40 protein-coding genes, 1 rRNA gene, 2 pseudogenes and 1 riboswitch are annotated in these 42,934 nt (G+C 68.9%); of the genes and pseudogenes, 17 read left to right on the plus strand and 26 right to left on the minus strand.

The genetic code is table 11. The annotated features are described in order from the left end of the window. A pseudogene (locus AB0N66_RS40130) lies at window positions 1-1,271 on the plus strand (NF041680 family putative transposase); the annotation flags it as partial. Between the two features lie 8 nt (window positions 1,272-1,279). Here AB0N66_RS40130 and AB0N66_RS40135 read toward each other — a convergent pair. Beyond that, window positions 1,280-1,933: a response regulator transcription factor gene (locus AB0N66_RS40135; RefSeq protein WP_365445119.1), complete on the minus strand. Its 654-nt coding sequence runs from the start codon at window positions 1,931-1,933 to the stop codon at window positions 1,280-1,282. Further along, a complete protein-coding gene (locus AB0N66_RS40140; protein ID WP_365445122.1) occupies window positions 1,930-2,901 on the minus strand; it encodes a HAMP domain-containing sensor histidine kinase in 972 nt (323 codons plus the stop codon). The genes AB0N66_RS40135 and AB0N66_RS40140 overlap by 4 nt, the downstream gene beginning before the upstream one ends. A gap of 276 nt (window positions 2,902-3,177) precedes the next feature. Here AB0N66_RS40140 and AB0N66_RS40145 point away from each other — a divergent pair, with 276 nt between their 5' ends. Next, window positions 3,178-3,648: a TrkA C-terminal domain-containing protein gene (locus AB0N66_RS40145; RefSeq protein ID WP_365445125.1), complete on the plus strand. Its 471-nt coding sequence runs from the start codon at window positions 3,178-3,180 to the stop codon at window positions 3,646-3,648. Window positions 3,649-3,653: 5 nt separating this feature from the next. Beyond that, window positions 3,654-4,904 carry a cation:proton antiporter gene (locus AB0N66_RS40150; protein ID WP_365445128.1) on the plus strand — a complete coding sequence of 417 codons (1,251 nt, stop codon included), beginning with the start codon at window positions 3,654-3,656 and terminating at the stop codon, window positions 4,902-4,904. A 27-nt stretch (window positions 4,905-4,931) separates the two neighbouring features. Here the strand turns inward: AB0N66_RS40150 and AB0N66_RS40155 are convergent, their stop codons facing one another. Then, window positions 4,932-5,837 carry an AraC family transcriptional regulator gene (locus AB0N66_RS40155; RefSeq protein ID WP_365445131.1) on the minus strand — a complete coding sequence of 302 codons (906 nt, stop codon included), beginning with the start codon at window positions 5,835-5,837 and terminating at the stop codon, window positions 4,932-4,934. A 164-nt stretch (window positions 5,838-6,001) separates the two neighbouring features. Between AB0N66_RS40155 and AB0N66_RS40160 the strand changes: the two genes are divergently transcribed. After that, a complete protein-coding gene (locus AB0N66_RS40160; RefSeq protein ID WP_365445134.1) occupies window positions 6,002-6,760 on the plus strand; it encodes an SDR family oxidoreductase in 759 nt (252 codons plus the stop codon). A 114-nt stretch (window positions 6,761-6,874) separates the two neighbouring features. Then, window positions 6,875-7,300, plus strand: a complete 426-nt coding sequence (locus tag AB0N66_RS40165; protein WP_365445137.1) for a Rieske (2Fe-2S) protein — start codon at window positions 6,875-6,877, stop codon at window positions 7,298-7,300. A gap of 53 nt (window positions 7,301-7,353) precedes the next feature. On the opposite strand, the gene AB0N66_RS40170 is transcribed toward AB0N66_RS40165, so the two are convergent. Next, complete coding sequence (locus AB0N66_RS40170; protein WP_365445140.1) at window positions 7,354-8,004, minus strand: cysteine hydrolase; 651 nt, start codon at window positions 8,002-8,004, stop codon at window positions 7,354-7,356. Window positions 8,005-8,216: 212 nt separating this feature from the next. Here AB0N66_RS40170 and AB0N66_RS40175 point away from each other — a divergent pair, with 212 nt between their 5' ends. After that, complete coding sequence (locus tag AB0N66_RS40175) at window positions 8,217-8,684, plus strand: pyridoxamine 5'-phosphate oxidase family protein (RefSeq protein ID WP_365445143.1); 468 nt, start codon at window positions 8,217-8,219, stop codon at window positions 8,682-8,684. A 27-nt stretch (window positions 8,685-8,711) separates the two neighbouring features. Here AB0N66_RS40175 and AB0N66_RS40180 read toward each other — a convergent pair whose 3' ends face one another. Continuing rightward, window positions 8,712-9,614 carry a LysR family transcriptional regulator gene (locus AB0N66_RS40180; protein WP_365445146.1) on the minus strand — a complete coding sequence of 301 codons (903 nt, stop codon included), beginning with the start codon at window positions 9,612-9,614 and terminating at the stop codon, window positions 8,712-8,714. Window positions 9,615-9,779: 165 nt separating this feature from the next. On the opposite strand from AB0N66_RS40180, the pseudogene AB0N66_RS40185 reads away from it, so the two are divergent. Next, a pseudogene (locus tag AB0N66_RS40185) lies at window positions 9,780-9,918 on the plus strand (EamA/RhaT family transporter); the annotation flags it as partial. A gap of 86 nt (window positions 9,919-10,004) precedes the next feature. On the opposite strand, the gene AB0N66_RS40190 reads toward AB0N66_RS40185, so the two are convergent. Further along, on the minus strand, window positions 10,005-11,336 hold the full coding sequence (locus AB0N66_RS40190; protein WP_365445149.1) for an aminotransferase class I/II-fold pyridoxal phosphate-dependent enzyme: 1,332 nt from the start codon (window positions 11,334-11,336) through the stop codon (window positions 10,005-10,007). Between the two features lie 35 nt (window positions 11,337-11,371). Between AB0N66_RS40190 and AB0N66_RS40195 the strand changes: the two genes are divergently transcribed. After that, window positions 11,372-12,061 (plus strand): pyridoxamine 5'-phosphate oxidase family protein, encoded by a 690-nt coding sequence (locus AB0N66_RS40195; RefSeq protein WP_365445152.1) that lies wholly within the window; start codon window positions 11,372-11,374, stop codon window positions 12,059-12,061. Window positions 12,062-12,143: 82 nt separating this feature from the next. Here AB0N66_RS40195 and AB0N66_RS40200 read toward each other — a convergent pair whose 3' ends face one another. The 3 genes from AB0N66_RS40200 to AB0N66_RS40210 form a co-directional block, all read right to left on the minus strand. After that, window positions 12,144-13,115 (minus strand): EamA family transporter, encoded by a 972-nt coding sequence (locus tag AB0N66_RS40200; protein ID WP_365445155.1) that lies wholly within the window; start codon window positions 13,113-13,115, stop codon window positions 12,144-12,146. A 231-nt stretch (window positions 13,116-13,346) separates the two neighbouring features. Beyond that, window positions 13,347-14,402 carry an EamA family transporter gene (locus AB0N66_RS40205; protein WP_365445158.1) on the minus strand — a complete coding sequence of 352 codons (1,056 nt, stop codon included), beginning with the start codon at window positions 14,400-14,402 and terminating at the stop codon, window positions 13,347-13,349. Between the two features lie 91 nt (window positions 14,403-14,493). Beyond that, window positions 14,494-15,042 (minus strand): Clp protease N-terminal domain-containing protein, encoded by a 549-nt coding sequence (locus AB0N66_RS40210; RefSeq protein ID WP_365445161.1) that lies wholly within the window; start codon window positions 15,040-15,042, stop codon window positions 14,494-14,496. Between the two features lie 219 nt (window positions 15,043-15,261). Here AB0N66_RS40210 and AB0N66_RS40215 point away from each other — a divergent pair, with 219 nt between their 5' ends. Continuing rightward, window positions 15,262-15,429, plus strand: coding sequence for a hypothetical protein (locus AB0N66_RS40215; RefSeq protein WP_365445164.1), 168 nt, complete (start codon window positions 15,262-15,264; stop codon window positions 15,427-15,429). A 148-nt stretch (window positions 15,430-15,577) separates the two neighbouring features. Further along, window positions 15,578-16,006, plus strand: coding sequence for an SRPBCC family protein (locus AB0N66_RS40220; protein WP_365445166.1), 429 nt, complete (start codon window positions 15,578-15,580; stop codon window positions 16,004-16,006). A 99-nt stretch (window positions 16,007-16,105) separates the two neighbouring features. Here AB0N66_RS40220 and AB0N66_RS40225 read toward each other — a convergent pair whose 3' ends face one another. Further along, on the minus strand, window positions 16,106-16,750 hold the full coding sequence (locus AB0N66_RS40225) for a PadR family transcriptional regulator (RefSeq protein WP_266468033.1): 645 nt from the start codon (window positions 16,748-16,750) through the stop codon (window positions 16,106-16,108). A gap of 685 nt (window positions 16,751-17,435) precedes the next feature. Here AB0N66_RS40225 and AB0N66_RS40230 point away from each other — a divergent pair. After that, window positions 17,436-18,518, plus strand: a complete 1,083-nt coding sequence (locus AB0N66_RS40230; protein WP_365445169.1) for a ScyD/ScyE family protein — start codon at window positions 17,436-17,438, stop codon at window positions 18,516-18,518. Window positions 18,519-18,785: 267 nt separating this feature from the next. Beyond that, window positions 18,786-19,166, plus strand: coding sequence for a VOC family protein (locus AB0N66_RS40235; RefSeq protein ID WP_365445172.1), 381 nt, complete (start codon window positions 18,786-18,788; stop codon window positions 19,164-19,166). 186 nt (window positions 19,167-19,352) lie between these two features. On the opposite strand, the gene AB0N66_RS40240 is transcribed toward AB0N66_RS40235, so the two are convergent. Further along, window positions 19,353-20,531 (minus strand): serine hydrolase domain-containing protein, encoded by a 1,179-nt coding sequence (locus AB0N66_RS40240; protein ID WP_365445175.1) that lies wholly within the window; start codon window positions 20,529-20,531, stop codon window positions 19,353-19,355. A 176-nt stretch (window positions 20,532-20,707) separates the two neighbouring features. Further along, window positions 20,708-21,226 carry a hypothetical protein gene (locus AB0N66_RS40245; protein ID WP_365445178.1) on the minus strand — a complete coding sequence of 173 codons (519 nt, stop codon included), beginning with the start codon at window positions 21,224-21,226 and terminating at the stop codon, window positions 20,708-20,710. A gap of 334 nt (window positions 21,227-21,560) precedes the next feature. On the opposite strand from AB0N66_RS40245, the gene AB0N66_RS40250 reads away from it, so the two are divergent. Beyond that, a complete protein-coding gene (locus AB0N66_RS40250; RefSeq protein ID WP_365445181.1) occupies window positions 21,561-22,418 on the plus strand; it encodes a PhzF family phenazine biosynthesis protein in 858 nt (285 codons plus the stop codon). A 112-nt stretch (window positions 22,419-22,530) separates the two neighbouring features. Here the strand turns inward: AB0N66_RS40250 and AB0N66_RS40255 are convergent, their stop codons facing one another. Then, window positions 22,531-23,331: a type II CAAX endopeptidase family protein gene (locus AB0N66_RS40255; protein ID WP_365445187.1), complete on the minus strand. Its 801-nt coding sequence runs from the start codon at window positions 23,329-23,331 to the stop codon at window positions 22,531-22,533. Window positions 23,332-23,516: 185 nt separating this feature from the next. Here AB0N66_RS40255 and AB0N66_RS40260 point away from each other — a divergent pair, with 185 nt between their 5' ends. Further along, window positions 23,517-25,280 carry a substrate-binding and VWA domain-containing protein gene (locus tag AB0N66_RS40260; RefSeq protein WP_365445190.1) on the plus strand — a complete coding sequence of 588 codons (1,764 nt, stop codon included), beginning with the start codon at window positions 23,517-23,519 and terminating at the stop codon, window positions 25,278-25,280. Between the two features lie 111 nt (window positions 25,281-25,391). Here AB0N66_RS40260 and AB0N66_RS40265 read toward each other — a convergent pair whose 3' ends face one another. After that, window positions 25,392-26,891, minus strand: a complete 1,500-nt coding sequence (locus tag AB0N66_RS40265) for a glutamate-cysteine ligase family protein (RefSeq protein WP_365445193.1) — start codon at window positions 26,889-26,891, stop codon at window positions 25,392-25,394. Between the two features lie 544 nt (window positions 26,892-27,435). On the opposite strand from AB0N66_RS40265, the gene AB0N66_RS40270 reads away from it, so the two are divergent. Continuing rightward, window positions 27,436-28,020 carry a hypothetical protein gene (locus AB0N66_RS40270; protein ID WP_365445196.1) on the plus strand — a complete coding sequence of 195 codons (585 nt, stop codon included), beginning with the start codon at window positions 27,436-27,438 and terminating at the stop codon, window positions 28,018-28,020. A 355-nt stretch (window positions 28,021-28,375) separates the two neighbouring features. Beyond that, window positions 28,376-28,582, plus strand: coding sequence for a DUF5999 family protein (locus tag AB0N66_RS40275; RefSeq protein ID WP_365445199.1), 207 nt, complete (start codon window positions 28,376-28,378; stop codon window positions 28,580-28,582). A 211-nt stretch (window positions 28,583-28,793) separates the two neighbouring features. Here the strand turns inward: AB0N66_RS40275 and gcvP are convergent, their stop codons facing one another. After that, complete coding sequence (gene gcvP, locus AB0N66_RS40280) at window positions 28,794-31,679, minus strand: aminomethyl-transferring glycine dehydrogenase (RefSeq protein ID WP_365445202.1); 2,886 nt, start codon at window positions 31,677-31,679, stop codon at window positions 28,794-28,796. A 182-nt stretch (window positions 31,680-31,861) separates the two neighbouring features. Then, window positions 31,862-31,957: riboswitch (glycine riboswitch) on the minus strand. Between the two features lie 115 nt (window positions 31,958-32,072). Between gcvP and AB0N66_RS40285 the strand changes: the two genes are divergently transcribed. After that, window positions 32,073-32,444 (plus strand): PRC-barrel domain-containing protein, encoded by a 372-nt coding sequence (locus AB0N66_RS40285; protein WP_365445205.1) that lies wholly within the window; start codon window positions 32,073-32,075, stop codon window positions 32,442-32,444. 137 nt (window positions 32,445-32,581) lie between these two features. On the opposite strand, the gene AB0N66_RS40290 is transcribed toward AB0N66_RS40285, so the two are convergent. From AB0N66_RS40290 to rrf, 11 genes are all read right to left on the minus strand, one after another. Continuing rightward, window positions 32,582-33,952 carry a DNA polymerase IV gene (locus tag AB0N66_RS40290; RefSeq protein WP_365445208.1) on the minus strand — a complete coding sequence of 457 codons (1,371 nt, stop codon included), beginning with the start codon at window positions 33,950-33,952 and terminating at the stop codon, window positions 32,582-32,584. Window positions 33,953-34,030: 78 nt separating this feature from the next. Next, window positions 34,031-34,666, minus strand: coding sequence for a MerR family transcriptional regulator (locus tag AB0N66_RS40295; protein ID WP_365445211.1), 636 nt, complete (start codon window positions 34,664-34,666; stop codon window positions 34,031-34,033). A gap of 218 nt (window positions 34,667-34,884) precedes the next feature. After that, complete coding sequence (locus AB0N66_RS40300; protein ID WP_006123076.1) at window positions 34,885-35,358, minus strand: bifunctional nuclease family protein; 474 nt, start codon at window positions 35,356-35,358, stop codon at window positions 34,885-34,887. An 85-nt stretch (window positions 35,359-35,443) separates the two neighbouring features. After that, complete coding sequence (locus tag AB0N66_RS40305; protein WP_365445214.1) at window positions 35,444-36,187, minus strand: MerR family transcriptional regulator; 744 nt, start codon at window positions 36,185-36,187, stop codon at window positions 35,444-35,446. Window positions 36,188-36,229: 42 nt separating this feature from the next. Continuing rightward, entirely contained in the window at window positions 36,230-37,207 is a 978-nt protein-coding gene (locus tag AB0N66_RS40310; RefSeq protein ID WP_365445217.1) for an FHA domain-containing protein, read from the minus strand. A gap of 61 nt (window positions 37,208-37,268) precedes the next feature. After that, window positions 37,269-38,132 (minus strand): DUF881 domain-containing protein, encoded by an 864-nt coding sequence (locus AB0N66_RS40315; protein WP_365445220.1) that lies wholly within the window; start codon window positions 38,130-38,132, stop codon window positions 37,269-37,271. Between the two features lie 5 nt (window positions 38,133-38,137). Continuing rightward, entirely contained in the window at window positions 38,138-38,470 is a 333-nt protein-coding gene (locus AB0N66_RS40320) for a small basic family protein (protein ID WP_003988855.1), read from the minus strand. Further along, window positions 38,467-39,372: a DUF881 domain-containing protein gene (locus AB0N66_RS40325; protein WP_365445223.1), complete on the minus strand. Its 906-nt coding sequence runs from the start codon at window positions 39,370-39,372 to the stop codon at window positions 38,467-38,469. The genes AB0N66_RS40320 and AB0N66_RS40325 overlap by 4 nt, the downstream gene beginning before the upstream one ends. Window positions 39,373-39,469: 97 nt before the next feature. Further along, a complete protein-coding gene (locus AB0N66_RS40330; protein WP_365445226.1) occupies window positions 39,470-41,965 on the minus strand; it encodes a mannose-1-phosphate guanyltransferase in 2,496 nt (831 codons plus the stop codon). Between the two features lie 114 nt (window positions 41,966-42,079). Continuing rightward, window positions 42,080-42,688 (minus strand): CDP-alcohol phosphatidyltransferase family protein, encoded by a 609-nt coding sequence (locus tag AB0N66_RS40335; RefSeq protein WP_365445229.1) that lies wholly within the window; start codon window positions 42,686-42,688, stop codon window positions 42,080-42,082. Window positions 42,689-42,839: 151 nt separating this feature from the next. Further along, window positions 42,840-42,934: ribosomal RNA gene (rrf, locus tag AB0N66_RS40340) — 5S ribosomal RNA — on the minus strand; the annotation flags it as partial.

Below are 42,934 nucleotides of genomic sequence, written 5' to 3' on the forward strand. Positions count from 1 at the left end.
GGCCATGGCGGGCTCTACGCCGCGGTGGCGCGTGGACGCATCGATGCCGGCCGGCTGCGGCGGGCACTGGCCGAAGTGCCACTGCCGCGGGCGGCCGACGGCCGGCTGGTCCTGGCCATCGACGTCACCGGCTGGCTGCGGCCCGCCGCTCACACCTCACCGCAGCGGATCCTGTGCCACACCTACGGCAGAGGCAAGGACCAGCACATCCCCGTCCCCGGGTGGCCCTACTCGATCATCTGCGCGCTCGAGCCGGGCCGCAGCTCATGGACCGCCCCGCTGGACGCGCTTCGTCTGGCGCCCGGGGACGACACCGCCACCGTCACCGCCCCGCAGCTGCGCGATCTGCTTCAGCGACTGATCGCAGCGGGGCAGTGGCAGGCGGGTGACCCGGACATCCTCATCGTCGCGGACGCCGGATACGACGCACCCCGCCTCGGCTTCCTCCTCAAAGACCTGCCGGTCCAGGTGCTGGCCAGGATGCGATCCGACCGAGTCCTGCGCAGGGCTGTCCCGCCCCGGCTGCCACACACCCAGGGCCGACCGCCCCGGCACGGCGGAGAGTTCGTCTTCGGGCAGCCTGACACCTGGCGCACCCCGGACACCGAAACCGTCACCGACACCCGCCTCTACGGAACCGCCAGGGCCCGGTCCTGGAACCGGTTGCACCCCAAGCTGACCTACCGCGCTTCCTGGGCAGCCGCCGACGGAACCCTCCCGATCGTCGAAGGGACGGTGATCCGCCTGGACATCGGCCACCTGCCCAGCGGAGCACACCGAAGCCGGTCTGGCTGTGGTGGTCAGACACCGCTGCCACCCCGGCGGACGCCGACCGTCTCTGGCAGGCATACCTGCGACGCTTCGACATCGAGCACACCTTCCGCCTGTTCAAACAGACCCTCGGCTGGACCTCCCCGAAAATCCGCACCCCTGAGGCGGCCGACCGCTGGACCTGGCTGATCCTCGCTGCCTACACCCAACTGCGGCTCACCCGCCCACTCGCAGCCGACCGGCGTCGCCCCTGGGAGAAACCCAGTTCCCCGGACAGGCTCACCCCCGCCCGAGTCCGCCGCGATTTTCGGCACATCCGCCCACAAGCGGCCTGCCCGGCCCAAGCACCGAAACCTTCTCGTCCGGGCCCCGGACGGCCACCGGGCCAAAAGAACACCCGGCCGACACCCCGCCACGACGTGCACACACCCCGCAAAACACCAACAGCGAAACAGCGAACGACGAAATCAACCACCCCACGACCACGCCGCACAGGTTAAAGATCAAGCTAGGCCTCGATGAGGCCGACGCGGATGGCGTAGCGGGTGAGTTCCAGGCGGTCGCGCAGGCCGAGTTTCTGGAGGAGGTTGGCCCGGTGGCGTTCGACGGTTTTGGCGCTGATGACGAGGAGGCGGGCGATCTCCTTGGAGCTGTGGCCCTCGGCGACGAGTTTGAGGATCTCCTCCTCGCGGTCGGTGATCGGCCGGGCTTGCAGCCTGTCGCCGGTGCGGGCGCGGTCGAGGTAGGTGCGGATGACGGTGGTCTCGGCGCCGGGGTAGATGAAGGGCTCGTCACGCAGGGCGGCGCGGCAGGCTTCGACGAGGTCGCGGTCGGCGACGGATTTCGGGACGTATCCGGAGGCGCCTGCTTTGAGGGCTTCGAAGAAGTACTGCTCGTTGTCGTACATCGTCAGCATCAGGATGCGCAGGTCGGGGCGGATGCGGGTGAGTTCACGGGCTGCCTGCAGTCCGGTCCTGCGGGGCATGGCGATGTCGAGTATGGCCAGGTCGATGTCGTGGGCGTGGGCCTGAGCGATGGCTTCGGCGCCGTCGGAGGCCTCGGCCACGACCGTCAGGTCCGGCTCGGCGTCCAGGATGAGGCGGACGCCGCTGCGTACGAGGGCGTGGTCGTCGGCGAGCAGGATGCGGGCCGGTCCGGTCATCGCGCGTTCTCCTGGCTGGGTTCGTCGGCTGTGTCGGCCGTGACGTTCAGGCGTATCTCGGCGCCGCCGTGGGGGCCTGTGCCGATGTGGAGGTCGGCGCCGATGAGGAGGGCGCGTTCGCGCATGCCGCTGATGCCCGCGCCTTCCGGCATGGCCCCGATTCCCCTCCCGTTGTCGCGGACCAGCAGTCCCATCTGGGCGTCGGGCAGGGGACGCAGGTGGACCTCGACCCGGGTCGCGCGAGCGTGGCGTGCGGTGTTGGTGAGCCCTTCCTGGGCGATGCGGTAGAGAACGAGCTCGGTTGCCGGGCCGAGGTGGGGCAGGCCGGGGGTGATGTGCGCGGTCGCGCTCAGCCGGGAGGTGGTGAACTCGGCGGTCAGGGCGCGCAGGGCGCTGTGCAGGCCGAGTTCTTCCAGGACGCCGGGGCGCAGACGGCGGGCGATGCGGCGTATCTCGTCCAGTCCGGCACGGGTGGTCTCCTGCGCGTGGCGGAGGTCTTCGCGTACGGACCGGGGGGCGTGGTCGGCCGCGTGCTTGAGCTGGAGCAGGACGGCGGTGAGGGTCTGCCCGACCTCGTCGTGGAGTTCCCGGGCGAGGCGCTGGCGTTCGGCTTCCTGCGCGGACAGTGCCCTGCCGGAGCTGATGGCGCGTTCCGCCTCCAGTCGGCCGAGCATGGCGTTGAAGGTCGTGGTGAGTTCGGTGATCTCGCCCGGGCCGGTGACGGTGGCGCGACTGCCCGGCTTGAGGAGGTCGACGGTGCCCATGGCACGGGTCAGCCGGGCCAGGGGCGCGAGTCCGATCCGCAGCAGGACGGCGTTCGCGATCAGCATCACCACCAGCCCGGCGATCAGAACGAGAGCTTCGCCGAGCAGCACCGGGGTGGAAACGGTGACCGGACCCAGAAGCAGCAGGACCGCCACGACGAGCACGGCCGCGTTGAGGAGGAAAGTCCTCCAGTACAGCGACATGATCGTGTGCTCCTTTCCCTGCGGTCCTCACCTCCACTGTCTCCTGCCGCCGCCGATCGACCCCATTCGGGGCTCTGGCCTGCGACGGGACCTACTGCCCCGGACCACTCTGACCGTCCTGGGCGGGCCGTGTCCATCCGTGCTGACACCCATATCGCCGGCCTGTTCTCAACTGGCAGCATGGGCACCCGCGGCGCCGGAGCACCTGCCTTTTCGGCCCCGCGCCGCACCACCGTCGCGAAGAACATGGAGGGAGGGGTTTTGCCTGCTCCGCGGATGAGCGCCACACCCTTGCCGGGGATCGGCGTCCAGTACGACCTCACCACGCGGGAGCACCGCCACCTGTCGGTGATCGCGCATCGGGACGGGACCCGGACGGTGAACATCTACCGCGCCGACGACCCGGACGCGTGCGCCCAGTCGTTGCATCTGACGGAGCCCGAGACGGCCTCGCTGATCAATGTGCTGTCGCCCGCCCATCACAGCCCGAACCTGCTGTCCACCACGGAACTGGGGCTGGTGGCCGAGCGGATCGAGCTGTCTTCGGTCTCCTACTGGAACGGGCGGCTGCTGGGCGAGACCCGGATGCGTACCGCGACCGGCGCCTCGATCGTCGCGGTGCTGCGCCGGGCGGAGGCCATCCCGTCCCCCGCCCCGGACTTCCGGCTGGCCGGCGGCGACACCCTCATCGTGATCGGTACCCGCGAGGGCGTCGAGGCCGCGGCGACGATACTCGGACGGGAGTGAGCCCGGTGCACTCCTCCGCGATGTTCCTGATCGAGTTCGGCGCCATCATCCTGGCCCTCGGGCTGCTCGGCCGGTTCGCCGGACGCTTCCAGTTCTCACCGATACCGCTGTATCTGCTGGCCGGGCTCGCCTTCGGCGAGGGCGGGCTGCTGCCCCTGGGTACCAGCGAGGAGTTCGTGGCGATCGGCGCCGAGATCGGCGTCATCCTGCTGCTGCTCATGCTCGGCCTGGAGTACACGGCGACCGACCTGGTCTCCAACCTGAAGACCCAGTACAAGGCGGGCGTGGTGGACGCCGCCCTGAACGCCTTGCCGGGTGCCGCGATGGCGCTGCTGCTCGGCTGGGGCCCGGTGGCCGCCGTCGTGCTGGCCGGAGTCACCTGGATCTCCTCCTCCGGCGTCATCGCCAAGGTCCTCGGCGACCTGGGCAGGCTCGGCAACCGCGAGACCCCGGTCATCCTGAGCATCCTGGTCCTCGAAGACCTGTCGATGGCCGTCTATCTGCCGATCGTGACTGCCCTGTTGGCCGGCACCGGTCTGGCGGCGGGCAGCGTCACGCTGGCCATAGCCCTGGCGGCCGCCGGACTCGTGCTGTTCGTCGCGGTCCGCTACGGCCGGATCATTTCCCGTTTCGTCTCCAGCGACGACCCGGAGAAGCTGCTGCTGGTCGTCCTCGGCCTTACTCTGCTGGTCGCCGGACTGGCCCAGCAGCTCCAGGTCTCCGCGGCGGTGGGCGCGTTCCTGGTCGGCATCGCGCTGTCCGGTGAGGCCGCCGAGGGCGCCCACGGACTGCTCTCGCCCCTGCGCGACCTGTTCGCCGCCGTGTTCTTCGTCTTCTTCGGACTGCACACCGACCCTGCAAGCATCCCGCCCGTACTGCTGCCCGCGCTCGCCCTGGCAGCCGTCACCGCCTGCACGAAGATCGCCACCGGCTACTGGGCCGCCGGCCGTGCCGGGATCTCCGCCAAGGGCCGCTGGCGGGCGGGCGGCACTCTGGTGGCCCGCGGCGAGTTCTCCATCGTCATCGCGGGCCTCGCCGTCACCTCCGGCATCGAACCCTCCCTCGGCCCGCTGGCCACCGCGTACGTCCTGATCCTGGTCGTCCTCGGCCCCCTCACCGCCCGCTACACGGAACCGGCCGCCGGCTGGATCATCCATCGCCGCAACCCGCCCGGGCCGCAGCCGGCGACGGTGCCCTCCGTGGAAGGGGCTCTGGAGACGGTCCAGGATGCTCGTCACGCCGGGCGACCTGAGTGATGCGACGTAACGTGACGTCACATCACGTCACGGAAGGGCTCCGGCAGGGGTGGGGACCGCATGGCGCAGACCTGCGGTGTCCTGGCTGGGTGGTGCGCCGAACTGGCGTCGGTACTCCCGGCTGAACTGTGACGGGCTGTCGTAGCCGACGCGATGACCGACCCCGGTGATGTCACCGGGGTGGGTGGCCAGCAGCAGCCGGGCCTCCTGCAACCGGATCTGCTTCTGGAACTGGATGGGGCTCATCGCGGTCACCGCCTGAAAGTTCCGGTAGAAGGCGGAGACGCTCATACCGGACAGCTGCGCCACGTCCTCGACCCGGAACGGCTGCGCGTAGTGCTCGCGGATCCACCGCACCGCTCGCGCGATGTGGCTGAGGCCGCTGTCGGCCAGGCCGAGTTGGCGCACGATGCCGCCCTGCTCGCCGGTGATCAGCCGCCACAGGATCTCGCGTTTGACCAGCGGGGCGAGCACTGTCCGGTCGTGTGGCTCATCGAGTAGGCGCAACAGTCGGACAACGGCGTCCAGCAGCGGACCCGGAGCGTCGCTGACCGCGATACCCGCCGCGGCGCTCCTGCCCGTACGAGGAGTGTCTCCCGGCCCGGCCTGCAACAGCAGCTCCGCGACGGCGGACGGCTCCAGCGTGAGCCCGAATCCCAGTGCCGGACGCTCGGGGCTTGCCTCGGTGAAGTGACCCGTGACCGGCAGGTCCACCGATGCGACGAGGTACTGCCCGGCACGGTATGCGAACACCCTCTCGCCCAGTGCGAGGTGTTTGGCGCCCTGGGCGATGACCGCCAGCACCGTGCCGGACATCGACGGCGCCGGCGGATGGGGCCGCTCGACTTTCGAGATGAGTACGCCGTCGATGGCGGTCGTCCAGTCGGGCCGCGCGTGCCGGTCCAGCAAGGTGCACAGCTCGTCGAGGTACATGCCTCCATTGCAGCACGCGGCCGGTCGCCAGCTCCCGTTCTGGGGAGGATCGTGCAAGCGTCCGCGAGCATCGTTCTAACGTTTCCGCAGGTCACGGCAGTTGAATGGAACCAGTGGCCCGCGCCGGGCCCCGATGGACGATCTACCGCACAGGAGGAAACATCATGAAGGTCGCAGTCATCACAGGTGCCGGCTCCGGTATCGGGCGGAGCGCGGCGATTCAGCTCGCCAAGCGCGGAACCGGCGTCATCCTGACCTACAGCCGCAACCCGCGAGGAGGGCTGGAGACAGCTGCCGCGATCGAGAAGGAAGGCGGCACGGCCGTCGCACTGCCGCTGGACGTCGGTGAGAGCGGCACCTTCCCGGCCTTCCGCGAGTCCGTCGTCGACGCGCTCCGCGAGACCTGGCAGCGCGACACGTTCGACTACCTGGTCAACAACGCCGGCTTCGCGCATACGTCGATGCTGGAGGACACCACCGAGGAGACCTTCGACAGGTTGATGCGAGTCCTGCTCAAGGGGCCGTACTTCCTGACACAAAGGCTGCTGCCGCTGATGGAGGACGGCGGAGCCGTCGTCAACACGAGCAGCAACTCGGCGATGACGTCCGGCCTGGAGCCCGGCTACTCGGCCTACGCGTCGATGAAGGGCGGCCTGAACGTGCTGACCCGCTACATGGCAAAGGAGTTCAGCACGCGAGGCATCCGCGTCAACGCCGTTTCACCGGGCGCGACCCGCACCCGGCTCGCCGACGACGCCTTCGAACGGTTCCCCGAGGTCATCCCGGCCCTCGCCGCGAAGACCGCTCTGGGCCGGGTCGGCGAACCCGACGACATCGGCATGCTGATCGCCACCCTGCTCTCCGAGGAGGGCGCCTGGGTCACCGCCCAGAACATCGAGGTGTCGGGCGGCTACAACCTGTAGTCCGGCCCACCGCATCTCGATCGCGTCAAGAAGACCGCTCACCCTGAACAGCGCCCGCGATCAGGCCGTACCCCTGTGCGAATCGACATTTCGCACGGTAAAGGGGAAGTCAGCATGACCAGCGAATCGCTTCAGCCCGTCTCAGCGCCGTCCCGCCGCACAGTCGTGGCAGCGGTGGGCGCGACGGGAATCGCCGTCGCGCTGACCGCCTGCGGGTCGGAGAGCGAGTCCTCCGGCTCCGCCGCTGCCGCGGGTACCGTTCTCGCGAAGACCTCGGACATTCCCGAGGGCGGCGGCAAGGTCTTCGAGGCAGAGGGCGTGGTGGTGACCCAGCCGGCTGCGGGCACGTACAAGGCGTTCTCGTCGAAGTGCACCCATCAGGGCTGTGCCGTGAAGGGCATCGCGAACAACGTCATCACCTGTCCGTGCCACAAAAGCGAGTTCTCCGCCACGGACGGCAGCGTGAAGAAGGGCCCGGCGACCCAGCCCCTGGCCGCCGCGAGCATCACGGTGGACGGGGACTCGATCACCCTGGCGTGAACCGGGGCAGGGTTCAGTGAACCGGGGCGAAGTTCCTTGAACCGAGCCGGACTTCACGTCCGGGGGACGCGACGCGGCCGCTTGAAGCAGGCCAGTACGTCGTCGGTCGACGTGATCGTGGCGACCAGGGAGAGCGTGTTACGGACCATCGCGGGGGTGTAGTCGGCGGGCACCCCCGCGATGGCGTCGGCGGGCACCACGGCCGTGTAGCCGCGGTTCACGGCGTCGAACACGGTGTTGGGAATGGCCACGTTGGCCGAGACGCCCGTCACGACCAGCGCGCGACAGCCCAAGTTGCGCAGCAGCGCGTCGACATCGGTGCCCGTGATCGGTGACAGTCCGTGCAGACGCCGTACGACGAAGTCCTCCTCGGCGACCTCGATGGGCGGCACGATCCGCACCGCAGTGGTCCCTGTCAACTGCTGTACGGGGAGCCGCTCGGCCGCACGGAACAGCCTGGCGTTGCGATTTGCGCCCCGGCCGTCCGGGCGGCGCTCGGCGATCGCGTGGATGACCTGCACGCCGCTCTCGTGCGCGGCGGCGACCAGCCTCGCGACGTTCGCCAGCGCCCCCGACGACCTTGCCTCCTTGGCGAGTTCGGGCAGCGCGCTGTCCTGCCCCACGACACCCTGCTGGCACTCGACGGTGAGCAGCACCGTGGTGACGGGGTCGAGGAGTTCACTGAGCTGTTCGTACGACGGCATGGCTCCCCCTGATCGCGGGTGGTCAAAGCGGTGGGACTGTCGGAGCGGCGAGACTGTCGGAGCGGGCGAGAGTAACGACCATTGCGCCAGGACGGAAGAGAGCCCATGGTTTCCTGACGAGCCGTCAGATACTGTCGGGTGCCGTCAGGTACGAAATCCCGCCGTGTATGCCGGAGGAAGTACGCCGGGTACGTCGCAGAAGAGGGGACCGCATGGCCGTCACTCAGCGCCGGGGCCGGAGGATCATGATGACGCCCGGCGAGCTGGACGAGTTCCTGAGCACCCGGCGCACCTGCCGCGTCGCGACCGTCTCCGCGGACGGCGCCCCGCACGCGAGCACCCTCTGGTTCGTCTGGGACGGCACCTCGCTCTGGCTGTACTCGATCACCCGCAGCAAACGCTGGGCCGACCTGCGCCGCGATCCGCGCGTGGCCGTGGTCGTCGACGCCGGAGAGGAGTACGACGAACTGCGGGGCGCCGAGCTGTCCGGCACCGTCGAGTTCGTCGGCGAGGTGCCTCGTACGGGCGAGGCCTGCGCCGAACTCACAGCGGTGGAGCGCCTGTTCGCCCGGAAGAACTTCGGCATCGACGAGATGCCGCACGACGGCAGGCACGCGTGGCTGCGACTGACGCCGGACGTGATCGCTTCCTGGGACTTCCGGAAGCTCGCCGAGCTGTAACTCACCTCCTCCCGCGCCTCACCCGGCTCAGACCACAGCCCTCCCCGCCCTGCGCAGCGCCTCCACCGCCGCCCTGATCGACGGCCGCCGGTCGGCGTCCTCGCGCCACACCGCGTGCACATACCGGTGGACGCGATGCCGCACCGGCACGGCCCGCACCCCGGCCGGCATCGGACCGCGGCCGAGGCGGGGCGCGACGCAGACACCCAACCCTGCGGCAACCAGGGCAAGTTGGGTGTGATGCTCACCGGCGAGATGGGCGATGCGGGGCTCTATCCCCTTGGCGCGCAGCGTGTACACAAGCCACTCGTGACAGAACTCACCCTCGGGCCAGGAGATCCACTCGTCGTCCGCGAACTCCTCCAGGTCGACCGTGTCCCGGTCGGCGAGCGGGTGCCCCTCGGGCATCGCGACGTCCGCGGGATCGTCGAGGAGCGTGGCCTTGACCAGACCTTCGGGCACGGGAAGGGGCTTGTTGTACCAGTCGAGCACGACAGCCAGGTCGAGGTCACCCCGGACCAGACCTGCGACCCCGTCCTCGGGCTCCAGCTCCCGCGAACGCACCCGCAGCCCCGGATGCTCGGCCCGCAGCGCACCGAGCACGGCGGGGAACAGCCCACGCGCGGCCGTCGGGAACGCGGCCAGCCGCAGCTCGCCCACCACTTGCCCGCGCTGCGCCTCCAGGTCGGACCGCGCGAGCTCGACCTGGGACAGGATCCGCGCGGCATGGTCGGCAAGCAGTCTTCCGGCGTCGGTGAGGCGCACCCCCCGCCCGTTCTTGGCGAGCAGCTGCTGCCCCACCTCGCGCTCCAGCTTGGACATCTGCTGAGAGACGGCCGACGTGGTGACGTGCAGCCCGTCGGCAGCGCCGCTCACCGAGCCATGCCGGGCGAGGGCGTCGAGAGTACGCAGGCGCTCCAGATTCAACACGTAAGCAATGCTACGAGATACTGGACGAGTAATCTCGCCTCTGCTACGAGATTGTTCTGGCTCATCGTCGGATCCATGAGCACCGTCGCCGCTCCCCGCACCGGCACCGCGACCGACGAGAGTCCCCGCCGCCGCGCCGCCCTCGACTGGCGGATCCGCTTCCGCGGCGCCGGCCACTCGCACCTGTCGATGACCGGCGCCCAGTTACTGCCGGCCACCACCCAACTAGCCCTCGTCACCCCCCCTGTTCAGCACCCTGCCGAGCCACTTCCCGCTCGTCCCGCTCCGCGCGATGGCATCCTTGGCACCCTCGGCACGTGCCTCGTGCGCTCATCGTCCTGGCAGAGGCATCGCTCGCCCAGTCCAAGGCACGCCGATGACTCGGCTCACTCACGCGTAATGGCGGGCGGACGCAGGCTCGACGGCGGAGGCGACCGCGTCCGCCAGCGGCTCGATGTCGCCCGGCGTGAGAGTGGAGACGGTGATCCGCAGACCGGGCGGCGCGCTCACCCGGAAACGGGCCCCGGGCGCCACAGCCCAGCCCGCGTGCAGCAGCCGCGCGACCGCCCCGGTCTCGTCCGGGACGGGAACCCACACGTTCATTCCGCTGCGCCCCCGCGCCGCGATACCCCGCTCTTCGAGGGCGTCGATCAGCGCGTCACGTCGCCGTTCGTACGAGGCCGCCACGGCCCGTGCGTCCACCGCGCCGCTGGTCCACAGATGCACGACCGCGCGCTGCAACAGGTGACTGACCCAGCCGGGGCCGAGCCGCTGCCGCCCGTGCACGCGGTCGAGGGTGACGGGATCCCCGGTCAGAACGGCGAGCCGCAGATCGGGCCCGTACGCCTTGGCGACGGAACGGACCAGCGCCCAGTGGCGGGTCGTACCGGCCAGCGGATGCAGCGGCAGGTCGACGATCCGGTGCCCGTGGTCGTCCTCGATGAGCAGGGTCCCGGGGTACTTCTTGAGCACGGAACGCAGGGCACGCGCACGCGTGGCGGTCACGGCGGCTCCCGTCGGGTTCTGGGCACGGCACGTGACGATCAGGGCCCGCGCACCGGCGTCCAGTGCGCGCCGTACGTCGTCGGGGACCGGGCCCTCGTCGTCGACACCCATGGCGACGACACGCAGTCCGAGCGCCGGCACGAGGTCGAGCAGACTGCCCCAGCCGGGATCCTCGACGGCGACCGCGTCCCCTGGCTTGAGATGGGTCACCAGCACGCGCTCGATGGCGTCGAGCGAACCGGAAGTGACGACGACAGGACCGTCGGGCACCGAGTCGGCGTCGAGTTCGGCACGCGCGAGCCGCGCCAACTCCGGTTCGACAGCCTCCTCCCCGTACATCACGGGCTCCCGGTCCGACCGCTCCGCCGCCACCGCGAACGCCTCGGCGAGGCCGGGCAGCAGCGTGCGATCGGGATTCCCGTCCACCAGATTCCGTACGCCGTCCGGCACACCGACCCGGATGTAGTCGCGCCCTGTCGTGGCCGGCTTGGAGCGGATACGACTGCCCCGGCGGCCCGCGGTCTCGATCACCCCGCGCTCCCGCAGCGTGCGATAGGCGGCCGCGACCGTATTGGGATTCACCCCGAGCTGCGCGGCCAACTCCCGCATGGGCGGCAGCAGTCGCCCCGGCTCCAACTCCCCTGATCCCACCGCACGCTCGACGCTCGCGGCAATCTCAGCTGCGCGACGCCCTTCGATCCGATACTCTCCTAGCACAAATAAGATTATGCACTAGTACAATGGAGAACGCAATGCCGGAGACGAGCACTCAGTCTGGGACACCGCAACCCGCCGCCTACACCCCGACAGACCGCACCGTCCCCACCCGTTCCGCGAAGCGCGCCGCGTACGACACGGAACTGGTCCACTCGATACTCGACGAGGGTTACGTCTGCCACCTCGGCTTCGTCCGCGACGGCGCCCCGGTCGTGCTCCCCACCCTGTACGGACGCGTAGGCGAGCGCCTCTACGTGCATGGTTCGACGGGCTCGCGCCCCCTGCGGATGACCGGCCAGGCCGATCCCGGACTGCCGGTCTGCCTGACCGTCACGCACGTGGACGGCCTGGTACTGGCCCGGTCCGCCTTCCACCACTCGATGAACTACCGCTCGGTGGTGGTGCACGGCATCGCCCACCAGGTGACGGACCCGGACGAGCGGCGGACGGCCCTGGACGCGCTCGTCGACCATGTCATCCCCGGCCGTTCGTCCGACTCGCGCCCCGCCAACGCCAAGGAGCTGGCAGCCACCGCCGTGATCCGCCTCGACCTGAACGAGGTCTCCGCGAAGCTCCGCACCGGCGGCCCGAACGACGAGCCCGAGGACCTCTCCCTCCCCCACTGGACCGGGGTTCTCCCCCTGACCAAGGGATACGGCGCCCCCATCCCCGCCGCGGACCTCGCCTCCGGCATCGAGGTGCCGGGCTACCTGGCATCACTGTGATGCTGGTGCACGGAACCACCAGAGAACCCCATAGCGCCGACGAGGGCAGGGCTGCTCCCGTCGGCGCTCCCCCGCAGTCACCTCAGATCAGCACCTTCTCCCCCAACCCCCCTTCCAGCTGACGTCGTCCGGCCGCCGCGCTCCGAGCCTCCGCCACCGCGAGCCCGGCGACCGACCCCAGCATCAGCAAGGTGCCCGCGAGCGTCGCCGTGGTGAGCCGTTCGCCGAGCAGTGCGACGGCCAGCACGGCGGCGCTCACCGGCTCCAGGAGCATGACCACGGAGACGGTCGCGGACCGCACGACAGCGGCCCCGGCGAAGTACAGGCCGTACGCCAGGGCCGTGGGGACGGCGGCGATGTACGCCAACAGGGCCAGGACGTGCGCCGGTTGGGCGGCGTGCGGGACCAGCCCCTCGGCCAGGCCGAACGGCAGCAGGCAGGCGGTGGTCACCGCGAAGGCCCAGACGGTCGTACTGGACGCGTCGGCCCCGCCGTCGCGCCCCCACCAGCGCGTGAGCAGGGTCATCACGGAGTACCCGGCCGCGGACACGACCGCGAGCACCACCCCGTAGGGGCGCACCGTCGCATCCCCGCTACCGAGCACCAGCACCGCGAGCCCGCACAACGCCCCGACGACAGCGGCCAGCCCGCCGCCTCCGAGCCGCTCACCCATGGTCAGCCGCGCCCCGAGCGCGATGAGTACGGGCCCGGCGCCCAGCGTGACAACGGTCGCCACGGCAAGGCCGGTCGCTTCTACGGCGGCGAAGTAGGCGGTCTGGAAGACGGCCAGCCCGAATCCCGTGACGCCGATCCGCAGGATCTTGCGGTTGAGCGGCTCACGCACGGCGGGCCTGGCCCGGCGGCGCGGCAACCGCACGGCGAGCAGCAGCGCGAGTCCGCCCGCGCAGCGCCAGAAGGAAAGGGCGATCGGCCCCACGTCACTGGCCCGGTAGATCAGCGACGCGGCCGCGCCCGCGGTGCCCCAGGCGGCACCGGCGACGATCAGATAGAGGAGGCCTCGCCCGATGGGCAGGCCGGAAACGGCATTCGACACGTGTTCTCTCCGCAGGGACGCAGAAGTTCAGGAAGGACCACGTCGCGGCCTGTGCACGGAGGCACAGACATACGGGAGGGTCCTCGGACTTCGTCTGCGGGCAGCACCGTCCCGCCCGGCGTCTCGGCCGGGCGCGGCACCCGGCGTCTCGGCCGGGCATGTACTCCGGAGGGCCCGCCTCAGGCGGCCGGAGGCGGAAGAACGAGTGCGTCCGAATGCATGACCGGCACCCTAGACGGCGTTCCCACGGGCCGACAACTCCCTTTCGGGGCTGTCCGGACCGTCCTCACTCGCGTCTCCGGCGACCGCACCCTTGGCGAGCGTTCCCTCCGCGACCGTACCCTCGGAAGCCTCGGCGGGCGCGGACGACTGCGCGATGAACGCGCCGATCAGCACCACCGCACCGCCGACGATCTGCGGCGCCGAGAGGTGCTCGCCGAGCAGCACCCAGGCGAGGACGGTCGCGATGACCGCTTCGAGGCAGGCCACGACGCCCGCGACCTGCGGCGAGAGCCTGCGCACGGAGAGCACTCCGGTGACGTAGGCGACGACGGTCGCGATCAGCACGATCCAGCCGAGGAGCAACGAGGCGGCGACGGCGGTGCCGTCCATCTCCGCGGTGCCTCCGAGCACGGACCAGTCCATGTTCCAGGGGCGGGAGACGACGGTCAGCACGAAGGCGCCGACGAGCAGGCCGTACGCGATGACACCGAGCGGGGCGGGGGCCTTGTCCCCCGCGTCGCTTCCCTGGTCGGACAGGACGAAGTAGCCGACCTGGCAGCAGGCGGCACCCAGCGCGAGCAGCAGTCCGACGACGTCGAAGCTCAGCCCCGACCACACCTCGACCACGCAGGCGAGGCCGCCGACCGCGAGGACGACCCCGAGAGCCGCGGCGCGCGTCACGGGCCGGCGCTGCACGAACCGCACCCAGCCGAGCACGAGGGCGGGCGCGAGGTACTCGACGAGCAGCGCGACCCCGACAGGGATCCGGGAGATCGCGGCGAAGTAGCAGGCCTGCACACCGGCCACGGCGAGCAGTCCGAACCCGGCGAGCAGCGCGGGATGGCTGCGCAGCAGGCTTCGGTGACGTACGGCCAGCGGCAGCATGACCAGCGCGGCGCCCGCGACCCTCAGCCACACCACGTGCAGCGGATCCAGACCCGCCTCGATCAACGGCTTGGCCGCGACACCCGATCCGCCGAAGGCGACCGCCGACGTCAGCGCGAGACCCAGGCCGACACCTCTTCCGCGGTTGCCCTGACTCCCCTGAGACGTATGCACCGGCACATGATGACAGGCGGCGACATGAGCGTCACCCCCAATGACACCTGTCTCAACGACTGGACGTCGCCGCGCCGTCGGCCCACCTACCGCGAACTCAGAATCCCGCGTCGCCCCCGCCTGCGTACTCCTCGAACCCGGCCTGGATCCGCACCAGCACCGCTCCGATATCCACACCCGCACGCCCGAGCACCTCGACAGCCCGCGACTGGGGATCGACGAGGACCACCGCCAGCAGATCGACACCGCGAGCCCGCTCGTCGCCGCGCAGAACGGCCCGCTCGCATGCTTCCTCCATGGCGCCGGCCGCCGCCGGAGACCAGCCCGCCTCGGGCACCATCGGCACGGCACCGGAGTCCTCGACGGTGCTCTGCCAGCGCAGCCCGTAGCCGATGCTGCGCTGCACGAGGTAGCCGAGCAGCCGGGCCACCTGCGGTCCGCTGTCGAAGACCGCGCGCACCTCGGGGTCGGATTCCAGCAGTGAATGCAGCAGATGGGCCGTGTCGATCTGCTTGTCCCCGTCCCGCAGCGCTCTCCTGCGCGCACCGGCGACCATCGAGGCAAGCTCGGCGCTGAGCCTGACATCGAGTTCGATGCGGTGCGGGCCGCTCTCGGCGGCGGGCTGTTGAGGGATACGGGATGGCACAACCCCTACCCCATCAGTCCCTGCGAGCCGGGTCATCCCCGGCGGGCACCATTCTCACGTCCGACACAAGGTGGGCATGCCCGCACGGGTTCTCCTCCTTACGGATGACATCGCGCCGTTTCATCCCCTGGGGCGCGCGCCCCCTTGCTTCGCGCCCCGTACGCAACCGGGACGCTCCGGCGCTCGTCCCTCAGGGACATGGAGAGCAGGTGCTGGCTGGTGGCCCTGTCTGCGGTCGACGGCAGGCAGTACGTGTACCGGGTGTACGCCCCTGAGGACGCACTGCTCGCCGACCTGTTCTGGGAAGCGTGGCACTGCCACGACGAAGGGCCCTTCCCGCGCGCATGGGACCTGTTCGACGCGGCGGTGATAGAGCGGGTGGGCTGAGATCCGGCGACGGACTCTCGTTCGAGACGGCACCCGCACTCCACAATTCCTGACGGTTCATCAGTATTGAATGTTGAGGGACCTGCGGCTACCTTCCGCGACACCGTAGCTGCGCCGGGCGCAGCGCCCGACACAAAGGGGTGGCCGCATGGCCGAAGTCAGCGCGGAAGCACGCATCGAGGCGCCCGCCGAGAAGGTCTGGGCACAGCTCACGGACTTCTCCTCGTACGGCGAGTGGAACTCGACCCACACCAGCTTCCCGAAGGGCGGCCCCGCCTCGCTCGAGACCGGCGCCACCTTCGAGGAGAACATGAAGCTCATGGGCTTCCCGGCCGAGGTCAACTGGACCATCGACGAGCTGGAACCCGCCCGCACACTCGCCATCAGCGGCAAGGGCCCGATGGCGGTGAACGTCACCACCCGCTACACCCTGACCCCCGACGGCGAGGCCACGAGGGTACGCATCGACGGGGAGTTCACCGGCGCGGCCGTCTCCCTGATGGCGGGCAAGCTCAAGGACTCGGCGACGGCCGCCCTCGACGAGTCGCTGCGCAAGCTCGCCGGGCTGGTGACCTGAGCGCACGACTGCCGCACGCAGAAAAGCGCCCCGCGGAAAGGCTTCCGCGGGGCGCCTTGAGGTACGACAGCACGCTGTCGTCGACCTCGTCGGTTCTCGTCAGTCCTCGTCAGCGAGGATCAGGTACAGCTTCTTACGGGTTTCGTTGATGACCGCCAGCGCCTTGTCGCGCTGGTCCTTGCTGCCGGTCTTCCAGACCTGCCCGAAGGCTTCCATGAGGCCGAAGCCGGCCTGCCGGATCTCGTGCAGCGTCTCCCAGTCGACCCCGCGCCCGGCCTCTTCCCAAGGCGCGTCGGGACCCTCGTCGGCCGCAGTGCGGCCGGCCTCGGTGAGCGAGAACAGCTTCTTGCCGCCCTCGGCCGCACTGGTGATCAGGCCCTCGTCCTCCAGCAGCTGAAGGGTCGGATACACCGAACCCGGGCTGGGCTTCCACGCCCCGCCGCTGCGCTCGGCGATCTCCTGGATCATCTCGTAACCATGCATGGGCCGGTCCTTGAGCAGAGCCAGGATCGACGCGCGCACGTCGCCGCGCCGCGCCCTCCCCCTCGGCCCGCCCCGGCCGCCACGTCCACCCCAGGGACCAGGGCCGAAGCCCGGTCCACCGAAGCCGGGGCCACCGGGACCACCCGGTCCGAAGGGCCCGAAAGCCCCACGTCGCCCCTCGAAGCCGCCCCGACCCCGATGGCCGGACCCGCCTTGTCCCTGTCCACGCTCGTATCCGAATTCCTGTCCATGGGAACGCATCGCAATCACTCCATTCCATCGTTGATCGGTCGCGATGCGTCAACGATATATCGGAACAGCTCGCCTGGCAACCCCGTGGGGAGCGTGTCTGTCATGGATGGTGAGGCCGCCCGCCCTCCGACGTCGCGTAGGTGGGGCTGCGCCTCGATGAGGATCCCGAAGGGGTCGGCGGAGTGGTCTTCGACCAGACCGATGAAGGCCGATCTGACCCCGGAGCGGTCGCCGCTAAAGTCCCGGAGACGTACGCGTCGACAGCTGCACGGAAGCCGACGACCAGGTCGACATCAGAATTCCGCCCCGCATCATCAAGGCTCAGCGCCACCACCGAAACCTCATTCCCCGCCGTGACTGACGCCCGGTCAGGGATGCCTTCTACTTCGCCTTCCACCCCGCCCGCGAACACGAACGCCTCTGCCCCCCGACCAGCCGGCACGACTACGACCACACGGCCTGACCAGCGATGATCCCCTCAGAAGAGCTACGCCCATCGCTCATTGCACAGCTGGAATTTGTTTCCGATCCTGGTGGCGGCATGAGGCTTTCTGGAGAGCCGCTATAGATGGGCCGCAGATGTATTCGATCGGCACGGCCGCGCGCTCTGTACTCCCCTAATGTGACACCCGCGTTTCGTCGTCCGCTTTCCTGAATGGTGCGGAGCGCGCAAGGGAAAAGGAGCGCTGGAGGAATGTTGAATTCACGCAGGAGCTTCACTAGATTCATGCTTGCGGCATCGGCCTGTGTCGTCGCCGTACCCCTGGCCACCGCCGGGCCTGCCGGCGCTGCGCCGACCGGGGCCGAAGCCGTCTCCAAGACGACTATCAAGGTAGTCGCCTCCGGACTGAAGAACCCTCGCGACGTTACCGCGCTGGCAGACGGCAGCCTGCTCGTGGCCGAGTCGGGTGAGGGCCTGCCGGGCTGCCCTGTTGGTCAGGTGTGCCTGGGCAAGACCGGCTCCATCTACAAGGTCAAGGGCTCGTGGCAAGGCCGCGTCGTCACCGGACTGCCGTCCTTCGGTCCGGGCGCCGAGCCCGGGGCTGCGATCCAAGCCCTCGGCCCGGCAAGTGTCCTGCCCGATCCGAACGGTGGTTATCTCGTTCTGAATTCGGGCGGCTTCAACAGCGACGGCCGCGCCGCGCTCGGCCCGGACGCCAAGACGCTGGGCACGCTGACGCGTACGCGCGATGGCTCGATCGTCGCGGATTACGTCGACCACGAGACGCGGTTGAATCCCGATGGCCGCGAGGCGTACTCCAACCCGTGGAAGGTCCTGCGCAGCGGCAGCGGCTACCTGGCCACCGACGCGGGCGCCAACACCGTGCTCCGCACGGCGGGCGGCACCACGTCCACCGAGTTCGTGTTGCCGACGAACGAGAATGACCGCGACGGGGTGCCCACCGGCATCGCCCGGGCTGCCGATGGCACGACCTACGTCGCCGGCCTCGGCGTCTACGCCGGCCAGTCGCGGATATACAAGGTCGGTCCCAACGGCCCCGAGCTCTTGGTCACCGGCCTGACCAATGTGGTGGACCTCGCCGTCGCCCCGAACGGCGATCTGATCGCTCTGACGTACACCCCGGGCTACCTCGAGGATCCGCCGCAGCCGAGCAAGGTGTTGAAGATAGACACCGCCACCAAGGCGGTCACCGAGATCCCGACCGGCGACAGGCTGATCATGGGCACGGGGCTCGACGTCAACCGGGACGGCCAGGTGCTCATCGTCAACAACGCGCGAGGCACCACCGGCGAGCTGCTGAGCCTGACCTACTGACACGGTCCACAGCGTGGGTACAGCTCTCTCTCCTTCGCCCCCGACGTGCGTACGCCCGTGATGACGGCCCCGCCGGTGTGACCCACACCGGCGGGGTGTCGGCGTACGGCGCAATATGCAAAGCGGTCCGGCCTGGCGAGGGACGGAAATCACCTCGCCGCCGCACGCCTCGCCCGGTACGGTCCCGAGAGTGTTCCAACGGCCGGAGCCCGTGAGTTCCACGCGCGGCCACCCCGGCAATTCCCACGCTGAAAGTAGGTTTCGTCAATGGCATCCCGTATCAGTGAGATCGTGCTCAAGTGCCGCGACCCCGAGGTGCTGGCACGGTTCTGGTGCGAGGTCCTGGACTTCGTAGTGCTCGATCGTGAGGCGGAGGGCTGCGTCGAGATTGGTCCGCGCGAAGGGTTCGGCGGCCCCCAGCCGACAATCTTCCTCATCCGCAACGACGAGCCGAAGAACGGGCACGACCGGCTGCACATCGACGTCAACGCCACCGACCGGGATCAGGACGCCGAGCTCGAACGCCTCCTCGCCATCGGGGCCGAACGCGTCGACATCGGTCAGCCCGGGGAGGCGTCCTGGCACGTCCTCGCCGATCCCGAAGGCAACGAATTCTGCCTGCTCAAGCGCCGCCTGGACGCAGTCTGACGGCCTTCGTCGGCAACAAGGGCCGCGGCGCCGGACCTGGCTGCGGCCCGCAGCGGACTCGGCAGAGCGCCGCTGGGTCTTCTCCCGGCAATAGGGGCCCCGGTGCCACCGAAGTCCAAGGTCGATCAGGACGAGCGATGAACGTGTTCGCTCCAACCCCCTGCTGGCCCGCCCGGACACTCTCGCTCACGAGGGGCCTCGGCCCCCGCCGCACAATGCGTGGTCGATCAGAGCGCTGGCCGCGTTCTCCTGGTCCCGTATGTGCTCCAGGGTGTCGCCGCGTGCCTCGGACATGGAGACCACGGCGCTGCGACGGCCGTCGTCGGTGACGCCGTTGAGGGTGATGTAGCCGCCGTCCCCGCCCTCGTGGCTCCAGTAGGTTCCTCCGCAGGTCAGGGGTCGTTCGACCAGACCGAGCCCGTATCGGCCGCCTGGCCACAGTTGCTCGACGTCCGCGCTCACGGGGACGGTCTGCTTCATCTCGGCGAGCTGCCGCGGCGGCAGCAGACGGCCCGCGAGCAGTGCGCGGAGGAGGCGGTTCTCGTCCCGCGTGGTCGTGACGAACGAGGTCTCGTGGTCCACCGTGACCTGATCGGTGACGTCCACCAGGGAGCCGGGGCCGAAGAGTTGGTAGGCCTGGGCGTGCGGCCGGGGCAGGGCGGAGGAGGTGCCGGTCCACCGGGTCTGGTCGAGGCCGAGCGGGCGCAGGACGCGGTCCTCGATCTCCTGGTGGGCGGGGTGACCGGTGGCCCGCTGGATGATCATGCCGAGCAGGACATAGCCGGGGTTGGAGTACGCCCAGCCGTCGCCGGGCGGGAAGTCCGGCGGAGAGGCCATGGCGCCGGCCACCAACCGCGCGGGGCTGTAGACGTCGTGGCGCTGCTGGTAGTACTCCTGCGCCGTGGTGTATCCGGGCAGGTCGTTGTTGATGCCGCTGGTGTGCTGGAGCAGCTGACGGATGGTGATCCGGCTGCCGTCGTTGCCGTTGCCCCGCACCACTCCGGGCAGCCAGTGGTCGATGTTGTCGTCCAGGGACAGCCCGCCCTCGGCCTCCAGTTGAAGGACCACGGTGGCGACCAGCGTCTTGGCCGTGCTGGCCATGCGGAAGTAGCCGTCGGAAGAGACCGGGCGGCCGGTGCGCAGGTCGGCCGTGCCGCTGGTGGCGACCGACTGCCGACCATCAGGTGCGACCGCGCGGGCCTGCACGCCGCTGACACCGAGGGCGTGGATCGCTTCGGTGTCCCGGCGCAACTGGTCCGCGGCGGAGGAACCCCCGGGCCGGGCCACTGCGGTGGCCGCCTGGGCGGTGAGCAGCATGGCGCCGGCCAGCACCACGGCCAGGCACGTGCGCGAGGTCGAAGTCATGGCCAAACGCTAGGTTCACCCCGGGGCGGAGACGATCCGGTGCACCCCAGGATCGGGAAGGGGGATATCCCCCCTGTACGGGCTTGATAGGTGCCGGACCGCCGACAACAGCAAGGCGCCAAGGTGGAGCCGCCCGCAGGCGAACCCGAGGACGAACGACCTCGACACCGTCAGCGCTACTGAGCCTGGATACGCTGGTCTCGCAGCCACTCATCGAGCACGGCAAAGTCCGTATGAGCGAGGCCGATCATGGAATCCACGCGGTGGAGGAGTGCTTGCCCTCGATGGTGCCTCGACACCCAGGCACGGTCGAGATCGGTGATCTCGTCGTCGACCCAAATGAACGGGCGTCCAGCCGCAGCCTGGACGAGAGCTCGGGTCTTCCAGTGCAGCACACCTGCCTCATCCTCTTCCGGCGCGTCCGGCAGGTCCGCGATTGGCAGCTCAGGCAGCCCGAGCAGCGGAGCTATCACCTTGTTGGCGTCGTCCATCCACGCCGTGGCCCACATAAGCACGCAGGGCAGCGCCAGCAAACGCGGACCGTGCGCGAGGTCGATCTTCGCCAGCTGAGGATTCGACACGTCCTGCCAGCCGTCCCACTCTTCAGGGACCGATGGAAGCCGAGCTCCGCCATAGGGCAGGAGCGTTCCATCGACATCCAGGAAGAGAAGCGGTGGCTCTGCACGATCAGTCATGGCCGCACGCTAACGGCTCTTCGCCCGGGCGAGCAGCTGCGTTTACACCCAGCCCGTTCCGGTCCCGAGACCTGGAGTGTGTCTCAACGAACCAACTCCACCCGCCTCACCCGATCCAGTCCACACAGGGCAGCACGATACGGCCGACCAACTTCATTGATTCATCGAGTCATTGAGTCGTCGAGACAGGACACTCCACGACACCAAGCCAGCCCCTGCCCTCCCAAGGCCCACGCACCGCCCACGTCAATCCGCGCGCTCCCGCCCCACAACCGGTCCAGCTCCCGGGAATTGGCCTTGGCCCCCGGCTCCGCCGGACGGTTAGCGTCGTGACATGCGGATTCGAATCGTCGACGCCTTCACCGACCGCCCCTTCGCCGGCAACCCGGCCGGGGTCCTCCTCCTCGACCCGGCCCCGTCCTCCACGTCCTCCGAGTCATCCCCGTCGCCCCCCTCCTCCTTCCCGGACGACGCCTGGCTCCAGAACGTGGCGCGGGAGGTCAACCACGCCGAGACGGCGTTCACCCACCGCCTCCCCCAGGGCGGCGAGGCCGACTGGGCGTTGCGCTGGTTCACACCCGTCACCGAGGTCGCGATGTGCGGGCACGCGACGCTGGCGACCGCCCACGTGCTGCACACCACGGGCGCCCACGAGGGACCCGTACGATTCGCCACGCTCAGCGGCGTCCTCATCGCGACGCCCCACGAAGACGGTTCCATCACGCTGGATTTCCCCACCGCGCCGCTCACCCCGGTCGAGATCCCGGACGGCGTCGCCGAGGCACTCGGCGCCGAGCCGCGCGCGGCTTTCGACACCGGCCCGAACATCGGCGACCTGGTGATCGAGGTCGCCGACGAGAAGACGGTCCGCGGCCTCGCCCCCGACCACAAGGCTCTCCGGCGGTACTCCGAGCGCGGCATCATCGCGACCGCCCGCGCCGAAGACCCCTCCCAGGGCTACGACTTCGTCTCCCGCTGCTTCTTCCCTAACGTCGGCATCGACGAGGACCCGGTCACCGGCAGCGCCCACACAGCCCTCGCGCCCTACTGGTCCGAGCGCCTCGGCCGCCCCGACCTCACCGGCCTGCAGGCCTCCGCCCGCTCCGGCCTCGTCCGCACCGAACTGCGCGGCGACCGCACGCTCCTCACCGGCCGCTCGGTCACGGTCATCGAGGGCGAGCTACTCGCGTAACAGCGCGAAAAGGGGCGTACGCGAACGCCGTACGCCCCATCAGATCTCCGCACGCCCTCCAGCACCGGCTCACACCAGCGGCAGACCGGGCTCACGCCGTCGGCAGACCAGCTCACGCCGTCGGCAGCCACCCCACCTTCCCCGCCAGTAGCGCGTACCCCACGAATGCCCCGATGTCGAGCAGCGAGTGGGCCACCACCAGCGGCCCGACGCGCCCCCAACGCCGGTACAGGTAGACGAAGACCACGCCCATCGCCATGTTGCCGATGAACCCGCCGATGCCCTGGTAGAGGTGGTACGAACCGCGCAGCACCGCGCTCGCCATCAGCGCGGTGACCGGCGTCCAGCCCAACTGGCCGAGCCGACGCAGCAGATACCCGACGACGATCACCTCTTCGAGGACCGCGTTCTGGATCGCGGACATGATCAGCACGGGGTACTTCCACCACACGTCCGGCAGCGCTTCGGGCACCACCGTGAGGTTGGCGCCGAACCCACGGGCCGCCAGATAGAAGGCGATGCCCGTGCTGCCGATCACCGCCGCGATCAGGGCCCCGCGTCCGAGGTCCGGCCAGGGGCGCGTGCGGTCGAAGCCGATCACGCGCAGCCCCTCGCGCTCCCTCAGCAGGAAGTGCGCGACGAGCGCGACCGGCACCAGCGCCGACGCGATTCCGAAGAGCTGCCAGGCCAGATCCAGCCAGGGACGCCCGGGCGCGGCCGAGGCGTTGAGGGTGGCCGCCTGGTCCTTGAGCCCCCCTGGCTTGGTGACCGACCCGACAAAGCTGATCAGCGCGGAAACCCCGCTCGCGCCGAGCGAGAGTCCCAGGACGAGCAGCGTCTCGTCCCGGAAAATTCGTCGTGTCAGCCCCTTCGTCGGAAAGGAATCGGCCACCGACGCTGCCTCCACCTGCACTCCCGCCTCCAGTTGAGTAATCCCGTCTCATCCCCATCTTCGCCCCGCTAGGGTCTCGAAAGAAGTTACGAAGATCGTGCGCGACTGGCCGTCGGGGGGACGAGCGCCGTACGAGGCGTACCTCCCCCTTTGCCCGCCTTGTGACCGTTTCATGGTTCAAGGCTCAACAGGGAGGCACCACCCTCATGGGACGTCACAGCTTGCCCGACGAGTACGGGGCGGGCACCGCCGACCCCCGACCACGCGCGCGCCGTCGCACTGTGGCCATCGCGACGGCGCTCGTACTCACGGTGGCGGGGGGCACGGCGGCCGCGGCTCGCAGTGGCCTGCTCTCCTTCGGCTCCTCCTGCCAGGACGACGCGGTGCACGTCAAGATCGCCGCATCGCCGGACCTGGCCCCCGCTCTCACGGCGACGGCGAACTACGCCCGTGAGCGCGACATCACCTCCGACGGCCACTGCCTCGACGTCAGCGTGACCGCTCGCGAGTCGTACAAGGTCGCCGACGCGCTGCTGACCGGCAAGAAGTCCGACGTCCAGGCATGGGTGCCCGACTCGAACCTGTGGGTGCAGCGCGTCACCGGGAACAATGACGCGACCCAGGTGAGCGACGTCGGCAACGTCGCGTCATCACCGGTGGGCGTCGCCATGGTCCCGACGGCCGCCAAGTCGCTGGGGTGGCCCCAGAAGACGTACACCTGGACCGAGTTGGCCGGCGCCGCGATGACGAGCGACCGCCTGAAGCTCGGCGCCGCCGACCCGGCGCGCAGCGCGACCGGCCTGCTCGCGCTGACGCAGCTGAGCACCGCGGCGGGGCAGACCGAGGGCGGCGACACCCAGGCGGCCGCCATGGCCGAGGCGCTCTCGCAGCGCACCTCCGACAGCGACAGCCAGGTCCTGGACACGCTCCCCCGCGACTCCTCCGGCACCGAGCAGGGCAACCCGAAGCGCAACCAGGCGCTGATCCTCTCCGAGCAGGCGGCCTTCACCCACAACTCCTCGGACGAGAGTCCCGACAGCCTCGACCTCTTCTACCCCAAGGACGGATCGCCGCAGCTCGACTACCCGTTCACCCTCGTCGACGAGGTGCGGCTGAGTACCGACGAGAGCCGCGCGGCCCTGCGGTTCATGGCACTGCTGGGCGAGCCGGAACCCCAGAAGATCCTGGAGAAGCACGGCTTCCGCACCGACGACGAGAACCCCTCGGCCGCGCTGGTCAGCGCAGCGGGCGGACGCGCTCCACAGCCCTTCGCGCGCGCAGCGGCCGAACCGGCCTCGGCGAAGTCGATCGAGGAGGCCCTCGGCATGTGGACGATCACGGTGCAGAGCGCCCGGATCACCACGGTCGTCGATGCCTCCGCGTCCATGACCGAGCCGGTGCCGGGCACCGACCAGTCCCGGATGGATGTCACCAAGGCATCCCTGTTGCAAGCCCTCGCCACCTTCACTCCGGAGGACGAGATCGGGCTGTGGAGGTTCTCCACCCGTCTCGACGGCAACCGCGACTACCAGGTGGTCGTGCCGACCGACCGGCTCGGCGACGCCGTGGGCGACGGCACCCAGCGGGACAAGCTGTCGGCCGCGTTCAGCGCCCTTGAACCCGTCCCGGGCGGGGCGACCGGCCTGTACGACACCACGCTCGCCGCGTACCAGGCGGCCACGTCCTCCTATGAGAAGGAGAAGTTCAACGCGCTGGTCCTGCTGACCGACGGCGTCAACCAGGACCCGGGAAGCATTTCGCGCTCGGCCCTCGTCACCAAACTGCAGAAGCTCACCACCCCGGAGCGCCCGGTGCTGCTGATCGCGATCGCGGTGGGCCCGGACGCCGACCAGGAGGAGGTCGAGGAGATCGCCAAGGCGACCGGCGGCTCCGGCCACCAGGTCAACGACCCGTCGCAGATCCACTCGGTGATCCTCCAGGCGATCGTGGAGGCCGGCAGCCAAAGCTGACGCCCACCGCCACTCCGCGCCTCTCGCCTCTCGCCTCTCGCCTCTCGCCTCTCAGCTCTCAGCTCTCGCCCCTCAGCTCTCAGCTCTCAGCTCTCAGCTCAAGGAAACCGGCTACGGCAACCCCACCGGCCAGGTGTGCACGGGTTCCCCGAGATGCATCAACTCGCCGTAGCGCTGAGTGGTCGCGGCCAGTGCCGCATCCCGCCCGAGCCCCTTCTCCAGCGCCCGGTGGAACGTCGCCGCCTGCCAACTCGCCCCGTTGACACGCAGCCGGCACCGCTCCTCGATGACGCCCAGGTAGAGGTCCCGGTCGACGGGCTCCACCCCCCACGCGTCCAGTCCGGCCGCGGCGAGCGGCAGCAGCTCGTCCCGTACCAGGGCGACGGCCTCGACCTCGTGCGTCCCGCCGTACCGGCCGCGCCTGGGCCACTCCAGGCGCGCGTCGATGCCATGGCGGCACGCGGCGTCGAAGTTGGCGGCGGCGGACGAGAAGGGCAGCCGCGTCCACACGGGCCGCGCCTCCTCGGCGAGCGCGCGGACGAGCCCGTAGTAGAAGGCCGCGTTGGCGATGACGTCGGTGACGGTGGGGCCGGCGGGCAGCACACGGTTCTCGACGCGCAGGTGCGGGACACCTTCGGCGACGCCGTACACGGGCCGGTTCCAGCGGTACACCGTGCCGTTGTGCAGCACGAGTTCGGCGAGCTTGGGGATGCCGCCGGCGTCGAGGACACCCAGCGGGTCCTCCTCGTCGCAGATGGGCAGGAGCGGTGGGAAGAAGCGCAGGTTTTCCTCGAAGAGGTCGTGCGCGGACGAGATCCATCGTTCCCCGAACCAGGTGCGCGGTCGCACCCCCTGCGCCTGCAACTCGGGCGGCCGGGTGTCGGTGGACTGCTGGAACAGTGGGGGCCGCGACTCGCTCCACAGTTCGTGACCGAAGAGGAAGGGCGAGTTGGCGCCGACCGCGACCTGGACCGCGGCGACCGCCTGCGCGGCGTTCCACACGTCGGCGAACCGCCCCGGGGTGACCTGGAGGTGCAACTGCACGGAGGTGCAGGCGGCTTCGGGCGCGATGGATTTCGACGTACAGACGAGGCGTTCCACCCCCTCGATGTCGAGCGTGAAATCCTCGCCACGGGCGGCGACTATCTGGTCGTTGAGCAGGGTGTAGCGGTCGCCGTCCGACAGGTTCGAGGAGACCAGGTCGTGCTGGGCGAGCGTCGGCAGAATCCCGATCATCACGATTCCGGCGTCGACTTCCTTCGCCTTCCTATGGGCGTAAGCGAGGGAGGTACGCAGCTCCTCGGCCAGCTGGTCGAATACCCTCCCGCCCAATCGGTGTGGGGCTATGTTGACTTCCAGGTTGAACATGGCGAGTTCTGTTTGGAAATCGCGGCTCGCAATCCTTTCGAGTACTTGCGCGTTCATCATTCTGGGCGTGCCGTCGGTCCCTGCGAGATTCAACTCGATCTCCAGGCCCATGAGGTTCTTGGGGCGATCGAACCGCTCCTCCTCCAGCAACCGCGCCAGCCCCGTCAGACACTGCCGCAGCTTGCCGCGGTAGTGCTGGCGATCGGACAGGTCGAACTGCCCTGCCTCGACCTTCTCTCCCATCGAAGCGTCCTTCCTCGGATGGGCAGGCCGATACTCCGGCCTCTGGCGTCCCGGGTCACGGGGGATAATGCCCAGGCAACGCGATCGATAACGTCCTGGAGGCGCTCGCCGCCCGCTACTCTGGACTTCAGTACCCTCAGGCACATTCACCAGGCATGAACCAGCGCACAGTTTCGTTCCGTCGCGATCTCGTGAAAAACGCCGACGAGAATCGGCCGACCGCTCCGACGAAGCATTCCGAGGTCATCGCCGCGCTTTGGCACAGAACCAGGATAAACCTCTCGTTTCGTCGACCGAATAGTGCCTTGCTCTTCACATTTGGGACGACTAGCCGAAACACCGCGCGAACACGTCTCGTATAAACTCCGCGAACGAGGCAGAGAGTTGGCGCTCGCGGTCCTAGGTCCTGTCGTCCAGATGACGCGCGGCAGGCGACACATTGTCGGCGGATCCAGATCCATCGCCCCTTCGGCCCCGAGAGCTGACAGCGCCGTCCGCCCCCTCCCTCGCGCCACCGTGCCTGTCGAACGAGAGGCGACCCATCATGCCGCTGCACCTACCCCCGGCTCCCGCGCCCGCCCTGCGCTCCGTCCTCACGGCACTCGGTTCCCCCACCGCCGTCCGGGAGGCGCGTACGCCGTCCCTGCGTATGGCACAGGGACCCGTCACACCCGAACTCCCGCTACCCATCCACGTCCTGGACCGCATCACCCCAGCGGGCGCGTCCGCCACCCGGCTCACCGGGTGGCGCTTCCTGATCCGCTGCGGCGACCGCATGGTCGCCGCGGCCGACACGATGCTGACCCCCGACGGCTGGGCCTTCTCGCGCTTCTTCGAGGGCCCGTACATCGCCGCCACCGAACGCGCGCTGCGCCAGGCCGAGGCGATGAAACAGCCCTACCAGGCACGTCTGCTCTCGGTGCCGGAGCTGTACATGCTGACGCTCTGGCTGCACGGCGACACCACCGCGGACGGCGCCACCGGCCACCCCGCCGCCACCGACATCCTGGTCCCACTGGCACCGGCCCCACCCGGCATCGCAGCACACCGCCCACACCGCGTCGCCGAGCTCCTGCCGGTCCTCACCCACCGGCTCACTCCCGCCCCTTTGCTCAGCTCACCCGCGTAGCACCCGCGTCCACGTCCGTGCCCCGCCGCCGTTCTCTCGGCAGCGGGGCACGTCGCTCGTTCGGGCCCCATACCGCTCGTACGAGGGAAAACGCCTCCCGCGCCCGACCGGACTAGCCCCATCCGGCCACCGCGAACCACCCGAAAAGTCAGCACAGTTGGAATGAACCGTCCGCACGGGTGATGCGTCATCAACCTGTGAGGAGTGCTGCCGCTAAATCCCTGCGGATTGACGCCCGTAGGGCAACACTGGGTTCCAAACCACACATCAACGGGGGGCGGCCATGACCACATCGAGCCGCGGGACAGACACCACAGCCATCACTCACATCTCAACCCAGCGAAAGATCCCACCAATGTGCCAGCACAAGACGCCGTGCCCGACAGCCGAATCCGCCGACCGGGAGTCCGCCCGTCTCATGGCGCACCACCCGGAGCAGGGGTGGAGCCTGCTGTGCAACGGCGTCCTGCTCTTCGAGGACACCGGTGAGCTCCTGCCGGATGGCCAGATCATCGCCCCGCACCGCCCGCTGGGCAGCGAACACGTGATGACGGCGGCCTGAACCGCACAACCGGGTGGCTGCGGCAGAGCCGCCCAGTACATAGAGGGGCCGGCCCGGAGACGCATTCTCCGAACCGGCCCCGACGCACATCCGAGGGTGATTACTCCCCGTAACCGTCCAAGTCCCGAGCGCTGATCAGTCCTCGTAGGCGCACAGGTCCTTTAGCCCTGATCAGTCCCCGTAGGCATCCAGGCCACGACCCCTGACCAGTTCAGTCCTCGTACGCGTCCAGCGGCGGGCAGGAGCAGACCAGGTTCCGGTCGCCGTACGCCTGGTCGATCCGGCGCACCGGCGGCCAGTACTTGTCCGCGACCGAGACACCGGCCGGGAAGACGGCCTCCTCACGGCTGTAGCCGTGCTCCCACTCCCCGCCCAGCGAGGCGGCGGTGTGCGGAGCGTTGCGCAACGGGTTGTCGTCCGCCGCCCACTCGCCCGAGCCGACCTTCTCGACCTCCGCGCGGATGGCGATCATCGCCTCGCAGAACCGGTCGAGCTCGACCAGGTCCTCGGATTCGGTCGGCTCGATCATCAGCGTGCCGGCCACCGGGAACGACATCGTCGGCGCGTGGAACCCGTAGTCGATCAGGCGCTTGGCGATGTCGTCGACACTCACACCGGTCGCCTTGGTCAGCGGCCGCAGGTCGATGATGCACTCATGCGCGACGAGCCCGCCGGGACCGGTGTAGAGCACCGGGTAGTGCGGCTCCAGGCGCTTGGCGATGTAGTTCGCGGACAGCACGGCCACCTGCGTGGCACGCTTCAGCCCCTCACCGCCCATGAGCCGGACGTACGCCCACGAGATCGGCAGGATGCCCGCGGAACCCCACGGAGCGGCCGAGATCGGGCCGACACCGGTCTCGGGACCGGCCGCCGGCTGCAAGGGGTGGTTCGGCAGGTACGGCGCCAGGTGCGCGCGGACACCGACCGGACCGACGCCCGGACCGCCGCCGCCGTGCGGGATGCAGAACGTCTTGTGCAGGTTGAGGTGCGAGACGTCACCACCGAAGTGACCCGGCTTGGCAAGCCCCACCAGGGCGTTGAGGTTGGCGCCGTCCACATACACCTGGCCGCCCGCCTCGTGCACCTGGGCGCAGATGTCGGCGACGTGCTCCTCGAAGACACCATGCGTCGAGGGGTACGTGATCATCAGCACGGACAGTTCGTCGCGGTACTGCTCGATCTTGGCACGCAGATCCTCGACGTCGATCTCGCCGTCGTCCGCCGTCTTCACGACGACGACCTTCATGCCGGCCATCACGGCGCTCGCCGCGTTCGTGCCGTGCGCGGAGGAGGGGATCAGGCACACGGTGCGCTGCTCGTCACCGTTCGCGCGGTGGTATCCGCGTACGGCGAGCAGACCGGCCAGCTCACCCTGCGAACCGGCATTGGGCTGCAGCGACACCTTGTCGTACCCGGTGACCTCGGCGAGCCGCTCCTCCAGCTCATGGATGAGCGTGAGGTAGCCCTGCGCCTGCTCGGCGGGCGCGAAGGGGTGCAACTGCCCGAACTCGGGCCAGGTGACCGGCTCCATCTCGGTCGTCGCGTTGAGCTTCATCGTGCAGGAGCCCAGCGGGATCATGCCGCGGTCCAGCGCGTAGTCACGGTCGGAGAGCTTGCGCAGGTAGCGCAGCATCGCCGTCTCGGAGCGGTACTGGTGGAACACCGGGTGCGCGAGGTACTCGTCGGTGCGCAGCAGCGCGGACGGAAGACTGTCCTCGACGGTCGAGTCCAAGGCCTCGACATCGCCCTCGACACCGAACGCGGTCCACACGGCGGCCAGTTGCCTGCGCGTGGTGGTCTCGTCGCACGAGATCGACACCCGGTCGGCGTCGACGAGGTGCAGGTTGACCCCCTGGTCGCGCGCTCCCGCCACTATCTCGGCGGCCCGGCCCTGGGCACGCACGGTCAGCGTGTCGAAGTAGGCGCCGTGTACGACCTCGACGCCGCCCGCCTTCAGCCCCTCGGCGAGAATCGTCGCGTACCGGTGCGTACGCCGCGCGATCGTCTTCAGCCCTTCGGGACCGTGATAGACGGCGTACATGCCGGCCATCACCGCGAGCAGCACCTGAGCCGTACAGATGTTGCTCGTCGCCTTCTCACGACGGATGTGCTGCTCCCGCGTCTGCAGCGCAAGCCGGTAGGCCTTGTGCCCGTCCGCGTCGACGGACACACCCACCAGCCGGCCCGGCAGGCTGCGCGCGAACTTCTCGCGCACCGCCATGTACCCGGCGTGCGGACCGCCGAAGGCCATCGGCACACCGAACCGCTGCGTCGTACCGACCGCGATGTCCGCGCCCAGCTCTCCTGGCGCGGTCAGCAATGTCAGGGCAAGCAGATCGGCGGCGACGGTGACGACCGCACCCAGCTCGTGCGCCTGCTCGACAAGCGGCTTGATGTCGCGTACGGCACCGGAGGCGCCCGGGTACTGGATCAGTACGCCGTTGATCTCACGCCCGGCGATCTCAGCCGGGACGCCCGCGCTCAGGTCGGCGACGACGACCTCGACGCCGGTCGGCTCGGCGCGGGTCCGGATGACCGCGACGGTCTGCGGCATCACGTCCGCGTCGACCAGGAAAAGACCCTTCTTGTTCTTGCCCATGCGCCGGGACAGCGCCATCGCCTCGGCGGCCGCGGTGCTCTCGTCGAGCAGCGAGGCACCCGACGTCGGCAGCCCGGTCAGCTCGGCGACGACGGTCTGGAAGTTCAGCAGCGCTTCGAGGCGGCCCTGCGAGATCTCCGGCTGATACGGCGTGTACGCCGTGTACCAGGCCGGGCTCTCCATGACGTTCCGAAGGATCACCGGCGGGGTGAAGGTCCCGTAGTAGCCGAGCCCGATCATCGAGTCGAGCACCTGGTTACGGTCCGCGAGGGAGCGCAGCTCGGCCAGGACCTCGGCCTCGGTGCGCGCGCCCGGCAGGTCCAGCGCCTCGGCGTTCTTGATCACGTCCGGCACCGCGGTGGCCGTGAGCTCGTCGAGCGAGCCGTATCCGACCTGCGCGAGCATCTTGGCCCGCGCTCCGGTGTCGGGCCCGATATGGCGCTGCTCGAAGGGAATTCCCTGTTCGAGCTCGGAGAGCGGAATGCGAGGGGCGGTCATTGCGGAGGCCTCCTGGTCTGACACGACCTTCGAGGGGCACCCCGGCACGGGTACCCCGACGGCCTCCCCCTCTGTCATCTCACAACCTGAGAGCTTCACCGGCCCGCCCGCCCGCTGCGACCCGATTTTCACCGTCGGTGAGAGCGGGGGCCATCGGCACCCGCTCTGCTTTCCAGAGTGACCTCGTCCGTGCGGTACGTGGGCCTGAGAGATTCCGGGGAGGATTTGCTCCTTCGGCGCCTCCGATGAAGTCTGGAGGACTCTCCCGCACAGGGTCAGCAGCCGCTTGCCAGCCTACCAGCGAGGACAACTCCCGAGGCTTCGAGTGGCCACCTTCCTGAATCTGCTCTTTTGTAGTGCTTACGGATGAGTTGCGACCAAATGGAGGGCAACGTGCAGACCGACATCGATCCGCGCAACCTGATCGGCCGCAAGGCATTCGACCGCAACGGAGCAAAGATCGGCACGATCGACGAGGTGTACCTCGACGACGCGACCGGGGTCCCGGAGTGGGCGGCCATACGCACGGGCCTGTTCAGCAGGGACGCCTTCGTGCCCCTGGAGCCCAGCGAACTCGTCGAAGGCACCCTGCGCATCCCCTTCGAGCGGGCCCTGATCAAGGACGCGCCCGACTTCGGCGTCGGTCGCCACCTCTCCCCCGAACAGGAACTCCAGCTCTACCACCACTACGGCCTCGACGTGGCATCCCCGCCTCCCGCACCGGACCGCGACTTCGGCCGCCTGGCAGGCACGGACGAGCCTTGACGGCACAGCCGGGCCCTCACGCGGGACACGCGGGGACCTGCGCACCAGCCGCAGACGGCCCGCGGCACTGAACCGGCCTTCAACCGCGGGGACCTGTGCACCAGCCACAGACGAGGCCCGCAGCACTGAACCTGCCTTCAGCCGTCGCAACGACGCCCAACGGTCTCGGCCACCAAGGGCAACGGCTCCGCCGGCTCCAGCTCCGGATCGCCGGTCCGGAACGTCCGTACCCGCCCTGGCTCGGAGTACGGCGTCTCGAACCGAACGGTCACCCGCCCGAGCCCGCTGCCCTGCACCCACCCGTGCCCGAACTCGGCGTGCCGCACATCGTGCCCCGCGGGCCACCGCCGCTCAGCCGGCGGCACCTGCTCCTCGGCGGACTCCTCCGCCACCTCCTCCTCGGTGTGCTCCAGCGCCGCAAGCTCCCCCGCGGCGGCCTGCGCCTGCGCGAACAGGTCCTCCTGCGTGTAGTCGGCCAGCCCGGAGACACCCACGCCGAGCAGCCGTACGCCACCGGTCGTGTCCACCGACTCAAGGAGCCGCGCGGCCGCCTCCCGCACCACCCCGGGGTCGTCCGTGGGCCCCCGCAGCGTCTCGGACCGGGTCAGCGTCGAGAAGTCGTACCTCCGCACCTTCAGCACGATGGTGCGCCCCGACAGACCGGCTCCACGCAACCGCTGCACACACCGGTCGGCGAGCCGCTGCACCTCCAGACCGACTCGCACCCGGTCATGGATGTCCACGTCGTACGTGTCTTCGACGGACACCGACTTGGTCTCCCGCTCGGCGACCACGGGCCGGTCGTCGCGCGCCAGCGCCATCGCGTACAGCGCATGCCCGTGGGACTTCCCCAGCAGCCGCACGAGCTCGTCCTCGCCCGCCTCGGCGAGCTCCTCGACCGTTGTTATCCCGGCCCGTCTCAGATGGTCACCCGTCGCAGGCCCCACGCCCGGCAGCGTCCGCACCGACATGGGCCCCAGCAGCGCACGCTCGGTCCCCGGCTCTATCAGCACGAGGCCGTCGGGCTTGGCCTGCTCCGAGGCGATCTTCGCGAGCATCTTGGACGCGGCGAGCCCCACCGATCCTGTGAGCCCCGTGACGGCCCGGATGTCCGCGCGCAGCTTCACCCCGGTCAGCCGCGCCGACGCCTCGTCCCAGGCCGCTTCGCCTGCCTCCAGATCGACGAACGCCTCGTCCAGGCTCAACGGCTCCACCAGCGGTGACAGCCCCCGCAGCAGGCCCATCACCTGCTCGCTGACCTCCCGGTAGATCTCGAAGCGCGGCACGAGATACGCGGCGTTCGGCGCGAGCCGGCGTGCCTGGGCCATGGGCATCGCCGAGTGCACTCCGAAGACCCGTGCCTCGTACGAGCAGGTGGAGACGACTCCACGTGGTCCGAGCCCGCCCACGACGACCGCTTTCCCGCGCAGGCTCGGCTTGGACGCCTGCTCCGCCGAGGCGAAGAAGGCATCCATGTCGAGATGCAGGATCGTGGGCGCGGTTCTCACATCTCCGATGCTGCCCTACGCCACTGACAATGCCCCGGCAAGCCGGGGCACCATCAGCCTGTTCCGCTCCTCAGATCCTCAGACCGCGCGATTGCGCCTTCGTGCCAGCTCGTCAGCGGGGTTGTTCGCCAGGAGCGTCTCGCCCGTGTCCACCCGCTCCCCGTGCAGCTGCGAGAGCGCACCCTCGACATCCCGCCACACCACGCCCACGGCGATCCCGAAGACCCCCTGGCCGCCCTGGAGCAGCGCATGGACCTCATCGGGGGATGTGCACTCGTAGACCGTGGCGCCGTCGCTCATCAGCGTCATCCTTTCCAGATCCCGGAAACCGCGCTCCCTGAGGTGCTGGACCGTGGTGCGGATGTTCTGCAGCGACACCCCGGTGTCGAGGAACCGCTTGACGATCTTCAGGACGACCACGTCCCTGAAGCTGTACAGCCGCTGTGTCCCCGACCCGTAGGCGGGCCGCACGCTCGGCTCGACCAGCCCGGTCCTCGCCCAGTAGTCCAGCTGCCGGTAGGTGATGCCCGCGGCAGCGCACGCCGTCGGACCGCGGTAGCCGACCTCCTCGGAAACCGCCTCATCCTCACCAGTCACTGCTGTCGGCCGCCGCGGAACGTGATCGGCCGCGTTGCCGTGAAGCGGGTACGGGCCGCTGTCCCCCAGACCGCGTCCGGAGGCACCCCCAGCCGTACCGTCGCCGCTGCTTCTCACGCCGACCTCCGTCCTTGACCTGCCTTCTCGACGGTAGGCAGTCACCAGGGGTGCGTCAACGATCGCCACACTCGGCACGCCGAGTGATAATCACCCTTGGAGTGGTTTCCCGTGCCCCACCGCGGGGAAAGGCTAGCCGAATGCTCTCTGAGCGGGCCGCGGCACACCACACTGGCCGCTGGCAATTGCCGCCCGGAGCTCTCCTGGGCCTCGTGTCCTCACTGGCTGTTGGTGCCGAAGTCCTCGGGCGAGATCTGGTCGAGGAACTCGCGGAACTTCTCCACTTCGTCCTCCTGCTCGTCCGGGATCGCGATACCGGCGTCGTCGAGTACCCCGTCGCTGCCGTAGATCGGCGTCCCGGTGCGCAGGGCCAGCGCTATGGCGTCGGACGGCCTGGCACTCACCTCGACCCCGCTGGCGAACACCAGTTCCGCATAGAAGACGCCCTCACGCAGGTCCGTGATACGCACTTCGGTGAGCTCCTGGCCAACGGCTTCCAGCACGTCCTTGAACAGGTCGTGGGTCAGCGGTCGCGCCGGAGCCATGCCCTGCTGAGCGAAGGCGATCGCAGTCGCCTCCCCCGGTCCGATCCAGATGGGGAGGTAACGATCGCCTCCCACTTCACGCAGAAGCACGATCGGTTGGTTGGAGGGCATTTCGACCCGGACACCTACGACATCGAGCTCGTTCACACAGCAACCCTAGGCCGTGCCCGGGACGTTTGGGTAGTCGGGCACGGAACGGGTGGGCGATCCGACACCCGCCGAGCACCCGGGGTCAGGGCAGTCGCACGCCGAGCGCGGTCTGCACCAGCGCGGCGTGCAGCTTCACCGTGAGCCCCGCAAGCTCCTTCGTACGCGCCTCCGCGTGCGCCCTCGTCTGCGGATTGCGGTGCCGCCGCAGCGGGGCCACCACCTGATCGACCAGTCCCGCGTCACGCTCGGCCGCGGCCTTCATCGCGCGCAGGTGACGCGGCTCGATCCCGAACCGGCCCAGCTCGAGGACGAGCGCGGCGACGGTCACCGCTTCGGCGTCGTACGCCCCGTCCGAAAGCGGCGCGATGAGGCCGTACGACTCCCACTCCTCGAGTTCCCGCTCACCGATCTCGGCAGTGGCCAGCAGCTCGGCACGCCCGACGCGGGCGGCTGTGGGCGCCTCTTGTTCGGCGAACAGCTCACCCTCACCCGAGTCGCGCTGACGCCCCACGGTCGGCAACCGCACCGGCTCACCGCGCTCCAGGGCGTCCAGATACTCGCGGATGACCTTCAGCGGCAGATAGTGGTCCCGCTGCATCCTCAGCACATGGCCGAGACGCTCGACGTCATTGGCGCTGAACTTGCGATACCCCGAAGGGGTCCGCTGCGGCTCGATGAGCCCCTCCGACTCCAGGAACCTGATCTTGGAGATCGTGACTTCGGGGAACTCGTCACGCAGCACATTGAGCACCGTGCCGATGCTCATCAGTCCGCTGTCCGTGGCGGCGGTACCGTGGCCGGCACCGCCGCTCGGTGTTCGAAGCATGGACCTTCCTGGGGGTCCCCCCGGACGGAATCTGGGGGAGGGTCAGATGCCCCGCTGGCTCGCGTAGAAGACCAGCCGGTACTTGCCGATCTGCACCTCGTCGCCGTTCGACAGGGAGACTGAGTCGATCCGCTCCCTGTTGACATAGGTGCCGTTGAGGCTGCCGACGTCCGACACCGTGAACGAGCCGTCAGCGACGCGGCGGAACTCCACGTGGCGGCGTGACACGGTCACGTCGTCGAGGAAGATGTCGCTCTGCGGGTGACGCCCGGCCGTGGTCAGCTCGCCGTCCAGCAGAAAACGACTGCCCGAGTTCGGTCCGCGGCGCACCACAAGGAGCGCCGAGCCGAGCGGCAGCGCGTCGACGGCCGCCTGCGCCTCCGGGGAGAGCGCCGGCGAGAGCGTCTGGCCCGTCACCTCGGCGTCGTAGGCCTCAAGGCCCGAAATGGAGATCGTGGACGTCGTCTCGGACGGACGCTCCGGGGTCACCCCGCTCCGCAGCGGCGCACCGCAGTTGGAGCAGAAACGGCTGTTTTCCGCGTTGCGGTTACCGCACCTCGTACACACCAGGGCCGACATGGACGGATCCTCCTGCCGCGGCTGCCCTCCAGGGGCATGGGAAGCGTACGGGTCGGCGGTGAACCCTCCACCCGTACTTGAGGTTGGCGGTTCCCCGAAACCTATGCGGCCGGACTGGGCAGGGTCAACAGACGGCGCGCCCTGACCACCGGAAATGTCGCCGCCCGGAGCACCGAGCTCGTCCCGGAACAGCGGGCGCTCGCCGCTCTGGTCCTCGGCGTCTCCATGGCGTGGTGCACGGTGGCGGGCAGTAGCGTTGTCGCCGCCCTCTCCTCGTGCGCTCTTGCCGAACAACTTCGCAAACAACTTCACGGGCGATTCCCCTTGACCGAAACAGACCCGCCCGTGGGGCAGGACGAACCCTGATTGAACACACCGGTCGACCCGGACATCCTCACAACGTCCGTATCCACCTGACAGTTTCCACCACGCACCACCCATTCGGTGCGCCGACCCCCCGCAACCTCATGCCCTGGCCTGGCCCCCCTCATGCGGCCCCGTTTCACTGGGACGACCGAGCGTAGTCAGGCTGCTTCGCCGGTCGCAAGGCGTCCACGACGATCTTCGTCGAGGGCTCCACCGTGACGATGGCCTGCTCCTTCTCCAGTGTCTGCACCACGCCTCCGGGGATGTTGAGCGCCGGCTCCAGGTCCTGCGACTTGCCGATGACCTTGAAACGGTAGGGCTGGGTGATCTTGTTCCCGTCCACGCTCACGCCCTTGTCGGAATCCGTCAGATAGGTGCTGGCGACGACCCGTACACCGTTCACCTGAATCGCCTCCGCACCCGCCGCGCGGAGCTCCTGGATGGCGTCGAGCAGCATGTCCGCCTCGACCGTCCCCTTGGTGTCGTTGATCGTCAGAGTGATGCCGGGGCCCTGAGCGGCCACCGTGCCCGCCAGAATGCCGAGTTGCTTCTCCCTCTCGACGGTCTGCTTGCGAGCCTCCTCGGCCTGGTCCGAGCTGTTCTCCAACTCGGTGCGCTGATCTTCGAGACCCTGCTTCTCGTCTTCAAGACGCTGTGTACGGCTGTCCAGTTCATCGAGGATGCGTACGAGATCTTCCTGACGTGCGCCGCGCAGGGCGCTGCCGCTGTCGCTGTTGGACGCCACCTGGACGGCCAGACCGAAGCCGAGGCCGAACAACAGCAGCGCGACGATGAGTTGCGCGCGGGACACGCGCGGCGGCCACAGCCCCTGCGCCAGCCGCTGGCGGCCGGTCACCGCCGGCTCGGCGCCCTCTCCCCGCTCCTCCGGCTCCCGCTCCGGTGGCGCGGGTGCCGCGGCCCGGATCTCGTCGGGGAGTTCCTTGCGCAGATTGTTCTCCGGGGTGCCGGAGGCCGTCGATGCCTCGTCGTCGTTGCTCATCGGCCTCACGCCCGGAACACGTGACGACGGATCGCCGCGGCGTTGGAGAAGATGCGGATGCCGAGGACGACCACGACACCGGTGGAGAGCTGGGCGCCCACACCCAATTTGTCGCCCAGGAAGACGATCAGCGCGGCCACGACCACGTTCGAGAGGAACGACACCACGAAGACCTTGTCGTCGAAGATGCCGTCGAGCATCGCGCGCAGGCCTCCGAACACGGCGTCGAGCGCCGCCACGACGGCGATCGGGAGATAAGGCTCAACGACTGCCGGAACCTCGGGCCGGACCAACAATCCGGCCACGACTCCCACGACGAGGCCCAGTACGGCGATCACGATGTGCCCTTCTCTGTGCTCGGCTGCGCTGTACGTACGATCACACTTGGTGCGGCGGTCAACCGGACGTCGTCCTCGACGGAAATGCTGGTCCGGATGCCGTAGTTCTCCTGCAGGGCATGCAGATACAGCCCGTCGGCACTGTTCTGGAACCTGGTGCTGAGCCGTTGGCCGTCCCCCACCGCGAGCACCGTGTACGGCGGCACCAACGGCCTGTTGTCGACCAGTATCGCGTCACCCGCGGCCCGGATCGCCGACAGGGCCGTCAGCCGCTGACCGTTGATCGAGATGGCCTCGGCGCCCGACTCCCACAGCCCGTTGACGACCCGCTGCATGTCACGGTCGCGCACGCGTCCGGTGTCGGAGAACCCGGAAGTCTCCCGCGGATCACCGTCGCCGTCCTGACTTGCTTCCTTGGCGTCGTCGACGACGAGTTTCACGCCCGGGCCGTGCACGTCGGTGGCGCCCGACAGGATGCCCACCAGATCGGCCTGCGCACTGCCCCCGTCGGCCTTGAGCGCCGTACGCTGCCGCGCACTGACATCGGCACGCAGAGTGTCGACATTGTCTTCGAGCTTGTCGGCGGCGGTGGTCTCGTGCTCGATACGGTCGATGAGTTCTTGGCGCTCCTTGGCGATGACAGGAGCCGAGATCCGCGCGTTCGCCGCTCCCAGGGTCACCACCAGGGCCGCCAGGACGAGACCGGCCGCCAGACCGAGCTTCGACCGCACCGTTTTCGGCGTGCCGCCGACACCCTCGGCCTGTTTCCGGGCAGCCGCTTCGGCGTATCCCTCGTCAAGGCTGTGGTCCATGACATTGGTGAGCAGCGACATGGAGGCGTCCGGGCGCGACGGGCGCGTAGGACTGCTCCGAACGGGGGGCTGCTGCGGCATGCCGCACATCGTCGCACGTCGCGGGCGCTACCTCCGAATGGCCCCACCGGCGTGCCGGACAGGCCCCTTGGGGGCACTTGTCCGGCACGCGCGCGTGCTGGGTGTTTCAGCGACCGGCGCTGTCCACGACCGCCGACCACTCGTCGAGCAGGGCCTCCGCGGAGGCATCGTCGGGCCCTTCGGCCCACAGATGCGTCACCGCTTCAGCGGGATCCGGGAGCACCATCACCCAGCGCCCATCGGTCTCCACGACCCGTACGCCATCGGTCGTGTCCACGAACCGGTCACCGGCCTCCTCCACGACCCGCCGCATGACGAGTCCCTTGACGGCCCAGGGAGTAGCGAGATCGCGCTTGAGGACATGCGCCCGCGGAATCCGCGCATCGATCTGGCTCAGCGTGAGCTGCGTCCGCGCCACCAGCCCGATGAGGCGTACGAAAGCCGCCGCACCGTCGAAGACACCGCTGAACTCCGGGATGATGAAACCACCACGCCCGTCGCCACCGAAGATCGTCGAGTCCTCACGTCCGACCCGCGTCAGATCGTCCGGCGAGGTCGTTGTCCAGTCGACCTGCGTCCCGTGGTACGCCGCCACCTGCTCGGCGATCCGCGTGGTGGTCACCGGAAGCGCCACCCGCCCACTGCGCCGCTCGGCGGCCACCAGGTCGAGCATCACGAGGAGTGCCCGGTCGTCCTCGACGATCCGCCCCTTCTCGTCGACGAGCGAAAGCCGCTCACCGACCGGGTCGAATCGCACTCCGAACGCCGCCCGCGCGGACGCCACGATCTCTCCGAGCCTCACAAGCCCGGACCGTCGCGCGTCTGCTGTCTCCGTCGGCCTGGACTCGTCAAGACCGGGATTGATGACTAGCGAGTCGACCCCGAGCTTGCCGAGGAGGCTGGGCAGCACGAGTCCCGCACTACCGTTCGACGCGTCCACGACGACCTTGAGCCCCGACTCGGTGATCCCCGACGAGTCGACATTCCGCAGCAACGACCCGGTGTACGAGTCGAAGACACTGGCTGGGAAGTGCAGATCCCCGATCTCGCCGGGAAACGCACGCCGATACTCCTGCCGCGCGAACACCCGGTCCAGCTTCCGCTGACTCGCCTGCGACAGGTCAGCACCCTGCCCGTCGAAGAACATGATGTCGACGGAGTCCGGCACACCGGGCGTCGTCCGGATCATGATCCCGCCCGCACTGCCCCTGGCGGTCTGCTGCCGGGCCACCGGCAGCGGTACGTTCTCCAGGTCGCGTACGTCGATGGCGCTGGCCTGCAGTGCCGAGATGACCGCCCGCTTCAGTGCACGAGCACCTCTGGAGTGATCGCGCGCCGTCGTGACCGTGGAGCCCTTCTTGAGCGTCGTCGCGTACGCTCCCGCGAGCCGCACGGCGAGTTCCGGGGTGATCTCCACATTCAGAATCCCGGACACTCCACGGGCACCAAAGAGATGCGCCTGGCCCCGCGACTCCCAGATCACCGAGGTGTTGACGAAAGCGCCGGCCTCGATGGTCTTGAACGGATAGACGCGAACGTTTCCCTGAATGATCGATTCTTCACCGACGAGGCATTCATCGCCGATGACCGCACCGTCCTCGATCCGGGCGGCCCGCATGATGTCCGTGTTCTTACCGATCACGCAGCCACGCAGATTGCTGTGCTGCCCGATGTACACGTTGTCGTGCACGACGGCCCTGTGCAGGAAGGCCCCCGTCTTGACGACGACGTTGGAACCAATGACGGTGTGCTCGCGGATTTCGACATCCGCCTCGACTTTGGCGTAGTCGCCGATGTAGAGCGGTCCGCGCAGTACGGCATCGGGGTGCACCTCGGCGCCCTCGGCAACCCATACGCCCGGCGAGATCTCGAAGCCGTCGATTTCGACGTCGACCTTGCCCTCCAGGACGTCGGCCTGTGCCTTCACATAGCTCTCGTGAGTGCCGACGTCCTCCCAGTAGCCCTCGGCGATATAGCCGTAGACGAGCTTGCCTTCCTTCATCAGCTGGGGGAAGACATCGCCTGACCAGTCGACGGAGACATCGGCCTCGACGTAGTCGAAGACCTCGGGTTCCATGACATAGATACCCGTGTTCACGGTGTCGGAGAAAACCTGACCCCAGGTCGGCTTCTCCAAGAAGCGCTCGACCTTGCCCTCTTCGTCGACGATGGTGATGCCGAATTCAAGGGGGTTCGGTACGCGCGTCAAACAGACAGTGACGAGCGCGCCCTTCTCCTTGTGGAAACTGATGAGATCGGTGAGGTCGAAGTCGGTCAGGGCATCACCGGAGATCACTAGGAAGGTGTCGTCCTTCAACGCCTCCTCGGCGTTCTTGACGCTCCCGGCAGTACCGAGTGGCTTCTCCTCATTGGCATAAGTGAGCTCCATGCCGAGCTCCTCGCCGTCACCGAAGTAGTTCTTGACCAGAGAAGCCAGGAACTGAACAGTTACGACGGTCTCGTTGAGCCCATGCCTTTTGAGCAGCCGTAGCACGTGCTCCATGATCGGGCGGTTGGCCACGGGCAGGAGCGGCTTGGGCATGCTTGAGGTCATGGGACGAAGGCGTGTGCCTTCGCCTCCGGCCATCACGACGGCCTTCATGTCGGAAGCGTCCTCCTTGAAGAGACGACGGTCTAGCCGACTTCACCCGTCCAAATTGTCCCGCACTTTTCGTCCGCGGGCCATCGAGCCACTACAGCCACGCAATGGGCGAGCTCAATCGGTCGTGGCGTCCACCCTGACAAGGCGGAGGACCTGAACCACATAGAGGACTCCTGCCCACCAGTACAGCGTTGTACCCCATCCGGCGAACGCCCATCCGAAAATAGCACCGAGTGACGCGATCCACCCACTTGCGTCGCTGAGCAGCAACAACGGGAAGGCGTACATCAAGTTGAAGGTGGCCGCCTTCCCCAGGAAGTTCACCTGTGGGGGCGGGTAGCCGTGGCGCCTGAGGATGCCCACCATCACCAACAGGAGCAGCTCGCGCGCCAGGAGGACAGCGGTCAACCACAGCGGGAGAATCTCGCGCCAGGTGAGGCCCACGAGAGTGGACAGAATGTAGAGACGGTCGGCCGCGGGATCGAGTAGCCGGCCAAGGCTGCTGATCTGGTTCCAGCGTCGGGCGAGCTTCCCGTCCAGATAGTCACTGATGCCGCTCAGCATGAGCACCAGGAGTGCCCATCCGTCGCTCTTGGGGCCGCCGAACTCGGGCCAGAGGATCAGCCACAGGAAGACGGGCACGCCAACGAGGCGCGCCATGCTGAGGATGTTCGGGATGGTGAGCACCCGGTCTGTCTGGACGCGGGTCTCCTGGACCTCCACCCGGGGGCCTCCTGTGGGAAACGAGCCAACGATGCCCCCTGACCTTACCCGCAGCGCTCACGCTGTTGGGCGGAGGGGTGGAGGCGCCACCAGAAAACAAAAAAGCTCCGGCTCTTGGGCAATAAGCCCAAGAGCCGGAGCTCTAAAGATAGTTCGGCGGCGTCCTACTCTCCCACAGGGTCCCCCCTGCAGTACCATCGGCGCTATAAGGCTTAGCTTCCGGGTTCGGAATGTAACCGGGCGTTT

It is taken from the genome of Streptomyces sp. NPDC093544, from assembly GCF_040683495.1.
Classification (GTDB): Bacteria; Actinomycetota; Actinomycetes; order Streptomycetales; family Streptomycetaceae; genus Streptomyces.

What these genes read in the sequence shown, in the direction of transcription:
- AB0N66_RS40135 (WP_365445119.1), bottom strand. Translation starts at nt 1,933, where the DNA reads ATGACCGGACCGGCCCGCATCCTGCTCGCCGACGACCACGCCCTCGTA.
- AB0N66_RS40140 (WP_365445122.1), bottom strand. Translation starts at nt 2,901, where the DNA reads ATGTCGCTGTACTGGAGGACTTTCCTCCTCAACGCGGCCGTGCTCGTC.
- AB0N66_RS40145 (WP_365445125.1), top strand. Translation starts at nt 3,178, where the DNA reads ATGAGCGCCACACCCTTGCCGGGGATCGGCGTCCAGTACGACCTCACC.
- AB0N66_RS40155 (WP_365445131.1), bottom strand. Translation starts at nt 5,837, where the DNA reads ATGTACCTCGACGAGCTGTGCACCTTGCTGGACCGGCACGCGCGGCCC.
- AB0N66_RS40160 (WP_365445134.1), top strand. Translation starts at nt 6,002, where the DNA reads ATGAAGGTCGCAGTCATCACAGGTGCCGGCTCCGGTATCGGGCGGAGC.
- AB0N66_RS40165 (WP_365445137.1), top strand. Translation starts at nt 6,875, where the DNA reads ATGACCAGCGAATCGCTTCAGCCCGTCTCAGCGCCGTCCCGCCGCACA.
- AB0N66_RS40170 (WP_365445140.1), bottom strand. Translation starts at nt 8,004, where the DNA reads ATGCCGTCGTACGAACAGCTCAGTGAACTCCTCGACCCCGTCACCACG.
- AB0N66_RS40175 (WP_365445143.1), top strand. Translation starts at nt 8,217, where the DNA reads ATGGCCGTCACTCAGCGCCGGGGCCGGAGGATCATGATGACGCCCGGC.
- AB0N66_RS40195 (WP_365445152.1), top strand. Translation starts at nt 11,372, where the DNA reads ATGCCGGAGACGAGCACTCAGTCTGGGACACCGCAACCCGCCGCCTAC.
- AB0N66_RS40220 (WP_365445166.1), top strand. Translation starts at nt 15,578, where the DNA reads ATGGCCGAAGTCAGCGCGGAAGCACGCATCGAGGCGCCCGCCGAGAAG.
- AB0N66_RS40225 (WP_266468033.1), bottom strand. Translation starts at nt 16,750, where the DNA reads ATGCGTTCCCATGGACAGGAATTCGGATACGAGCGTGGACAGGGACAA.
- AB0N66_RS40230 (WP_365445169.1), top strand. Translation starts at nt 17,436, where the DNA reads ATGTTGAATTCACGCAGGAGCTTCACTAGATTCATGCTTGCGGCATCG.
- AB0N66_RS40235 (WP_365445172.1), top strand. Translation starts at nt 18,786, where the DNA reads ATGGCATCCCGTATCAGTGAGATCGTGCTCAAGTGCCGCGACCCCGAG.
- AB0N66_RS40240 (WP_365445175.1), bottom strand. Translation starts at nt 20,531, where the DNA reads ATGACTTCGACCTCGCGCACGTGCCTGGCCGTGGTGCTGGCCGGCGCC.
- AB0N66_RS40245 (WP_365445178.1), bottom strand. Translation starts at nt 21,226, where the DNA reads ATGACTGATCGTGCAGAGCCACCGCTTCTCTTCCTGGATGTCGATGGA.
- AB0N66_RS40250 (WP_365445181.1), top strand. Translation starts at nt 21,561, where the DNA reads ATGCGGATTCGAATCGTCGACGCCTTCACCGACCGCCCCTTCGCCGGC.
- AB0N66_RS40260 (WP_365445190.1), top strand. Translation starts at nt 23,517, where the DNA reads ATGGGACGTCACAGCTTGCCCGACGAGTACGGGGCGGGCACCGCCGAC.
- AB0N66_RS40265 (WP_365445193.1), bottom strand. Translation starts at nt 26,891, where the DNA reads ATGGGAGAGAAGGTCGAGGCAGGGCAGTTCGACCTGTCCGATCGCCAG.
- AB0N66_RS40270 (WP_365445196.1), top strand. Translation starts at nt 27,436, where the DNA reads ATGCCGCTGCACCTACCCCCGGCTCCCGCGCCCGCCCTGCGCTCCGTC.
- AB0N66_RS40275 (WP_365445199.1), top strand. Translation starts at nt 28,376, where the DNA reads ATGTGCCAGCACAAGACGCCGTGCCCGACAGCCGAATCCGCCGACCGG.
- gcvP (WP_365445202.1), bottom strand. Translation starts at nt 31,679, where the DNA reads ATGACCGCCCCTCGCATTCCGCTCTCCGAGCTCGAACAGGGAATTCCC.
- AB0N66_RS40305 (WP_365445214.1), bottom strand. Translation starts at nt 36,187, where the DNA reads ATGCTTCGAACACCGAGCGGCGGTGCCGGCCACGGTACCGCCGCCACG.
- AB0N66_RS40310 (WP_365445217.1), bottom strand. Translation starts at nt 37,207, where the DNA reads ATGGGTGGTGCGTGGTGGAAACTGTCAGGTGGATACGGACGTTGTGAG.
- AB0N66_RS40315 (WP_365445220.1), bottom strand. Translation starts at nt 38,132, where the DNA reads ATGAGCAACGACGACGAGGCATCGACGGCCTCCGGCACCCCGGAGAAC.
- AB0N66_RS40325 (WP_365445223.1), bottom strand. Translation starts at nt 39,372, where the DNA reads ATGTGCGGCATGCCGCAGCAGCCCCCCGTTCGGAGCAGTCCTACGCGC.
- AB0N66_RS40330 (WP_365445226.1), bottom strand. Translation starts at nt 41,965, where the DNA reads ATGAAGGCCGTCGTGATGGCCGGAGGCGAAGGCACACGCCTTCGTCCC.